54 protein-coding genes, 1 rRNA gene and 3 pseudogenes (1 of these 58 running past the window's edge) are annotated in these 57,671 nt (G+C 40.4%); 42 read left to right on the top strand and 16 right to left on the bottom strand.

Going from position 1 to position 57,671, the window contains the following annotated elements; genetic code table 11:
* The 4 genes from BMX30_RS18890 to BMX30_RS24300 all read left to right on the top strand — a co-directional run.
* Positions 1 to 1,746: the 3' portion of an FdhF/YdeP family oxidoreductase gene (locus BMX30_RS18890; RefSeq protein WP_090749230.1), read on the top strand. 615 nt of this gene lie to the left of the window's left edge; only the last 1,746 of its 2,361 coding nucleotides appear in the window; its start codon lies beyond the left edge, outside the window; it ends in the stop codon at positions 1,744 to 1,746.
* Positions 1,747 to 1,874: 128 nt separating this feature from the next.
* Positions 1,875 to 3,683, top strand: coding sequence for a bifunctional metallophosphatase/5'-nucleotidase (locus BMX30_RS18885; protein ID WP_244532660.1), 1,809 nt, complete (start codon positions 1,875 to 1,877; stop codon positions 3,681 to 3,683).
* A 190-nt stretch (positions 3,684 to 3,873) separates the two neighbouring features.
* Entirely contained in the window at positions 3,874 to 4,074 is a 201-nt protein-coding gene (locus BMX30_RS18880) for a hypothetical protein (protein WP_090749228.1), read from the top strand.
* Positions 4,075 to 4,347, top strand: a complete 273-nt coding sequence (locus BMX30_RS24300) for an OsmC family protein (RefSeq protein WP_090749312.1) — start codon at positions 4,075 to 4,077, stop codon at positions 4,345 to 4,347.
* A gap of 308 nt (positions 4,348 to 4,655) precedes the next feature.
* Here BMX30_RS24300 and BMX30_RS18870 read toward each other — a convergent pair whose 3' ends face one another.
* Positions 4,656 to 5,246 (bottom strand): guanylate kinase, encoded by a 591-nt coding sequence (locus BMX30_RS18870; RefSeq protein ID WP_090749226.1) that lies wholly within the window; start codon positions 5,244 to 5,246, stop codon positions 4,656 to 4,658.
* A 268-nt stretch (positions 5,247 to 5,514) separates the two neighbouring features.
* Positions 5,515 to 6,282, bottom strand: coding sequence for an alpha/beta fold hydrolase (locus tag BMX30_RS18865; protein ID WP_090749224.1), 768 nt, complete (start codon positions 6,280 to 6,282; stop codon positions 5,515 to 5,517).
* A 371-nt stretch (positions 6,283 to 6,653) separates the two neighbouring features.
* Here BMX30_RS18865 and BMX30_RS18860 point away from each other — a divergent pair, with 371 nt between their 5' ends.
* The 9 genes and pseudogenes from BMX30_RS18860 to BMX30_RS18820 all read left to right on the top strand — a co-directional run bounded on the left by BMX30_RS18860 (position 6,654) and on the right by BMX30_RS18820 (position 16,619).
* Positions 6,654 to 8,435, top strand: coding sequence for an acyl-CoA dehydrogenase family protein (locus tag BMX30_RS18860; RefSeq protein ID WP_090749222.1), 1,782 nt, complete (start codon positions 6,654 to 6,656; stop codon positions 8,433 to 8,435).
* 151 nt (positions 8,436 to 8,586) lie between these two features.
* Entirely contained in the window at positions 8,587 to 8,808 is a 222-nt protein-coding gene (locus BMX30_RS18855; protein ID WP_090749220.1) for a hypothetical protein, read from the top strand.
* A 402-nt stretch (positions 8,809 to 9,210) separates the two neighbouring features.
* Positions 9,211 to 9,855 carry an acetate CoA-transferase subunit alpha gene (atoD, locus tag BMX30_RS18850; protein WP_090749218.1) on the top strand — a complete coding sequence of 215 codons (645 nt, stop codon included), beginning with the start codon at positions 9,211 to 9,213 and terminating at the stop codon, positions 9,853 to 9,855.
* Between the two features lie 14 nt (positions 9,856 to 9,869).
* The gene (locus BMX30_RS18845) at positions 9,870 to 10,520 is read left to right on the top strand and encodes a 3-oxoacid CoA-transferase subunit B (RefSeq protein ID WP_090749216.1); all 651 of its coding nucleotides are present in this window, start codon (positions 9,870 to 9,872) and stop codon (positions 10,518 to 10,520) included.
* A gap of 25 nt (positions 10,521 to 10,545) precedes the next feature.
* Positions 10,546 to 11,737 (top strand): annotated as a pseudogene (locus BMX30_RS18840) (acetyl-CoA C-acetyltransferase).
* A gap of 67 nt (positions 11,738 to 11,804) precedes the next feature.
* Positions 11,805 to 12,581, top strand: a complete 777-nt coding sequence (locus tag BMX30_RS18835) for a 3-hydroxybutyrate dehydrogenase (RefSeq protein ID WP_090749214.1) — start codon at positions 11,805 to 11,807, stop codon at positions 12,579 to 12,581.
* Between the two features lie 128 nt (positions 12,582 to 12,709).
* Positions 12,710 to 13,992, top strand: a pseudogene (locus tag BMX30_RS18830) (GntP family permease).
* 157 nt (positions 13,993 to 14,149) lie between these two features.
* On the top strand, positions 14,150 to 15,574 hold the full coding sequence (locus BMX30_RS18825; protein ID WP_090749212.1) for a sigma-54 interaction domain-containing protein: 1,425 nt from the start codon (positions 14,150 to 14,152) through the stop codon (positions 15,572 to 15,574).
* A 157-nt stretch (positions 15,575 to 15,731) separates the two neighbouring features.
* Complete coding sequence (locus BMX30_RS18820; protein WP_090749210.1) at positions 15,732 to 16,619, top strand: LysM peptidoglycan-binding domain-containing protein; 888 nt, start codon at positions 15,732 to 15,734, stop codon at positions 16,617 to 16,619.
* 58 nt (positions 16,620 to 16,677) lie between these two features.
* Here BMX30_RS18820 and BMX30_RS18815 read toward each other — a convergent pair whose 3' ends face one another.
* A complete protein-coding gene (locus BMX30_RS18815) occupies positions 16,678 to 17,445 on the bottom strand; it encodes a DUF3891 family protein (RefSeq protein WP_090749208.1) in 768 nt (255 codons plus the stop codon).
* Positions 17,446 to 17,617: 172 nt separating this feature from the next.
* Here BMX30_RS18815 and BMX30_RS18810 point away from each other — a divergent pair, with 172 nt between their 5' ends.
* Both BMX30_RS18810 and BMX30_RS18805 read left to right on the top strand, forming a co-directional pair.
* A complete protein-coding gene (locus BMX30_RS18810; protein ID WP_090749206.1) occupies positions 17,618 to 17,839 on the top strand; it encodes a YdbC family protein in 222 nt (73 codons plus the stop codon).
* Positions 17,840 to 18,000: 161 nt separating this feature from the next.
* Positions 18,001 to 18,927 carry a cation diffusion facilitator family transporter gene (locus BMX30_RS18805; RefSeq protein WP_244532658.1) on the top strand — a complete coding sequence of 309 codons (927 nt, stop codon included), beginning with the start codon at positions 18,001 to 18,003 and terminating at the stop codon, positions 18,925 to 18,927.
* Here BMX30_RS18805 and BMX30_RS18800 read toward each other — a convergent pair.
* The 5 genes from BMX30_RS18800 to BMX30_RS18780 form a co-directional block, all read right to left on the bottom strand.
* The gene (locus tag BMX30_RS18800) at positions 18,924 to 19,208 is read right to left on the bottom strand and encodes an ArsR/SmtB family transcription factor (protein WP_425283781.1); all 285 of its coding nucleotides are present in this window, start codon (positions 19,206 to 19,208) and stop codon (positions 18,924 to 18,926) included. The genes BMX30_RS18805 and BMX30_RS18800 overlap by 4 nt on opposite strands.
* A 203-nt stretch (positions 19,209 to 19,411) precedes the next feature.
* Positions 19,412 to 20,464, bottom strand: coding sequence for a cytochrome d ubiquinol oxidase subunit II (locus BMX30_RS18795; protein ID WP_090749200.1), 1,053 nt, complete (start codon positions 20,462 to 20,464; stop codon positions 19,412 to 19,414).
* 12 nt (positions 20,465 to 20,476) lie between these two features.
* Positions 20,477 to 21,838 carry a cytochrome ubiquinol oxidase subunit I gene (locus BMX30_RS18790; RefSeq protein ID WP_090749198.1) on the bottom strand — a complete coding sequence of 454 codons (1,362 nt, stop codon included), beginning with the start codon at positions 21,836 to 21,838 and terminating at the stop codon, positions 20,477 to 20,479.
* Between the two features lie 206 nt (positions 21,839 to 22,044).
* Entirely contained in the window at positions 22,045 to 22,938 is an 894-nt protein-coding gene (locus BMX30_RS18785; protein WP_090749196.1) for a haloalkane dehalogenase, read from the bottom strand.
* Between the two features lie 258 nt (positions 22,939 to 23,196).
* On the bottom strand, positions 23,197 to 23,856 hold the full coding sequence (locus tag BMX30_RS18780) for an SIMPL domain-containing protein (RefSeq protein WP_170843939.1): 660 nt from the start codon (positions 23,854 to 23,856) through the stop codon (positions 23,197 to 23,199).
* A 281-nt stretch (positions 23,857 to 24,137) separates the two neighbouring features.
* Here BMX30_RS18780 and BMX30_RS18775 point away from each other — a divergent pair, with 281 nt between their 5' ends.
* The 4 genes from BMX30_RS18775 (at position 24,138) to BMX30_RS18760 (ending at position 27,627) form a co-directional block, all read left to right on the top strand.
* Complete coding sequence (locus BMX30_RS18775) at positions 24,138 to 24,974, top strand: transporter substrate-binding domain-containing protein (RefSeq protein ID WP_425283780.1); 837 nt, start codon at positions 24,138 to 24,140, stop codon at positions 24,972 to 24,974.
* Between the two features lie 127 nt (positions 24,975 to 25,101).
* Positions 25,102 to 25,722 (top strand): amino acid ABC transporter permease, encoded by a 621-nt coding sequence (locus tag BMX30_RS18770; protein ID WP_090749310.1) that lies wholly within the window; start codon positions 25,102 to 25,104, stop codon positions 25,720 to 25,722.
* The gene (locus BMX30_RS18765) at positions 25,722 to 26,444 is read left to right on the top strand and encodes an amino acid ABC transporter ATP-binding protein (RefSeq protein ID WP_090749190.1); all 723 of its coding nucleotides are present in this window, start codon (positions 25,722 to 25,724) and stop codon (positions 26,442 to 26,444) included. The genes BMX30_RS18770 and BMX30_RS18765 overlap by 1 nt, the downstream gene beginning before the upstream one ends.
* Positions 26,445 to 26,613: 169 nt before the next feature.
* Entirely contained in the window at positions 26,614 to 27,627 is a 1,014-nt protein-coding gene (locus tag BMX30_RS18760; RefSeq protein ID WP_090749188.1) for a 4Fe-4S binding protein, read from the top strand.
* A gap of 257 nt (positions 27,628 to 27,884) precedes the next feature.
* Here BMX30_RS18760 and BMX30_RS18755 read toward each other — a convergent pair whose 3' ends face one another.
* The gene (locus tag BMX30_RS18755) at positions 27,885 to 28,286 is read right to left on the bottom strand and encodes a cytochrome-c oxidase (protein ID WP_090749186.1); all 402 of its coding nucleotides are present in this window, start codon (positions 28,284 to 28,286) and stop codon (positions 27,885 to 27,887) included.
* 216 nt (positions 28,287 to 28,502) lie between these two features.
* On the opposite strand from BMX30_RS18755, the gene BMX30_RS18750 reads away from it, so the two are divergent.
* On the top strand, positions 28,503 to 29,417 hold the full coding sequence (locus tag BMX30_RS18750) for an alpha/beta hydrolase (RefSeq protein WP_170843938.1): 915 nt from the start codon (positions 28,503 to 28,505) through the stop codon (positions 29,415 to 29,417).
* A gap of 47 nt (positions 29,418 to 29,464) precedes the next feature.
* On the opposite strand, the gene BMX30_RS18745 is transcribed toward BMX30_RS18750, so the two are convergent.
* Positions 29,465 to 29,923: a PaaI family thioesterase gene (locus BMX30_RS18745; RefSeq protein WP_090749182.1), complete on the bottom strand. Its 459-nt coding sequence runs from the start codon at positions 29,921 to 29,923 to the stop codon at positions 29,465 to 29,467.
* A 223-nt stretch (positions 29,924 to 30,146) separates the two neighbouring features.
* Between BMX30_RS18745 and BMX30_RS18740 the strand changes: the two genes are divergently transcribed.
* Positions 30,147 to 30,914, top strand: coding sequence for an alpha/beta hydrolase (locus BMX30_RS18740; protein WP_090749180.1), 768 nt, complete (start codon positions 30,147 to 30,149; stop codon positions 30,912 to 30,914).
* Positions 30,915 to 30,991: 77 nt separating this feature from the next.
* Here BMX30_RS18740 and pabB read toward each other — a convergent pair whose 3' ends face one another.
* Complete coding sequence (gene pabB, locus BMX30_RS18735; protein WP_090749178.1) at positions 30,992 to 32,737, bottom strand: aminodeoxychorismate synthase component I; 1,746 nt, start codon at positions 32,735 to 32,737, stop codon at positions 30,992 to 30,994.
* Positions 32,706 to 33,332 carry an anthranilate synthase component II gene (locus BMX30_RS18730; RefSeq protein ID WP_090749176.1) on the bottom strand — a complete coding sequence of 209 codons (627 nt, stop codon included), beginning with the start codon at positions 33,330 to 33,332 and terminating at the stop codon, positions 32,706 to 32,708. The genes pabB and BMX30_RS18730 overlap by 32 nt, the downstream gene beginning before the upstream one ends.
* A gap of 376 nt (positions 33,333 to 33,708) precedes the next feature.
* On the opposite strand from BMX30_RS18730, the gene BMX30_RS18725 reads away from it, so the two are divergent.
* The 4 genes from BMX30_RS18725 (at position 33,709) to BMX30_RS18710 (ending at position 37,307) form a co-directional block, all read left to right on the top strand.
* Positions 33,709 to 34,527, top strand: a complete 819-nt coding sequence (locus BMX30_RS18725; protein ID WP_244532657.1) for a formate/nitrite transporter family protein — start codon at positions 33,709 to 33,711, stop codon at positions 34,525 to 34,527.
* Positions 34,528 to 34,622: 95 nt separating this feature from the next.
* Complete coding sequence (locus tag BMX30_RS18720; protein ID WP_090749173.1) at positions 34,623 to 35,525, top strand: superoxide dismutase; 903 nt, start codon at positions 34,623 to 34,625, stop codon at positions 35,523 to 35,525.
* A 343-nt stretch (positions 35,526 to 35,868) separates the two neighbouring features.
* On the top strand, positions 35,869 to 36,741 hold the full coding sequence (locus BMX30_RS18715) for an HNH endonuclease (RefSeq protein WP_170843937.1): 873 nt from the start codon (positions 35,869 to 35,871) through the stop codon (positions 36,739 to 36,741).
* A gap of 251 nt (positions 36,742 to 36,992) precedes the next feature.
* A complete protein-coding gene (locus BMX30_RS18710) occupies positions 36,993 to 37,307 on the top strand; it encodes a DUF3892 domain-containing protein (protein WP_090749168.1) in 315 nt (104 codons plus the stop codon).
* Between the two features lie 99 nt (positions 37,308 to 37,406).
* On the opposite strand, the pseudogene BMX30_RS18705 reads toward BMX30_RS18710, so the two are convergent.
* Positions 37,407 to 37,727 (bottom strand): annotated as a pseudogene (locus BMX30_RS18705) (redoxin domain-containing protein); the annotation flags it as partial.
* Positions 37,728 to 37,742: 15 nt separating this feature from the next.
* Positions 37,743 to 37,907 carry a hypothetical protein gene (locus BMX30_RS23645; RefSeq protein WP_170843936.1) on the bottom strand — a complete coding sequence of 55 codons (165 nt, stop codon included), beginning with the start codon at positions 37,905 to 37,907 and terminating at the stop codon, positions 37,743 to 37,745.
* Between the two features lie 249 nt (positions 37,908 to 38,156).
* Between BMX30_RS23645 and BMX30_RS18700 the strand changes: the two genes are divergently transcribed.
* Positions 38,157 to 39,815, top strand: a complete 1,659-nt coding sequence (locus BMX30_RS18700; RefSeq protein WP_090749164.1) for an FAD-binding dehydrogenase — start codon at positions 38,157 to 38,159, stop codon at positions 39,813 to 39,815.
* Between the two features lie 286 nt (positions 39,816 to 40,101).
* Complete coding sequence (locus tag BMX30_RS18695; protein ID WP_090749163.1) at positions 40,102 to 40,650, top strand: YkoP family protein; 549 nt, start codon at positions 40,102 to 40,104, stop codon at positions 40,648 to 40,650.
* Positions 40,651 to 40,878: 228 nt separating this feature from the next.
* Here BMX30_RS18695 and BMX30_RS18690 read toward each other — a convergent pair whose 3' ends face one another.
* Positions 40,879 to 41,736, bottom strand: a complete 858-nt coding sequence (locus BMX30_RS18690; protein WP_090749162.1) for a metallophosphoesterase — start codon at positions 41,734 to 41,736, stop codon at positions 40,879 to 40,881.
* A 140-nt stretch (positions 41,737 to 41,876) separates the two neighbouring features.
* Here BMX30_RS18690 and BMX30_RS18685 point away from each other — a divergent pair, with 140 nt between their 5' ends.
* The 9 genes from BMX30_RS18685 (at position 41,877) to BMX30_RS18645 (ending at position 50,817) form a co-directional block, all read left to right on the top strand.
* Positions 41,877 to 42,989, top strand: coding sequence for an MGDG synthase family glycosyltransferase (locus BMX30_RS18685; protein WP_090749160.1), 1,113 nt, complete (start codon positions 41,877 to 41,879; stop codon positions 42,987 to 42,989).
* 88 nt (positions 42,990 to 43,077) lie between these two features.
* Complete coding sequence (locus tag BMX30_RS18680; protein ID WP_090749158.1) at positions 43,078 to 44,748, top strand: formate--tetrahydrofolate ligase; 1,671 nt, start codon at positions 43,078 to 43,080, stop codon at positions 44,746 to 44,748.
* A gap of 131 nt (positions 44,749 to 44,879) precedes the next feature.
* Positions 44,880 to 45,686: a histidinol-phosphatase gene (locus BMX30_RS18675; RefSeq protein WP_090749306.1), complete on the top strand. Its 807-nt coding sequence runs from the start codon at positions 44,880 to 44,882 to the stop codon at positions 45,684 to 45,686.
* 295 nt (positions 45,687 to 45,981) lie between these two features.
* A complete protein-coding gene (locus tag BMX30_RS23995) occupies positions 45,982 to 46,137 on the top strand; it encodes a YezD family protein (protein ID WP_280139989.1) in 156 nt (51 codons plus the stop codon).
* Between the two features lie 248 nt (positions 46,138 to 46,385).
* Positions 46,386 to 47,099, top strand: a complete 714-nt coding sequence (locus BMX30_RS18665) for a phosphoadenylyl-sulfate reductase (protein WP_090749156.1) — start codon at positions 46,386 to 46,388, stop codon at positions 47,097 to 47,099.
* A 48-nt stretch (positions 47,100 to 47,147) separates the two neighbouring features.
* Complete coding sequence (locus BMX30_RS18660) at positions 47,148 to 48,206, top strand: sulfate permease (RefSeq protein WP_090749154.1); 1,059 nt, start codon at positions 47,148 to 47,150, stop codon at positions 48,204 to 48,206.
* 37 nt (positions 48,207 to 48,243) lie between these two features.
* On the top strand, positions 48,244 to 49,392 hold the full coding sequence (gene sat / locus BMX30_RS18655) for a sulfate adenylyltransferase (RefSeq protein WP_090749152.1): 1,149 nt from the start codon (positions 48,244 to 48,246) through the stop codon (positions 49,390 to 49,392).
* Positions 49,393 to 49,404: 12 nt separating this feature from the next.
* Complete coding sequence (gene cysC / locus BMX30_RS18650) at positions 49,405 to 50,004, top strand: adenylyl-sulfate kinase (RefSeq protein WP_090749150.1); 600 nt, start codon at positions 49,405 to 49,407, stop codon at positions 50,002 to 50,004.
* Between the two features lie 72 nt (positions 50,005 to 50,076).
* On the top strand, positions 50,077 to 50,817 hold the full coding sequence (locus tag BMX30_RS18645; protein ID WP_090749148.1) for a sirohydrochlorin chelatase: 741 nt from the start codon (positions 50,077 to 50,079) through the stop codon (positions 50,815 to 50,817).
* 22 nt (positions 50,818 to 50,839) lie between these two features.
* Here the strand turns inward: BMX30_RS18645 and BMX30_RS18640 are convergent, their stop codons facing one another.
* Positions 50,840 to 51,190, bottom strand: a complete 351-nt coding sequence (locus BMX30_RS18640; RefSeq protein ID WP_090749146.1) for a DUF2187 family protein — start codon at positions 51,188 to 51,190, stop codon at positions 50,840 to 50,842.
* Positions 51,191 to 51,270: 80 nt separating this feature from the next.
* On the opposite strand from BMX30_RS18640, the gene BMX30_RS18635 reads away from it, so the two are divergent.
* The 6 genes from BMX30_RS18635 to BMX30_RS18610 form a co-directional block, all read left to right on the top strand.
* The gene (locus BMX30_RS18635) at positions 51,271 to 51,963 is read left to right on the top strand and encodes a TetR/AcrR family transcriptional regulator (RefSeq protein ID WP_090749145.1); all 693 of its coding nucleotides are present in this window, start codon (positions 51,271 to 51,273) and stop codon (positions 51,961 to 51,963) included.
* Between the two features lie 357 nt (positions 51,964 to 52,320).
* Positions 52,321 to 53,421, top strand: coding sequence for a TRAP transporter substrate-binding protein DctP (gene dctP / locus BMX30_RS18630; protein ID WP_170843935.1), 1,101 nt, complete (start codon positions 52,321 to 52,323; stop codon positions 53,419 to 53,421).
* A gap of 96 nt (positions 53,422 to 53,517) precedes the next feature.
* Positions 53,518 to 54,024 carry a TRAP transporter small permease subunit gene (locus BMX30_RS18625; RefSeq protein WP_090749141.1) on the top strand — a complete coding sequence of 169 codons (507 nt, stop codon included), beginning with the start codon at positions 53,518 to 53,520 and terminating at the stop codon, positions 54,022 to 54,024.
* The gene (locus tag BMX30_RS18620; protein WP_090749139.1) at positions 54,025 to 55,350 is read left to right on the top strand and encodes a TRAP transporter large permease; all 1,326 of its coding nucleotides are present in this window, start codon (positions 54,025 to 54,027) and stop codon (positions 55,348 to 55,350) included. It begins immediately after the preceding gene.
* A 78-nt stretch (positions 55,351 to 55,428) separates the two neighbouring features.
* Positions 55,429 to 56,982 (top strand): class I adenylate-forming enzyme family protein, encoded by a 1,554-nt coding sequence (locus tag BMX30_RS18615; protein WP_090749137.1) that lies wholly within the window; start codon positions 55,429 to 55,431, stop codon positions 56,980 to 56,982.
* A gap of 621 nt (positions 56,983 to 57,603) precedes the next feature.
* Positions 57,604 to 57,671: ribosomal RNA gene (locus BMX30_RS18610) — 16S ribosomal RNA — on the top strand; the annotation flags it as partial.

Below are 57,671 nucleotides of genomic sequence, written 5' to 3'. Positions count from 1 at the left end.
TTAAAGCGTTCAATTGGTGTGGGGGCATCCACTTCTAACTATCAAGATTGGATTGGAACAGATGTCTTGTTATTCTGGGGAAGTGTGGCCTCTAATAGTTCACCAGTTTCTTCGAAATATATGTTAGAAGCAAAGAAAAAGGGAACAAAAATTATTGTTATCAATCCATATAAAGAGCCAGCGATGGATAAATACTGGATTCCGTCAAATCCAGAATCTGCTTTATTTGGAACAAAGATTGCCGATGACTTTTACCAGGTCAACATCGGTGGCGATATTGCCTTCATGCATGGAATCATGAAGCATTGGTTTGATATGGAGGAAAGAAATCATGGTTCGGCCATTAATCATTCCTTCGTTAATGATCATGTAAACGGATATGAAGAGTTAAAAGCTCAAGTTCAAGAGCAATCTTGGGAAGAGATTATCCGTTCTGCTGGTGTGACAAAAGAGCGTATTATTGAGTTAGCTGAGTTGCTTGCGAACAGCAAAAATGCTGTCTATGCTTGGGCATTAGGCTTAACGATGCATTCATTTGCAACAGATAATATCTCTCAGGTAGCTAATCTTGCGTTGTTACGAGGTCATCTTGGACGCAAATATGCTGGATTAATGCCATTCCGCGGTCACTCTTCCGTCCAAGGTAGTGGTGAAATGGGAGCCGATCCATTTGTCCTTCCTGGAGGAGACTTTTACGGGGAAAACATGGAGCGAATTGAAAAGCTTTGGGGCTTTGAGTTAGCGAAGTGGCAAGGGGACATCGTGGGAGTTACGCTTGAAAATATTTTATTACCGGAAGATCATGAACGTAAAATTAAAATGTACTACCTATCAGGCGGGAATTTCCTAGAAACGATGCCAGACCCTGATTTTATTGAAAAGGCATTATCTGAATTAGAAATCCGTGTCCATCAGGATATTATCTTAAATACTTCTACTCTTGTTGACGCGAAAGAAGCAGTCATCATTCTTCCAGCGAAAACACGTTATGAGCAAGAAGGTGGTGGTACCTCTACCTCTACTGAGCGGATGGTCTACTTTAGTCCAGAAATTGAAGGCAATAAAAATATGGTTGAAGAAGCTCGTGCAGAGTGGAAAATCTATATTGATCTTGCTAAACGGGTTAAACCGGAAACGGCTCATTTGGTCGATTTTAAGAATGCCCATGAAATTCGTGAAGAAATTGCCAAGGCAAACCCAAGTTATGAAGGCATTCAGAACTTGAAAAAGGCTGGAGATGTCTTCCAGTGGGGGGGAGCTTGGTTATGTGAGGATGGAATCTGCCCAACAGCTGACGGAAGAGGAAGCCTCATTCCTGTTGAGATTCCTGACCTTGGTAAAAAAGAAGGCCAGTTTATTGTTACCTCTCGTCGTGGGAAACAGTTCAACTCCATGGTTTACAGTGAAGTCGATCCATTAAACGGAGCAGGACGCTATGATGTGCTGATGAATGCGGAAGATGCTCAAGATTTAAGTATCGCAGAAGGCGAAGGAATCGTCCTATATAATGGATTTGGTGTCTTCCAAGGAAGAGCAAAGTTTGTTGAAATCGCACGTGGAAATGTAGAAGTTCACTTCCCAGAAGGAAACTTCTTATTACCTAGAGGCCGTTATGAGAAATTTGCCGGTATCCCTGATTACAACATCACGGTAACTCTTGAAAAAGCAGACCGTTACAACGCACGTAAAGATGTTGAATATCAAGAAAAGCGCATCGAGGACGACGAAATGAACGCCCCAGCATAAAAGATGAGGGAAAATATGTAAGGTGACAGGCACCATCCAGTTTTCTGGATGGTGCTTTTTTGCATAGATTCATCCACTAAGCAAAAAATACCAAAGGCTGTAATTTGTGAAAACAAAGGAGGATTTGGATGATGAAGTGGATGTATCGTGTGTTTCTTTGTAGCGTCACCATGATTTGTTTAATTGGTTGTGCTGGTAACCAAGAAGCTACTGATCAAAGAGATGTAAACAATAACAATCATAGGCTGGGGCAAATGTCTCTAGACAAAAACCAAGTCAATGTACAGCAAGATGACACTACGCAAAACCAAAATGAAAACATTAGCATTCTAAAACAAAATGCTGCCGGGCTTGAGGGGTCTTCTGAGGAATATCATGGGCATATCTCCAATCGCCCCGAAACCAAACAGAAAAAAGAAAAACCACCTGCCGCCAATAATCGGTATAAACAAATTCAACTTTTAGCCATTAATGATTTACATGGTCAATTAAATGTAACGCGAAGAGTAGGAGGGAAACCCGCAGGTAGGGTAGATTATTTAGCTGCGTATTTAAAGCAAAGACAAGCAGAGAACGAAAAAAATACCCTTCTTATTCATACAGGAGATATGGTAGGAGCAAGTCCACCCGTCTCGGCTCTTCTCCAGGATGAACCGACCATTCGTATCCTTAACAAATTGAATTTTGATATTGGGACTGTAGGAAACCATGAGTTTGATGAAGGAAGAAATGAACTGCAACGGTTGATTCAAGGGGGAACACATGAGCAGACAGGAGATTTTGCGGGTTCGGAATTTCCTTGGGTAGTTGCCAATGTAGTGGATGAAAACACGGGCAATCCAGTGCTTCCTCCCTATAAAGTCATCAAAGTAAATGGCATGCCGATTGCCTTTATTGGCGTTGTATATTCAGAAACTCCATCAATCGTGGTTCCGAGTGGGGTCGCCGGCCTTAAGTTTACTGACGAAGTGGAAGCAATCAATCGTTATATTCCCGAACTAAAAGAACAGGGGGTAAGGTCGATTATTGTTCTGGCTCATAATCCAGGTTCCTCTAGTGTGAATGGAGACAACCCATCAGGAGAATTAGTGGATATTGCAAACGGTGTCGATGATGAGGTTGATATTATCTACGGTGCCCATAATCATGCCTATATGAATTCAATGGTTGATAATAAGCTATTAGTCCAATCTTATTCATACGGGACAGCCTTTTCTGATGTCGATATTGAAATTGATCCCAAAACGAAGGATATTGTCACAAAAAGAGCAGAAATCATCACTACTTTTCAAGGGGGAATGGAACCAGACCCGGAAATATCCGACCTGCTGACCAATTATGAAGCGGCTGTCGAGCCAATTGTAAACCGTGTCGTAGGTTCAGCTGCCACTCATTTAACAGCATTACGGAATGATAACGGAGAGTCGGTCATGGGGAATTTGGTTGCTGATGCCCAGAGGCAAGCGATGAAAACCGATATTGCTCTTATGAATCCAGGTGGAATTCGAGCAGATATTGATGAAGGGGATATCACTTGGGGCGAGGTCTATACGGTCCAACCGTTCAATAATGACCTTGTAAAAATGACAATGACCGGACAGCAAATTCGTGATGTCTTAAATCAACAGTGGGGAACCAACACCACGATGTTACAAATATCTGGTTTTACTTATACATGGGATGGAAGACAACCATCCGGACAGAGAATCGTGAGCATTCAGTTGCCAGATGGATCCGAAATGGATTCAAATCAAACCTACACAGTCACCGCAAATTCCTTCCTAGCAGGTGGAGGAGACGGCTTTACAGTATTTACGAAAGCACAAAATAAAGAAATAGGTCCTGTTGATCTAGATGCACTAGTTGATTTTATTAGCAATCAACCACAACCATTCTCCTATAGTATTGATGATCGCATTCAGAAGGTAGAGTATTAAGACTAATAAGGAATAATTTTAAATGTAGCTGCCATATGCCTAAAGTCGACTAATGCTAGGCATATGGCATTCGTATTTTGGATCCGTTCTCTATTATATATAAGTATGTAATGTTTTCGTTTACTATCTTATCTGGATTTGATATTGTTAGAATAATTAGTTAATGACCCATTAGAAAGAGGTGGAAAGATTGAGTGAACCGATAGAGTTGACGAAAATTAAGGTTATCCAAGAGGATACACCGAATAAAATAAGAAAAGCCTATATCGGTAAGTTTGAGGAACCCGTTTTGTTTGGTGTCCATGGGGGAGTTAAACAGTTTTACGGGGTGGAGCCTGAGGTCGAGTATCCATCGACTTTAGACCATATAGTTGCTGCAGCCGGTGGCTGACTGGTTGGTACCCTTTCTGGCGCGCTGGAGGCGCGTAAAATTCCAACCTCACCTGACAAAGTAAGTGCGGATGTTCAAGGAACAATAGAAGCACCTGAAGGAGTTTTAAAGATCACTCGTATTAGTTGCCATTACTATATTAAAGTTCCAGCAGGAAAGACGGATGCCGCAGAACGAGCATTAGCTGTATTTGAACGTGGTTGCCCGGTAGCTCAAACACTTAAAGGTTGCATAGAGTTTGAACATACTTGGGAAATAGAGGAGTTAAAATAAACATTCGAAGGTTATTAAAAAAGGCTTCTTGTCAGAAAAGGCAGGAAGCCTATTTCTTTCATTTAAATGACCTCCTGGTACTGGGTGAAAAATTCTTTCTATTCTTCTAGGACCGAAATTAAAATTAAGTGGATGATTATTATATGGAGTAGTTGGGTAATGATCATGGTCTATACTAACGCGATATTCCTGTTTTGCCTATTTTGAGGAGAATAGGGGACTTTTGTGTAGTTTATTAAACTAAATAAGGGGTATCTATGATCGTGTAAGGGGATCACATTGTTCCCCTACACGAAAGAAAGTGAAAATTAATAATCGGTTACAATAAAATCTCTGTCTAAAAACGCTTCGATGACTTCACTGATTTGAAAAGAGACCTGAGGCAAATCGTAATTTTCAAAAGCGTATTCACAATTGTTTTTATAGGCCATAATTTCATCGTAATGCGCCATATGGCGTTTGATGTCCTCTTCGCCGTCTTCACGTGCTTTTTGTCTGTTAATTACGGTTTCACGATCAGCAAATACAAAGAAACGCATCACTCGGTCGCCATACATGTTTTTTAATTTTTCGGTTCCTTCGGGATTTAATGTAAGATAGACAAGGTTATGACTCTCAAACGCTTTGACGATATCTTGTTCACGTAACCCGTAATGAATCCCATCGATTTCGACACTTTCAAGAAATTCTTGCTGCTCTTGCATTTTCTTAAAGGTCTCCACGTCCACAAAATGGTAGTCTTCTCCATTTTGTTCATAATGACGTGGGGAGCGGGTCGTGTAAGAGAGGACTGTTTCCATATCGAACGCAGTGGCAACCATCTTGGCAATGGTTTTTCTTCCTGAACCATCCGGACCAGTATAGATGAAGAGTTTTTCTTTTTCTTTAATTTGATACATAGATGAACCTCCTTGGAATGAATTATATTTAAATTTAAAGGGTCTACATGAATGGGGGTAAACATTCCTTTTTAGGGGATATTTCCATTATAACAAATTTATGGGCGCTAGTGTTTGATTTTTCTGATTTTAATTCTGTTACTTTATCATCGGCTGCACAGCAGTGCAAGCATTAGCCCTGTACAAGCTAAGATCTCTTACATAAAACCGGTCACTAATAGTTCTTTACTGTAGTGACCGGTTCTTTGACTTTATAGCCAACAGTCATTTAGCTATAACAACTTTGTTTATTTAAAAAATCACGGATGAGCTGATTGAAGCGCTCCTTTGCTTCTAGTTTGGCAACATGACCTGTTTCCCTCATAATTACAAACTCTGAATGTGGAATCAGCTTGTGCATCCAAACCTGCATCCAAACAGGAATCACCGAGTCATATTGACCACCGATCACAAGCGTGGGTATATCTATTTTCTTAAGGAGATTGATATTATTCACTTTCAAGCAAGACTCTAACGATTCTCGAAATGCCTTCTGAGATGGCTGGAAATGGTCTTTAAATTCTTCAATGACATTTCTGTTCCATGAATACAAGGCTAATTGAGCTGCAGGCTTCTTTTGACGCCTGGAATATCTTCCTTTTCTCATTTCTAGGAAAAGAGGAGCAAGTTTTTTGGGAAAATAATGAAATGTACTTGCAAGAATTAGGGAACGACACATTTCAGGCGCCTGACGGAAAATTTCCTGTGCAACAGCTCCACCCATTGATAAACCAGCAATGTTAGCGCTTTCAATTTTGTGTTCTTTTAAAAGATCGATGACATCCATAGCAAAATTTTGAATGGTGATCTCATCCTCGGTTTCATGTTCTCCGTGTCCGCGCAAATCCGGAATGATTAATTCATATTCATCCCCTAATTCAAACTGGTTCATCCAACCTTCTTTTACTTCCCCAAGACCGTGTATCAACACCAGTGGCTCACCATTACCAAAATGCAAATAGGGCATTCCTGCTTTGCTTACTTTTGATTTTGTCATATATACCACCTTATTGATTATTTTAAATAAGTGTATTACCACAGTATAAAATGTGCAAATTCCATTAAATGGTATTTACGCCCGTTTTTCTCGTATTTTCTAATAATAGATAGTGAATGCTTGTTATTTCTTATTTATTTAAATATTCAGAATAATATGATATTATTAAAAAGAGGAGTACATCGCTTGTCTTTTTAGAGTAGGCATTACCAAAGCATCTCATAGAATTCTATGAGATGAATGTTCAAGCTAGAAAACGCATAGATTTGTTAAGAGAACAAGATTCTTTTAGAACGAACATCTTTTATTTACAAAGAGAGAACAGGGCTACATAGGAGAATCTATTACTATTTAATGAAGGGTAGGTTTTTATGGAAAAAACAAAAAGGATTATCGCAGGTGGCCATTATTTAGTATCTGAAGCAGAACCGGAGGCTATCTTCTGCCCAGAGGATTTTACCGATGAACATAAGATGATTGCGAAAACAGCGAGACAATTCGTTGAGAAAGAAGTACAGCCACATCGTGAGGCCATTGAGGATCAAGATTTTGAGCGAGTGGTTGCCTTGCTGCGTCAGGCCGGGTCACTCGGTTTGTTAGCTCATAGTGTTCCAGAGCAATATGGTGGCTTAGGTTTAGATAAGATCAGTAAAATTCTTGTCGGTGAAATTGTCGGTGGTGGGACGAGTGGTTATGGAGTGGCCCAGTCGAACCATACCTGTATTGCTACATTGCCAATCACTTATTTTGGCACAAAGGAGCAAAAGGAAAAATACCTTCCGAAACTAGCATCAGGTGAATTTCTAGGAGCCTATTGTTTAACAGAACCTTTGGCAGGATCTGACGCACTTGCCGCAAAAACAACGGCTTATTTGAATAATGAGGGTACACATTATGTGTTAAATGGAACGAAAATTTTTATCACAAATGCGGTCTTCTCTGACACGTTTATAGTTTACGCCAAGATTGATGGGGAAAAGTTTACCGCATTTATTGTAGAAAAGGACTTTCCGGGTTTATCGCTCGGACCTGAAGAAAAGAAAATGGGGATTAAAGGATCGTCCACTAGGTCGGTCATTATGGAAGATTGTTTAGTTCCCGTAGAAAATGTACTAGGTGATATTGGTAAAGGCCATGTCATTGCTTTAAATGTATTGAATCTAGGACGATTTAATCTTGGAGCCGCTTGTATGGGTGGAGCAAAGGAAGCTTTAAAGTTCGCTGTTGAATATACAAATGAGCGAGAGCAGTTTGGCAAATCGATTGCGGAATTTGGAGCTAGTAAAGAAAAGGTCGCTAAAATGGCTTCGCGCATCTATGCTGCAGAATCTCTCCAGTATCGAGTAGCATCCTTATTGGAAGATGTATTAGGGGATCTCGATGATTGTGAAGATAGAAGATTAGTAGGTTCAAGGCTTATGCAATATGCGATGGAATGTGCCATCTGTAAAGTATATGGTTCGGAAACGTTAGACCAGGTAGTCGATGAGTCGTTGCAGCTTCATGGTGGCTCTGGATTCATTAAAGAATATCCGATTGAACAGGCGTACCGCGATTCTAGAATCAATCGTATTTTTGAAGGGACGAATGAAATTAATCGTCTGCTAATTACCGGGAATTTCTTTAAGAAAACGGCTAAAGGGGAGCTACCAGGGAAAGAGGCCATTGAAAATGCAGTGAAACAACTTCAAGCTGGAGCTACTGAAAAGCTAGATGGACCATTGGCAAAAGAGCGAGAGGCCATTGCATCGATTCGGAATACTTTCTTAGCCGCTGCCGGTGCTGTTTATGAAGTATACGGGACTGCACTTGAAAACGAGCAAGAAACGGTAATGAAACTATCAGAAATCGCAATCGAACTATTTGCGGCAGAATCTGCAGTGTTACGTTCCGTGAAGCAAATCAATAAAAATGGAACGGAAAAAGAAAGAGCGAAGGAATTATTAGCGAAAATGGTTGTCGAACAAAGTATATTAAAAGTTCAAGCACTTAGCCAAGAACTAATAGGTGGCCTTGAAACCGAGAACCAAGTCATTCTAGGTATAGCATCACTAATCAAAAGAGAATTAGCTAAATATTCCGTTGAAAATAGAGTAAAGCGAATTAGAGAAGTAGCTGCAATGGTAAACGAAGCAAAGCAGTACACATGTTAAAACAATCGTTTATGGAAAATCCCTGGAAGGTGCCTGGCACCTTCCAGGGATTTTCTATTTTCTCTTCCAATAACTTACTGGTATATGGATAAAAATAGAAAAAGTGGGAACCTTAATGAATGTAATCGATGAAAAGTAGGGAGGGTTCCTGTTGAATCTAGATAAGAACATGCAGTTTGAAATCAAAAGTGGTTTTTTGCCGAACCTCAGCCATTCGGAGACATTGACTATTCTTGAAGTGACCCCAAACAGTGTAGTCATCCAAATGAATAACTCCAATGGTAGAGGCGTTTTTCCTTCTGAAAATTTACAATACTGGATTAAAAAAGGTTTGCTCGTGAAAATGGATGATCAACATAAAAAAAGCTCTTAAATCGACCATAATATAACACTGAAGCAAATCAGTGTTTTTTTTTGAGCTGATAAGAACTTTTGCGTACATAAGTCTTGAGTTTTCATATTTCCACATATACGGAATAACCAAAGGCACCCTTCCGGAATAACGGAAAAATTCCGTTATTCCGGAAGGGTGCAACCTTACCTCTAGATGAATTTTGCCCACTATTGTAAGGTCATTAAAATATTTTTTTTCGAAACAGGTTATTGATTATACCGGTGTATAGAGGGATTTTTCTATTTTTTTTATATAAAAATAGTATAAAGATTTTGTTGGAATCAAAAGTTGGCACGGATTTTGCATTAAATATAAATGAGCATCATAAAAAAAAGACATCAACGCTCATGAATAGTTTACATCATCTAGGAGGTGCTTTAATTGGAAAAGGTTATATCAGTAGAGGAAGTTTCATCGTTCTTTAAAGATGGGATGTCTATTATGGCAGGAGGGTTTATGGGAGTAGGAACGCCAGAAAAATTAGTTTCCGCACTGCTAGACTCGAACATTAAAGATATTACTTTGATTGCAAATGATACCGCTTTCGTAGAAACAGGAGTAGGCCCGATGGTTGCCAATAATATAGTAAAAAAGGTGATTACTTCACATATAGGAACCAATCCAGAAACAGGTAGAAAAATGATTGCAGGAGAAATAGAGGTTGACCTTGTACCTCAAGGCACACTAGCTGAGAGGGTTCGCGCTGGTGGATCTGGTTTAGGGGGAATCCTTACTCCAACTGGAGTTGGAACGGTTGTAGAGGAAGGAAAAGAAAAGATTACAGTAGATGGTCGGGAGTATCTGTTGGAAAAACCACTACGCGCAGATGTCGCCCTTTTAAAAGCCTACAAAGCAGACAAAGCTGGAAATCTAGTATTCCATCAATCTGCTCGAAATTTTAATCCGATTATGGCTCTCGCAGCAGACCTTGTCATCGTACAGGTTGAGTCGATTGTCGAAGTTGGCGAGATTGACCCAAATGATGTGGTGACTCCAGGAATCTTAGTCGATAAAATTTTAGTTTAAGGGAGGCAGACAATATGATTACAACTCTAGTAAACACAAAGGAAGTTATTGCTGCACGTGTTGCAAGGGAAATGAAGGATGGCGATGTGGTAAATCTCGGAATTGGTTTGCCCACGTTGGTACCTAACTATCTACCTAAAGGTGTCAGTGTCATCCTTCAATCGGAAAACGGCTACATTGGTCTAGGACCAGTAACAGGAGAAATCGATCCTGACTTAGTCAATGCAGGTGGACAGCCAGCTGGTATTCTACCAGGCGGGGCTTTCTTTGATAGTCTGTTTTCCTTTCAGCTCATTCGCGGAGGACATGTTGATGTTACTGTCCTTGGTGGCCTTGAAGTGGATGCGAAAGGGAATCTAGCAAACTGGGTGATTCCGGGTAAAATGGTTCCTGGTATGGGTGGCGCAATGGACCTTGTAACAGGAGCCAAGAAAGTGATTGTCGCGATGGAACATTGCTCTAAAAAAGGAGATCCGAAAATTTTAGAAGAATGTCAGTTGCCGCTAACAGGCAAAGGTGTGGTCGATCTGATTATTACGGAATTGGCTGTTTTCAGTGTGACTGAGGATGGATTAGTTTTAGAAGAACTACAAGAAGGCGTGGACTTAGACACGGTCAAGGAAAAAACAGCAGCAACATTTAAAGTGAATCCTAACATAGCATAAAGATTGTGCAACTAGAAATGGAGGAATTGGTATGCGTGAAGTTGTGATTGTAAGCGCTGTCCGAACAGCGATTGGTAATTTTATGGGGGGGTTAAGCACAGTCCCGGCGACAGAGCTTGGGGCAGTTGTTATTAAGGAAGCCCTAAATCGAGCAGGAGTAACAGGAGACCAGGTGGATGAAGTGGTGATGGGCAATGTTCTTCAGGCAGGGCTTGGTCAAGGACCAGCACGTCAATCCGCGATCAAAGCAGGACTTCCAGTGGAGATTCCATCCACAACCATCAATAAACTTTGTGGATCAGGTCTAAAAGCCGTTCACCTTGCTACCCAATCGATCCAGTTAGGGGAAGCCGACATCGTTGTTGCAGGCGGAATGGAAAATATGAGTCTAGCTCCATACCTACTCCCAAAGGGACGTACTGGTTATCGCATGGGAGATGGGAAAGTCATCGATAGCATGATTCAAGATGGTTTGCAATGTGCGGTCAATGACTACCATATGGGCATGACTGCTGAAAATATTGCCGAGAAGTATCATTTAACCCGTGAACAACAAGATGAATTTGCCGCTTGGAGTCAGCAGAAAGCGGAGGAGGCGACGAAAACAGGGAAGTTCGTAGATGAAATTGTCCCGGTTGAGATACCTCAACGCAAAGGAAATCCAGTTCTTTTTGATAAAGATGAATACCCACGAGCTGGTACAACAGCTGAGCAGCTGAGCAAACTTAGACCTGCCTTTAAAAAGGATGGGACGGTTACGGCTGGGAATGCTTCTGGGATCAATGATGGGGCAGCGGCACTTGTTTTAATGAGCCGGGAAAAAGCCAACGAACTTGGTGTAAAACCAATGGCAGTAATCCGTGGGAACGGGGCAGCAGGCGTTGACCCTGCCATCATGGGAATTGGACCGGTTCCAGCTTCAAACAAGGCATTAGAAAAAGCAGGACTAACGATTGGGGAGATGGATTTAGTTGAAGCAAATGAAGCGTTTGCGGCCCAATCCCTTGCTGTAGGTCATGATTTAGAAATTCCGACGGAGAAAACTAAATGTAAACGGTGGAGCCGTGGCGTTAGGTCATCCAATCGGTGCGAGTGGTGCACGTATTCTTGTTACATTGCTTCATGAAATGAAACGTCGCGAGTCCCGCTACGGCTTGGCTACGCTTTGTATTGGTGGCGGAATGGGAATTGCTACAGTAGTAGAAATGGAAAACTAAGGTTGATTGATTCATAGATTCTTTTAAAAGAAGATTAAAATTACTTATTATATTGGAGGAATAGAAAATGGTAGAAAACAAAGTTGTGTTTATTACAGGTGCGGCAAGTGGGATTGGCTTTCAAATTGGTGTTGAATTTTTAAATAACGGAGCTAAGGTTGTTTTTACTGATATCAATGAGCAAAAATTAAACGAAGCAACTGAGAATCTACGAAATGAAGGATTTGACTGTTTAGGATTAAAAGTAGACGTTACAAAAGAAGAAGATATTAAGAATGCCATTGATGCAACGGTTGAAAAGTATGGGAGACTAGATGTTCTATTTAATAATGCTGGGCTACAACATGTTTCACCAATCGAAGAGTTTCCAACAGATAAATTCGAGTTTATGATTAGGGTTATGCAAATTGCTCCATTCATCGCCATCAAGCATGCACTTCCAATTATGAAAAAGCAAGGCTTTGGTCGAATTCTTAATATGGCATCGATTAACGGGTTAATTGGGTTCGCTGGAAAAGCCGCTTATAACAGCGCCAAACATGGTGTAATTGGGTTAACAAAAGTGGCCGCTTTAGAAGCAGCGGAGTATGACATTACTGTAAATGCGATTTGCCCAGGGTATGTGGATACGCCACTTGTACGCGGACAGTTCGAAGACCTTGCGAAAACTCGCAACGTCCCAGTTGAAACTGTAAAAGAAGAAGTATTGTACCCATTGGTACCACAAAAACGCTTATTAGACGTCCAGGAAATTGCTGATTATGCACTTTTCCTAGCAAGTGATAAAGCAAAAGGAATCACCGGGCAAGCAGTGGTCCTTGATGGCGGATATACAGCGCAGTAATACAAGTTTGAAAAACGAGTTTTTTTATAACGCGGATTTTAAATAAGAGACTACCTCGGTAATGACAAACCTTAGAATTCTAGTTTTTATTCATTACCGAGTCATCTAGATTACGTGGAGGGGTTTGTTTGTTAGGAATTATTCTCGGTCTTATCGTACTAATGGTGCTTGCTTTCATGGGCTGGTCCATTATCTGGGTTGCGCCGATCGCAGCTGGAGTAGTGGCGCTAACTGGTGGTTTAGATTTATTAGATGCTTATACGAATACCTACATGAGCGGGTTTGTAGGGTTTGCTAAAAAATGGTTCCCAGTGTTTATGCTGAGCGCGATCTTTGGAAAGCTAATGGAAGACACGGGGATGGCGCGCTCAATTGCGGTTTCCTTATCGAAACTAATGGGGACAAAACGAGCAATTTTAGGGGTATTATTATCATCGGCTGTACTAACATATGGTGGAATTAGCTTGTTTGTCGTGGTATTTGCGGTTTATCCGCTGGCATTATCTTTATTCCGTGAAGCGAATATTAGCAGAAAGTTATTACCTGCAACCATCGCTCTAGGTGCTTTTACCTTCACGATGACGGCTTTACCAGGTACACCGCAAATTCAAAACCTAATCCCGATCCCTTATTTCCAGACGGATGCGATGGCAGCCCCAATCATGGGGATTGTTTCTGCCCTTATTATGGGAATCGGTGGCTATTATTATCTGATTTGGCGTCAAAAGCAAATGTCGGCAAAGGGAGAAAACTATGTTGAACCTAAGGATAATTCCATTCTTAAGGTAGAGGGTTCTGCTCCTAATGTTTTTTTATCCATTCTGCCATTATTAACGGTTCTAATTACGTTAAATGTTTTAGAGTGGGACATCGTTATTGCCCTTTTAGCTGGAATTCTTTTAATTCTTATTCTTAATATCACTAAAATTAAAGGTTTCGTCAAATCGATTAATGCGGGTGCTGCAGGTTCAATTACAGCATTATTAATACAAGTGCGGCTGTAGGTTTTGGTACAGTTGTACAAGCAGTACCTGGTTTCAAGAAACTAACGGAAATGTTAATGGGCATTCCAGGTAACCCACTTATTTCTGAAGCAGTTGCCATCAATTTACTAGCAGGTGCGACAGGTTCTGCATCAGGGGGAATGGGAATTGCACTCGAGGCTTTAGGATCAAAATACTATGAACTATCTTTAAGCACAGGCATTTCTCCAGAAGCTTTCCACCGAATTGCTTCCTTATCGTCAGGTGGATTGGATGTATTGCCACACAATGGGGCTGTCCTAACCTTGCTAACAATTACAGGGATGACACATAAAGACAGCTATAAAGATATTGCAGTTGTAGCGATTATCATCCCGATTATTGCAACAGCAGTAGCCATTGTGTTAGCAGCGATGGGGATTTATTAAAAACCTACATTTTAAAAGGCAGTTAATACTGAAAGAAAAGAATCCTATTCTAATAGTAGGATTCTTTTCATTTAGCTCAGTGGTGGTAAAATTAACAACATGCCCAGTGTTAAAATGTTTAGTATAATAAAAGGAACTTTATAACAAGGGGACAGCAATGAGTACAACAATGAAGAACATTCCACAAACCTGGCTTGAGGAAATTATCCGGTTATCAATCGAAAGATTAGTAATCGTAGACCGCCATGGGGTTATCGTTTATATTGACTCAGATTATTGTGAGTTTTTAGGAACCACCGCAGAAAAGGCGATTGGGCAACTAGCACCGGATATAATAGAAAACTCACGCATGCACATTGTCGCTAAAACGGGGAAAGAGGAAATCGAAGAAATCCAACCGATCAATGGTAGTGTAATGATTGCCAATCGCTATCCGATTTTTATTGACGGGGAATTAGTGGGGGCAATGGGGACAGTTATGTTTCCTAATCCGGAAAATTTAATGCATTATAACCATAAAATTCAAAGTTTAGTAGAAGAGCTTAATTTTTATAAAACAAAGGCAGAAAAAGAATTAAAAAGTAAATATAGTTTCAAGGACTTAACCGGAAATAGTCGGAACTTTCGAGGCGTAAAGGCTTTTGCTGAAAGGATTTCTGTAAGCGATTCCTCCGTTTTGTTAACGGGTGAATCTGGGACAGGGAAAGAATTATTTGCGCATGCGATTCATAATAGCAGTTTGCGGCGGAATCACCAATTTGTGCCGATTAACTGTGCGGCTATTCCTGAGGAATTATTTGAATCTGAATTATTTGGATATGCGGATGGAGCGTTTACAGGATCGAAAAAAGGTGGGAAAAAGGGCCTTTTTGAAGTAGCCAATAATGGGACCGTTTTTCTAGATGAAATTGGCGAAATGCCCCTTTTTATGCAAAGCAAGCTGTTGAGGGCGTTACAGGAAAAAGAGATTCATCCTGTCGGGGGACAGAAGAACATCCGTGTGGACTTGCGTGTGATTGCCGCAACGAATCGTGATTTAGAGAAAATGGTGGAGGAAGGAAGTTTCCGTCAGGACCTATATTATCGGTTAAATGTGATCCATATCGAAATCCCTGCACTGAGAGAAAGAAAAGAGGACATCGAAAGCATTTCTAATGAACTGTTGATGAAGTTAGGAAAGAGATTCTATCGTACAGGGATAGAGTTATCAACAGAGGTATTAAACCGCTTCCACCAACATTCATGGCCAGGCAATGTTCGTGAGCTTGAAAATGTATTGGAAAGAGCCATCAATTTACTTGATGGAAATAAGGTAGAACTTGCACACCTTCCGTTATATTTAAGAGATCAAGAAGTGGTGAATTTTCAGCCTGAAGTACATGTACCAGCATCTCCTGAGAATCCACTTAACCAGGCTGCGAGTACACCCGTGCTAACCTTAAAAGAAACATTAGCCCAGGCAGAGAAACTGGCCCTTCAAAATACCTTGCTCCTCACCAACGGAAATAAACTAGAAGCCGCCAAACTGCTCGGAATCGGGAAAACCAGCTTTTACGAAAAATGTAAGCTATATCAGCTATAGCCTAGTGAAAGGCACCATCCAGATTCTGGATGGTGCCTTTTGAAGTTAATTATTTCCCCTCCTTTAACAAAACCAATCAACGTTAAAATTCGGGCTTCTCTAATTGGGAGTTTTTTCCTAAAGCGCGCGTACCCTATAACACCGGGGGTGGTGAAGCATGAAAAAATTTAAACAGTTCATGCAGATAATTGTCAGCACAATGTTAATTGGGGGAGTCTTATCGTTTGGAGGAAGTTTTCACGCAGAATCGTATGTTCAGGCTGAGGAAAACCATGTTGTGATAAAAAAAGGGGATACTTTATATAGCCTTGCCAAAAAGTATGGTACCACTGTTGAAGAGTTGAAAGAAATAAATAAGTTTAGCAGCCATACCATTTACGTTGGGCAAGAGCTTCTTGTACCTAGTACAACTCTTTCTGAACCGTTATATATCGTCATGGCAGGCTCCTTTAGTAGTAAAAAAAATGCAGATAAGCGAGTTGTGTTGTTAAAAAAGAAAGGAATCGACGCAGTTGTTGTAAATAGGGTCATCAAGGACCAAACGTATTATCGGATCCAAGCGGGTGCTTATTCGAAAAAGGAAAACGCCGAGAAACAACTAACCTTAATCAAGAATGCAGGGATAACAGATGCCTATTTTATGAACCCAATGCCACTGAACATTAAAGAGGTTACGATCGGTAACACCTATAACAATCTCATTGATCAATTTGGTGTACCGAACTTCTCCGAAGAGCAAATGAACACACTTTCCCTTTATTATCAGAACGAGGGGGCAGGTGTTCGTGTTCAGTTCAATATGAAAACGGGCCTAGTCGAACAGCTTCAAATCTATCCTGAATTTCTTCTAATTGATGACATTCCTCGTGGGAAGAAGAAAATAATCGAAATGTATGGGCATCCAGATTCGCTAGAGGAAGTAACTTGTTATGAGACGGCCACTTGTGAAAAACTGACCTATCAACTCGATGGAAATCAATTGACCGTCCAAATCGATCGTGATGGTGACGTTGTTCAATTTTTGGAATTGATTAGATTTCCTTAAAAGGCCGGTAAAAAATATATCAATTCCCAAATTAAACACGAATACTCTTTTGCATTTTTTATTTGATTTCCAATCTCCTTTGACACATGGGCGCTTCACGATATGCCTCAACTAAGCCGGACCTTTTAATCCGGTCTTTTTTTACCTCTTTATAGGCTAATTTCACTTCAACAATCTCTTCAAAAGGACTTACTGAGAGTTTCACCGTTTCTTGATCTTTCCAGTGGGCATGAATCGGCATGTGATTGGCAAAAGGGAAAGATTGAGGAAATCCATTGCGAAAAAACGGATGTTCATGTGATTTTCTTACCCCAGGTTCATTTAAGCATACATATAAGCTGAGGTTATCACAGAATTTTAGAATTTCTAGATGATCCATCAGCTTCTTCTCTTTGTCTGGATCTCCCGCAATGCCAAGCTCTACATACAGCTGTTGTTGCCTTTTGTTTTCTTTGTTCCAAAAAACAACACCAGCAGGGGCGCTGCCACCTTGAAGAAACGACGCATAATGTAAGCTACATAAAAGACCTGCATAGCTATTCTGTTCAGCTACTTCAGAAATTCCCTTTGTGTACAAGGAAATTTTAGAATCAATCGGATAATCGACGAAAGAGAAGGGCCGATTTTTTTCATTGTTCCATTTAGGTTGTGCATCTACATTCAACCAACCACAATCATGCTCAAACACGGCAAGTTCCACATCCTGTTTTCTCTCGATCCCGGGAAAGTACTCCTCTTTCCAATTTCGTGCGAACTCCCCTGACACCTGTGCATGATCATGTTGGGTCACCATCAGATAGCTTTGTTGTTGCTCAACGATAATCATCTTTTATAATTCCTTCCTATTTCAGTTAATTAATCATACTCTTTTAGGATTATTATCATTCTTCCTATAAAATACGATAATTCTCATTAAAAGACCTCATACTAATAGTATTTCCCGTGGTATCTTAAAAAGGCAAGCTACATGGTTTTTTTGAAGAGGAGGAATTAGTTAAATGGCTGGGATTAAATATGAAATCATTGAATCAATTGGGGTTATTTCTGAAGGAGCAAAAGGGTGGAAAAAGGAAGTAAATCTAATCAGTTGGAACGAACGGGCTCCCAAGTATGATATCCGCGATTGGGATGAATCTCATGAAAAAATGGGCAAAGGGATTACACTTTCCAAGGAAGAAATGCGTGAGCTAAAAGACCTTCTCAATGGAATGAGCTTATAAATACAAATAAGTTACAGCCTTTAAACTATGTTCAGAGTTTGAGGGCTTTTTTTACAGGGAAGCACAAAAGTATAGAATAGAAATATATTGAACATTTCTATAAAACGATACATAATGTATATATGAGCATATATTCATATTTTAAAAAGGGGGAGTTAGTTGTGGGACACGGGCACTCTCATGGACATGATCATGGGCACGGACACCATCATCATACAAATAATAAAAAAGCTTTATTCTGGGCATTTGTATTAATCGCAACATATATGGTCGTTGAATTCATCGGTGGGTTAATGACCAATAGCTTAGCGTTACTATCGGATGCTGGCCACATGTTAAGTGATGCAGCCGCACTTGGGCTAAGTTTATTTGCTATAAAACTAGGGGAGAAGGATGCAACCGCGAATAAGACCTATGGCTATAAGCGGTTTGAAATTATTGCAGCTTCTATTAATGGAGCGACCTTAATCTTAATTTCGCTTTACATTTTCTATGAAGCTTTTCAACGATTCATGAATCCTCCAGAAGTACAGAGCTTGGGGATGCTAACCATCGCGATCATTGGTTTACTTGTCAATATATTAGCTGCTTGGCTTTTGATGGGTGGCGATAAGGAAGATAATTTAAATGTAAGAAGTGCGTTTCTTCACGTGCTAGGGGATATGCTTGGCTCAGTTGGTGCGATTGCAGCGGCCTTGCTAATATACTTTTTTGGTTGGGGGATTGCCGATCCAATTGCAAGTGTTGTTGTTGCTGCCCTCATCCTCCTAAGCGGTTGGAGGGTGACAAAGGAATCTATCCATGTCTTAATGGAAGGAACTCCAGGACATTTAAAAGTAGATGAGATAAAGTCTGCATTATTGGCTATTTCTGAAGTTCGTTCGGTCCATGATTTACACCTTTGGTCGATTACCTCAGGAGTCCCGATGCTTAGTTGCCACCTGTCGATTTCAGAAAATGGTGGTCATGACGACGTGCTCCATCACGCCCAAGACATCCTTCATGATCAATTTGGCATCGACCATAGTACCATTCAAGTGGAGTCAGAGGAAGTGGGCTGCCCTAGCAAGCATGGGACTTGTAATTAATGATGATTCGCATGGTCAATGCTCTGCTTTAAAATACTTTTGACATGTTCGTCATCACAACTATAGAAGACAGTTGTCCCTTCTTTTCTAAATTTGACCAAGCGGAGGTTCTTTAAAAACCTCAACTGGTGTGAAACAGTCGATTGTAGCAGGGACAAACGTTCAACAATTTCGTTTACCGAATGTTCTCCTTGAAACAAGAGATGGAGAATTCTTAATCGAGTTGGGTCAGATAGAGCTTTAAAGGTTTGCGAAACAATAAATAAGGTTTCCTCGTCCATCACTTGGTAATCTTTCTTATTCAAAACCATCAGCCTCCTTTCCTAAGATTATATCTCTCTTCGGCATAAATAAAAATCGTGAGAACCTCATTCTCACGATTTTTTTATTGGTTTTTTATTGTTGAGGAAAACCTTGGTGGAAAAACTTTAGTGGAAAAACATTGGAAGGTGCCAGGCACCTTCCAATGTTTTTCCATATCATTTCATCTTGCGCCTTCTTGTGGATTTTTTTGTTGGAGGTAGCGTTTGTCATGCATAAACAAGCTCCAAAAGTAAATGAATCCCGGGAAGAGGATGGCGAAGCCGACGATATAAGTAATGAATACAGCTCTAAAGGAATTTGGATCCGTAAAAGCCGAATCAATCGTGACACTTGGATAAACGATATAAGGTAAGTGTGCTTTTCCATAAACATAACTTGCAATTAAATATTGAACTGTTACCGCAATAACAGCCAGTCTAGGCATCCCCCGAACCCCTTTTTCAAAAAACGAAGGTGCAAATAAGCCAACTCCTCCTAGCAAGAAAAACACGACTGAAACCCATAACAGGGGAAGGTCTTCCATCATTTTGTTGTATAACCATAACGCTTCACGTTGAAGGGTCAACATAATACAAAAAGCCATAATCAAGGAAATAGGTCCAGCAATCTTTGCATCCCGGAGGTAGACCTTGTAAGCTTCCATTTCATTCGAAACCTTCGAATAATCCGCTAATAATAAAGAAGAAAGGAAAAGAGTGCTGCTAATGCCAAAGACGATAAACGTATAAACATTAGGACTAGTGAATACCTGCTGTAAATCCAATTGTGCGTTCCCAGTTTCATAATTAAGATATTCTCCATGTGTAATAGGGAGTACGCTAATCAGTAAGCCGGGTATGATAATCCCAGTCACTCCAGAAATATAGGTCAGAGGTTTTCGATACTCTGATGCAATATTTGAAAAGACCAGAAAGGCACTTCTTAATGCTAACAACAGCAAAATCATGCTCCCAGGAATGAGTAAAATGGTTCCAAGTGTATAAGCAGCGGTCGGGAATAGGCTGTAGACCGCGACCACTAATGCGACAATAAAGGTATTCGTTACTTCCCATGTCGGTGATAGGTAGCGGTTGGCGATATTCGTAGCCTTTGTTTTTTCACGGTTGATGTAAATCATCGACCAAAACCCAGCGCCAAAATCCATTGTTGCCATTACAGCATATATAAACACAAATCCCCAAAGTACGGTAATTGCAATCAGTGCATCCGTCATCTGCTAGTCCCCCTATGAATTTGTACTGAATAACGGAACATTCTTTTTCTCAGCCCGATCGATGTCGTCCATGACCGTATTTTTTCTAAAGAAATATAGTAAAACCAAAACAACAGCAGTACCTAGGATGACATACACCCCTGCAAATAAAATAAAGAGGATGCCTAAGTCGGTGGCTGTCGTTGCCGCCTGGGCGGTGGATAAAAAGCGGTAAATCACCCAAGGCTGTCGACCAGAACAAGCTAAAATCCAACCACTTTCAATCGCTATAATCGCCAATGGTCCAGATGTGACAAGGATCCAAAGGAACCATTTCGGAAAACGGTCTTTTTTCAAAAACTTCTTCCAAGCGAGACCAGCTATCGCAATGAAAATCAAAAGTGAGCCAATCAATACCATTGCATTAAATAATGTATGGACAAACAAAGGCGGCCACCATTCCTCGGGAAAATCATTCAACCCAACAACCACGGTGTCGAAGCTGTTTCCGGCTAGAAAGCTTAAGGCCCAAGGAATTTCAATTCCCCATTTTACTGTCTCGGTTTCGCGGTCCGTAAATCCACCGATCGCAAGCGGGGCATGTGACTGGGTTTCAAATAAACCTTCCGCAGCTGCTAGTTTTTCAGGTTGATATTGATGCAAATATTGAGCAGCGGTATGACCATTGGTCGCTGTCAAGAACGACGCAATCCCGCCGACCACAAGACTAATCATTAACGCTTTTTGGTGAAAATGGTATATTCGTGAGCCGTATTCATTCCTTAGCATTTTAAAAGCGGCAACAGACGCAACGATAAACGCTCCTGTAACATAAGCAGACAAAGCTACATGAGTGGCAGTCACGAAAAAGCTTGGGTTGAAGAAGGCAGCCCAAGGATCAATATCGACAAATTGTCCATTCTCGTACCGAAAACCTGCAGGTGTTCCCTGAAACGCATGGACATTTGTTATTAAAACTGCAGAGGCCAGTGCCCCCAGTGCGACCAATATCAAGCTGGCAATTCTCATCCATGGGGCAATTCGTTCTGCCGCATAAACATAAATGGACATAAATAAAGCCTCAACAAAAAAAGCATAAATTTCAATTTGAAACGGTAGCGGCATCACTCGACCAATTACTTCCATAAATCCCGGCCAAAGCAAGGATAACTGTACCCCGGCAATAGTCCCGGTCGGAATTCCAACACCTAGTAAAACAGCAAAGGCTTTTGTCCATCGCTTTGCCATGACCACATATTCTAAGTCCTTTGTTTTCTGATACATCAGTTCAGCAATTAAAATCATCAATGGCAGCCCAACGCCAATCGTGGCAAAAATGATATGAAAGGCCATCGTTGTACCAAATAGTGAGCGAGCAATAAGCAAATCATCCATAATCGTTACGTCCTTTCGGCAAACTTTTCCTTTCATATAATTTCCGGTGATGGTAGGAATATGTGTATTTCTTTTTTTATCAATCTAAAAAATGATTTAGGACCAGTTCTTTCTAAATAAAATGAAAAGGGGCCAAGCCAAATGGCTTGCCCCTCATGGATCAATATTAGGTTTTGAAAAACTCGGAACCAATGTGACCTATATGGTTAAATAGGGTTCCGCAACGAAAATTCTATAATCTTTTGAGCAATTTCGGCTCCTTTCTCTTCTTGAAGAAAATGGCCGGCTCTTTCAATGATCACCTCAGGTTCTTTGGCCGCGGAAGGAATGATTTTTCTGAAGAACCGGTCGCCACCCTTAGTAATAGGGTCAGAATCGGAAAATGCCACGAGTGCTGGTTTCTCCCAGTTCATAAGAACTTCCTTTGATTTTCTCATTTGGGCTGCACCTGGGTCGTCGATGTTGATCGGAACAAGGAGTGGCCAAACCTGTGCACCAGCTTTATATTCTTCTGTTGGAAATGGAGCCTCATACGCCGCAATAATATCCTCAGCAAGTTGATTTCCAGGGGCAGCACTACGCTGAATAATTTTCCCAATGGGCAGGTCCGTTGTCCGCTCCGCATACTTTCGCCAAGTTAAAAATCCTTTCGTTGGCGCAGTTTCGCCAGTAGGGAGCCCAGTATTCATGATCACCAATCTCGAAAATCGATCGGGTAGATCAGCAAGCACTCCCAGTCCAATCAGGCCACCCCAATCTTGAACGACTAGAGTTATCCGCTCAAGGTCTAAAGATTCAATGAAAACTTTAAGTGTATTCATATGCATGTCAAATGAATACTCGTTTTGTTCGGTGTATTTGTCTGAACGACCAAAGCCGATAAAATCAGGGGCAATCACCCTGAAACGCTCAGATAGGGGAGGGATCATATGACGATATAAATAAGACCAAGTGGGCTCACCATGCAAGCAAAGGATTACCTCGCCATCTCCTTCGTCAACATAATGGACTCGTGCATCATTTACGTTTAGATATTTTGGTTTAAAAGGGTATCCTGGTAGATTGGCAAAACGCTCTTCAGGGGTCCGAATAATGGGCATGTTTTTTCCCTCCAAATATAATAAAATGCTTAACTAGTCCTATTATTCTCTCTGTATTTTTCGTTCCCCTTCTTTTTTAAAATTGAAAAACGACATCTATGCTAATTTTATTTGTTTGGCCCTAGAATGTTAATTTTGCTGAGCGGCGTCATTTAAGGATCTTAAGGGAAAACAAGTTGATTATAATGGTAAAATTCCAATAGTAAGGCCCGTATAGTAATATACGGTTCTCTCACGTTTCTCTCCGACGTGTTTTGCTTAATACTTGAACTTCGTTTCTAGCTTGGATTCAACTTCTATCTGCCCAGGTTCTATAGGGGTTGTAACTCCAGCAACTAAACCTGTTTCAGCCATAGCTTGATAGGGAATCGGTGGAGGGGTTGTTGTTTGTTCTAAAATTTCTACGGGTATTGGATCTAGGGAAACATTCATCACCTTCGCAAGGGTTTGAGCCTTCAAAACTGAATTCTCTAATGCCAGTTTTAACGCTTGTTGATAATAGGCATCTAAGTTTTTAACCGTAAATCGAATGGATGATATCCGATTCGCGCCATTTTGAACTGCTGTATCAATCAATAACCCTACTTGATTGATGTTTTCACTTTTCACCATTAGCATATGGGTCACCTGGTACCCTCGAAATTGCTGTTCCCCGTCCACATAATCATACTGAGGATAAATCTGATAATCGACGGTTTGAATCTGATCCTGGGGGATCCCTAATCTGACTAAACTTTGGATTACCTGTTGAATTCTCTGTGAATTCTCTTGTTGAGCAGCGTTTACCTCATTGTTCCGAACTTCCACACCTAATTGAACCTCTGCTATACTCGGCTTTACCGTAAGCCTACTATTCCCATAAACTGTTATCCTTCGATTTTCATCATTATTTGTATTCCGCGCAGGAGGATAATACATCAAATTGCCTCCATTCAAATAGATTTCCATACCATATATTTATAGGTTTTTAGTAAGATAATACCATTTATTGAAATCCCCCCCTAGGTGCCAGGCACCATCCAGAAATTGGGTGGTATTTGTAGGGTTCTGTCGATGGGGTGAAGGATTCTCTAGGGATTGTTAGGAATTGTAAGGATATTAGAAGTGAAGAAGCCTAAGGGGAGTATTTGCTACATTATTCTGAATATAGCGTAAATATCGAAGTTTATCATTCTTGTAATCTTTGTAATAATTAATTAATGACAAAGGGGGAGTGCACTTTGAAAAAAGGCTTTTTATTTTCAATTATGTTAGGTTTTGCTGTTCTACTTATGGCAGCATGTGGGGGTAGTGAAGAAACTTCAGGCGATACTTCGGAAGGGGCTTCGAATGATTCGGAAGAGAAGCAAGTTTATACGGTTGCAACAGATAGTAACTTTGTTCCGTTTGAATTCCAAAATCCTGATACCGGTGAAATGGAAGGGTTTGATATTGAATTAATTCAAGCTCTTGCGGATGAATCTGGGGTTGAAATTGAATTTGAAACCTTGGAGTTTAGTGGACTAATTGCAGGTATGGAGACAGGCCGTTTTGAAATTGGAATTGCCGGAATTACGATTACCGATGAACGGAAGGAAAAGATTGATTTCTCCGATCCATACTATGATGCGGGTCTTATAACCGTGGTAGAGACAGACAATGAAGAAATTACCAAAATGGATGACCTTTCTGGAAAGAAAGTGGCAACAAGAACAGGATCTACGAGCTATGATTATTTAGTAGAAAATTATCCAGATGCGGAAGTCACTCCTTTTGAAGGAATTGTTGAAGCATATATGGAGCTACGCAGTGGTCGAATTGACGCGGTTGTCTATGATTCTCCGAATGCATTATATTACGCCAATGAAAAGTCAGAAGGTAGCTTGAAAACAGTCGGTGACATTGTTGAGGCACAGCAATATGGAATTGCTTTTAAACAAGGCTCTGAGCTTGTCGGACCATTCAATGAGGCACTTGCTAAATTCAAAGAAGATGGTACGTATGATGACATTTACGAGAAGTGGTTTGGGGAGCGCCCATTCGGCACAGAGAAATAAGAACCTCTGATTAAAAAAAGTGTAGCAAGTTTTGGCTTGTTACACTTTTTTTAGACTGAGGACAATCAATTACAATTAGAGGGGCGAGAACGTGGAAGCATTTTTAAATTCAGATTATATTAAACCGATGCCATACCTCCTAGAGGGATTGGTATTTACCCTACTTATCACCTTTGCTGGTTTATTCTTCGGTTTTATCATTGGAGCATTTACCGGCCTAGGTCGTTTATCTAAAAATAAATTCATTTACGGACTTTCCTCTGTGTATGTAGAAGTGATTCGAGGGACGCCGTTACTTGCTCAGATTCTTTTTATTTATTTTGGACTGTCGCAATTAATGGATTTGAATATGCATAAGCTTGTTGCAGCAATTTTAGCCATCGCGCTCAATGCTGGTGCCTACATCGCAGAAATTGTCCGCGGAGCGGTCCATTCGATTGATAAAGGTCAAATGGAAGCGGGAAGATCAATTGGCTTAACGAAAAATCAAACGATGCGTTATATTATCTGGCCGCAAGCGTTTAAGCGGATGATTCCTCCACTAGGAAATCAATTTGTGATTAGCTTAAAAGATACTTCGCTCTTTTCAGCCATCGCGGTTGGCGAAATGGTTTATAAGGCCAAAACCTATTATGCGACTACCTTTACTCCTTTTGAGACGTTGACAATGGTTTGTGTGCTTTATCTACTCATCACCATTCCAACATCTATTTACCTAAGAAGGGTTGAAAGGAGACTGGACGTCTAATGATACAAGTACAAGATTTGCATAAATCATTTGGAAAACTAGAAGTATTAAAAGGAATCGATGCAAACATCAATGAACAAGAAGTGGTTTGTGTAATTGGGCCTTCGGGATCGGGGAAAAGTACGTTTTTACGTTGTTTAAATTTATTAGAAGAAGTGACAAGCGGTGAGGTCCTCGTCGATGGGGAAAATTTAACGGACCCTAAAATTGATATTAACTCGATTCGCTCACGTGTAGGGATGGTGTTTCAGCACTTCAACCTGTTTCCTCATATGACCGTTCTTCATAATATTACACTTGGTCCAATGAAAATCAAGAACATGAGTCAAAGCGAAGCTGAAGCAGTCGCATTGCCTTTATTGGAAAAGGTCGGCTTGTCTGATAAAGCGGGTGTCTATCCAGATAGCCTATCTGGGGGACAAAAGCAGCGGGTTGCCATTGCGAGGGCATTAGCGATGGAGCCGAAGGTGATGCTATTCGATGAACCAACCTCTGCCCTTGATCCTGAACTAGTCGGAGATGTTCTTCAAGTCATGAAAGACTTAGCAGAAGAAGGAATGACCATGGTTGTGGTTACACATGAAATGGGCTTTGCAAAGGAAGTATGCGACCGGGTTCTTTTTATGGACGAAGGCATTATTATGGAAGAAGGTTCACCCAAACAAATCTTTGATGACCCGCAGAATGAACGAACACAGGCATTTTTGAGTAAGGTTTTATAAAAGCTAGATAGAATGCAAGAGTATGACTGCTTTCAACCAGTCATGCTCTTTTTTTATCCTTTTCTTGACAAAGTTTTGTCTATATATATGGAGAATAAGCAACAATTACCAGCTTCTTATTTCCTCGGAAAATGTTTCTATTATAATTTTTCTTGGAGGGAGACTGCTTATGAAAACAAAACAATATTATTATCGACAACTTAAACGAAGACCGCTGGTATTTGTAAGGCATGGGGTGAAAATCGCATTTTTTCTCTTCACCCTGTTCATTGGCTTGGAATTTTATCAGTTTTATCTCCATTTTTCCTCAGCAACGCCGATGCCCTATGTGGAGCGTCCTGGCGCGGTGGAAGCATTTTTACCTGTAAGTGCAATGATGGGCTTTAGAGTTTGGGTTGCGACAGGGGAGTTTGATGCAATTCACCCGGCTGGGCTTGTGTTATTCACCTTTTTTGTTGGCTCAGGCTTCCTTTTTCGTCGCTCGTTCTGTAGTTGGATTTGTCCGGTGGGAACAGGCAGTGAGTGGGTTGGAATGCTGGGGAAAAAGATGTTTAAAAGAGAGTTCAATCTACCCAAATGGATTGGTTGGAATCTTCTGCCGATCAAATACATATTATTAGGTTTCTTTATTTTTATGGTCATAAATATGCCAATTGATGCGGTAATCGGTTTTCTAATGTCCCCTTATAATCTCATATCAGATGTTAAAATGCTTCAATATTTCTTGGAAATCAGTGCAACGACTATAAAGGTGCTTGGTGTCATCTTTATCCTATCCTTATTTTTTAAAAATTTCTGGTGTCGCTTTCTTTGCCCGTATGGAGCGTTAATCGGATTAGGTTCCATGCTCGGAATGACCAAGATTAAACGAAATGTCGATACATGCAGTAACTGCAATCAATGCACACGTGCTTGTCCGCAAGGAATTAGTATCACTGAAAAGAAGACAGTGATGACACCTGAATGTACGGCATGTATGCAATGTGTCGAAGCCTGCCCAGTGAAAGAGACATTAACGATGCAAGTCGGACCTACAAAGGTCAATAAATGGGTGGTTCCATTCGGATTCCTCGCCTTGTTCGCGATTGTTGTATTAGCTGCAAAGGCAACAGGACATTGGGACACCGTCTTAACCTACGAACATTTTAAAGAATTAATCCCGTGGGCGGATTATATTAATTAACCCGCAATATGATCGATTGTGTAACCTTCATAGATTCAAATGACGAATCACTTTTTCTTTGTACGATATACAAATAAGATAAGAAAGTCCAAGAAAACTCGGAGCTTTAAAAATAGTTCGGGGTTTTCTTTTTGGCTCTTTTCATAACCTTTCGGGGGAAAATGTACAAAATAAGTAGGCGGGACAAATAAGGTGCTTGGAACATGAAGAACCCCCTCTGAATAGAAGGGGGGAAGTGATAGAAATGGAGGTATATTCTATCCTTTATTAAACAGCTGACTTAAATTTTCTGCTTTTACATTGGCAAAAATATTGATCACAAACAAGAGTACGCTTAGAACTAGAATGTTTGGGAAAACCATTAAAAGAAACATCAATGAAGTATTGCCTAACAGCACAAAACATAACCCTAACATAAATAATGGCAACGAAATGTTATAAAGCCAAAAATGAAGCTTAGCCAAAACCGTTTCCCCAGCTTTAGGAAATAAAACATAAATGACGCCGAAAATCGCCATCGAAGCCCATCCCACCAAATTAATATGGGCGTGCGCTCCAGACAATCTGTGGTCTTGGATGATTTCCATCGTTAGTCCCATCCCTACTCCCACTAAAAAATATAGAGCAGCTAATTTTAGAAAACGAATTCCTAAGGTCATAAGATGCCTCCTTTCATTTTTTGACATTTATATTGTATAAGTTTTATTAGGTAGGTAGAACTTTATATTCATAATTTTATAAAAATAGATTAGGTGATTAGACCTATATAATGTTTTCGTTTTGTTATTGAAAAGCTGAATAGGCTTTCATGTTATAATTTTTGAATGAGAAGTTCATTTGCAAGGTTACTTCGCAATGGAAAAGGGATGCTAAAAATGGATAAGATGAAACGAATAAGAGTGGGGAAAATAAGAGCCACTACGAATCGTTATCGGAAAGAAGAAATCAAAAAATATATCGAGCTTTATCAGTTGGACCTTAAGGATGTTAAGCATCGCTATGAGATGTTAAATTGTATGGGTGAGTCAATCTTTCTTCAATCTTTTACGCCAAAAGATCCTATTGGAAATGTCGTCGTTATCCATGGGTATTTAGATCATGCCGGCTCCATGAGCAACTTAATTAATGATCTAACACGGAATCGGTACAAAGTGATTACCTATGATTTGCAAGGGCATGGGTTGTCGAGTGGGAAGAGAGCAGAAATTAATCGTTTTAACGATTATGTTGCGGTATTTAATGAGGTGTATACAAAATTGAGAAGGCGAACTTCTTTACCAGTTCACATCGTTGCGCATAGTACCGGCGGGGCGATTGTCATGGATTATATGTTAAGGTTTCATACAGATTTTCAAAAAGTGATTTTCGTTGCTCCCTTAGTTCGCTCTCATGCATGGAATCTATCCAGATTAGGTTTTTTTCTAATTAAACCGTTTTTGAAGGAGCCAAAACGGCTATTTAAAAGGAATTCATCAAATCACGACTATTTGAAATTTGTAAAAACAGATCCTCTTCAACATCACAAGGTGCCTCTTGCTTGGTATGAAGCCTTAATAGCATGGAATAAGGAGCTGAAAATCTATCCAACATCTAACAAAAAAGTAACCGTGATTCAAGGAGACAAAGATCGAACAGTAGATTGGAAATATAATCTCGGTTTTATCCAAAGAAAATTTCCTAATGCCAGAGTCCAAATCATCCACGGAGGCGACCACCAACTCCTCAATGAGCACCAGCCCATCCTACAAGAAACCTTAAAATGCATCTACAAAGAGTTAAACGGAGACTGATTCCAAAAATCTGGATGGTGCCAGGCACCATCCAGATTTTTGGAAACTTACTCTTTTTCTTTCTTTTTATCGGGAAGGACATAAAAGGTTGCTGAGATGTTTGATAGGGGGGTGCCGTCTTTTGTCATCACATCGCAATCGATAAATAGAATGGTTTTTCCCTTTTTTCTGAAGCGTGCTTCTGCGACAATGATGCCTTCCTGAACGGATTTTAAATATTGTGTTTTAAGTTCTAGAGCAACAAACGGTTCATCCAGGTATCGGAAGCAAAGATGCCCCATGCAAGTATCTGCCAAGAAGGTGATAAATCCACCATGAATGAATTTTAAAGGCCCAAGTAGGATTTCGTTCATCGGTACTTCAATTCTACATATTTCTTGTTCATCATCGTACAAAAAGTTAAAGTCAAATAGTTTGAACAAAAACAGCTCTTCTGGCTTCAATTGATGTTGTTCTGCAGCGTGCTCGGTTCGGGTAACTAATTGTTTGATTTCATCTGCATTCAAAAACTATCGCCTCCAACTGGAATTTAATAATTCAGAAAAGTTAAACACCCCTTAATTGTACAAAAGCATAGCCAAACATTCAAAGAATTTTATAAATTCATATAGCTTCTATACAGCTTCATCACTATCGTTTAAAATCAGGATAATAGGGCTTTTCTGGAAATCCCTAGGGTATTGTGTGGAGAAAAGTAAAGGATGAAATAAGAATGGTAGGTGCCCTCCAATGATAGAAACATGTTATGTACCACTATTTAATTCAGATAGGAAAATTCGTATCTATCTACCTAAAAACTATGAAGATTCAACGAAAAAGTTTCCTGTCCTATATATGCATGATGGGCAGAATGTTTTTGACTGTAAGGAATCGATTGGAGGTGTATCCTTAGAACTTCATGAATATTTAGATCAAGAACAGATCGAACTGATCGTCGTTGCCATTGATCTAAACCCCGAGGGTGAAGAACGATTGAATGAGTATTGTCCTTGGAAAAATGGTAAATTTAGTGAGAGATTGCTAGGTTACCCTAGTTCAAGCGGTGGAAAAGGGGAGCAATATGTAGAGTTTATTGTCAACGAGTTGAAACCAATCATCGACAACCGTTATAAAACAATTTCCACTGCCAACTATATAGCTGGTATTTCATTAGGTGGACTCATCTCACTGTATGCAGCTTGTCGTTACCCCGAAATCTTCACACGAGTCGCTGCTTTTTCTTCGGCCTACTTTCGGAATCAAGAGGAACTCGAAAGCCTCTTAAAAACGGCAGACCTCTCCTTATTAGAGAAGGTTTATTTAGATTGTGGGACGAACGAATCTACTAAAAGTGAGGAAATCAGTCAGTTATTCTTAGCATCGAATCAGGCGGTTTTTGAAATCGTGAAAGACAAGGTAGTAAACACGGAATTTCATCAACTTGAAGGAGCAGAGCATAATTATGATACATTTAAAAAACGCGTCCCGGAAGCAATTGCTTCGCTGATAAGCGGTTGAAGAAACGAAGTCAAAAATCAGCATAAGAAAGGAGCATTCTCGAATGAATGCTCCATTTTTTATAGCAAACTGCAAATTTAATCGATCAGTTTAACCTCAACCCACTTGCGAACACTATTAATAAACCATATCTTCGTACTCTTCTGTAAGTCGGTAACGGTTAGAACCTTCTCCCGGATTCTCCCTGTTTGAATGAGCCTCTCTCGATAGGTCCCTGCTAATAATCCGCTCGTTACCGGGGGTGTCCACAAACCTTTGTCTATTTCTAATACCACATTTCCATTTGTAAATTCGGTTAGTTCACCCGCTTCGTTCCAAAGTAGCACATCAAATATTTTGGTAGGCTTCTTTGCTTGGAAATGAGAGTAAACGTCTCTATTGGTTGTTTTATGATATAAAAAGGGATGATTCGAATCTACGGGTTCCTCTGCAAGACTGACCTCCAGCGGCGTTTCAAAAGGTGAAATAGTTTGGCCATTGATCTCGATGTCTCCATTTTTATTTAATAAAAGCCGCACTTTTAATCTCTCGCTGTCATTCGAACTTGCCAACAGTTGTAGTCTCCTGGTGATTTCCTGCTGATTAAATGGAAAGCCAAAATACTCAGCCGTATTTTTTAAGCGGGTAAGATGCTCCTCAAACAAGAAATACTGGCCCTCATCTAATAGTAGGCTTTCTAAAAGGTTAAAATCAGGTCTATTTTCCTCGAGAATGTTTGCCTTAGCAATCACCTCATGATATTCTCCTTCAATGGTTGAATCCCACGTGATGCCACCACCGACTCCATAAATCGCGTTTCCGGACTTTTGTTCAATCACGACTGTTCGAATTGGAACATTAAAAACGGCTTCTTTATTAGGAGTGATGAAACCAATTGCTCCACAATAGACTCCTCTTGGGGTTGTCTCTAAATCAGCAATAATGTCCATCGTCTTGATTTTTGGAGCGCCCGTAATGGATCCGCAGGGAAAAAGGGCCTTGAAAATATCCAAAAGCTCGGTATTTTCCGCTACTTCTGCTGTGATGGTTGAAGTCATTTGATGGACGGTTGGATAGTGTTCGATTTCAAACAACTGTGACACGTTGACGGAGCCAGTTTCTGCAATCATGCCTAGGTCATTACGAAGGAGGTCGACAATCATCACGTTTTCGGCACGGTTTTTTTCGGAATGATAGAGCCAGCTTGCGTTTTCTTTGTCTTCTGCAAGTGTTCTTCCTCTTTTAACTGTTCCTTTCATTGGCCGTGTCGTAATGTGCCCTTTTTCCAATCGGAAAAACAATTCAGGTGAGGCGGATAAGATACTATGCTCACCGGTATGAAGATAGGCACAATAATTGCTAGCCTGTGCTCTTTTTAGTTTTTCATAATAGGCGATTTCATCTCCGTGAAAATGGGAGTTTAATCGAATCGTATAATTGGTTTGATAGGTATTGCCTTGTTCAATACAGTGTTTGATCGACTGAATCGCTGAACGGTACTCATCCATGTCTACCGATGGTTTCCACTCTGAGAAATGATAGGGTCCGGAACTTGAGATTGGAGAGGTGCAAGGTTCTTTGAATATACCAAACCAAAGGAGCGGCAATTCGCCACCACTTCTGACTTTAAAAGATGGATCGAACGCAGGTGCACTTTCATAAGATAAAAATCCAGCTGCATAAAACCCATTGTTCACTTCATTTTGAACCTTCTCTAGCATTGGCAACACATCTTCGATTGAATAGGCAATGATGACTTTTTCTGGGTTTTTGAATGTATAGGGCTGAATTGTTCCATCTGAATTAGCAAACTCAAATGAAAGCAAGGGTTCTTTTAAGTTCATTTTCTTTATCCTCATTCTGCTTTGTATGTGACCTTTTTATAAAAAAATTACTTAACATCTCTAGCCCTTTTTCGGTAAGGATTGCTTCTGGGTGGAATTGGACGCCTGCTACTGGAAAATCCTTATGTTGAATCGCCATGATTTCACCGTCTTCACTTCGAGCAGAAACTTCCAAGGAAGGTGGGAGGGAAGATTCTTCGACGATTAGTGAATGATATCTTGCTACTTGTAGTGGACTAGAAAGTTGGTGAAAAACTCCTGTTTGATTATGGTTGATCATCGAAACCTTTCCGTGCATAGGTTGTGCTGCTTTTTGTATCGTAGCTCCAAATGCTTGTGCGATGATTTGTTGTCCAAGGCACACCCCTAAGATCGGAATGTCTTGATAAAAAGTCTTAACTATATCTAAACAAATGCCCGCTCCATCCGGATTCCCAGGCCCGGGAGAAATCAGGATAGATGCTGGTTGCAATTCTCTTATGTCTGCTAGTGACAATTGATCATTTCGAATAACGACGACATCGGCGCCGAGTTTTTTTAGGTATTGTACTAGGTTAAAGGTGAAAGAGTCATAGTTGTCGATTACTAATATCACTTTTAAGATTTCTCCAATCCGTTGTTTGCTTTTCTCACTATCCTTCTATTATAAATACGCAAAGATTCTATGTGAAGTTTAATATTAGATATTCCATTACCAATTGGTTCATTTGATTTACAACCCATATGAGTAATTAATCGGTAATTTATATGAAATTGTAAAATTTAGGCCATGTTTTCGGAAAAGATAAGAGTAGAATATAGGATGGGTATTGTAATCGTAAAAATATTAGCTGGTTGTTAGTATGTTGAAAGGAGCAAAGTTTGGCCAATGATGGGTGCTAGTTCGGAAAGTATAATAAGAAAGTGCAGATGAATGTGAAAGTCATCACAAACAAACTGCAAAAAAATTTTAAAAAAGAGGCGCATGATTAGTGGCTTATCGAAATCAGGAAAAAAACATAGAAAAAATTGTCGAGACGGGTGTTAGTAAGACGATGTACCCGTTGCTTAAAATCATGATTCTAGGATTCCAAGCAGGTGCATTTATTGCATTAGGGTATTTACTTTCGATAAGGGTAACTGCTGTCCTACCAGAACATTTAGAAGGAATCAGCAGTTTAGTAGGGGCATCGGTTTTCCCAATCGGTTTGATTCTCACCTTGCTAGTAGGTGGGGAACTTTTAACAGGAAATATGATGGCCGTTCCGTTTGCACGATTAGCAAAAAAGGTTCCGATTGGGAAAGTCTTTTCAAACTGGATATTAGTGATGATCAGTAACTTTATGGGGGCGATCTTTATCGCTTACTTCTTCGGCCATATCGTTGGTCTAACAGAAACGGCCCCGTTTTTAGCTGAAACGGTCTATATAGCCGAGCATAAACTAGAAGCATCCTTTTTACAGGCGTTTATCTCTGGTATTGGATGCAATTGGCTGGTAGCAGCAGCGGTTTGGCTTTGCTATTCATCCGATGAGTTAGTAGGGAAGATCGTTGGCATTTGGTTCCCGACGATGGCTTTCGTTGCGCTTGGGTTTCAACATGTGGTTGCGAATATGTTTGTGATTCCCGCTGCAATATTTGCTGGACACTTTAGTTGGTTGGAATACTTAGGTAACTTTGTCCCCGTTCTTCTTGGAAATGCCGTCGGTGGCTCCGTATTCATCGCAGGAGCTTATTGGCATGCTTTTGTGAAAAATGATTTTCATTTTACAAAGAAAAAACAAAAGGCACGGCCTGTAGCTAAAGTTTGAACAGAATGTAAGTAATTGTTTCGCTTATCTAATACGTCACCATTTCCGCACCTGCCTCATATTTTGTAAAGATGTTTATCTTGGGAGGCGAAAGAATGGAAGAATCATATAGGGAGTCTTTGGTGGAATGGTGCAAGGAAATTGAAGCAACTTGGGAAACGACAAGAGAACAGCTAAAAGCAAGAATGGACGAATCAACACTAAAGCAATGGGATGACAAACTTAGTTCTTTTAAAAGTGAAGTCGAACTTGAAAACGAAATTGATGACGAGGGACTTTACGATAGAGCCAATCGCTTATACGTAGCTCTACAGGATTTACTTAGTGGAGACGAGGGTCTAGGACAACGAAAAAGTACGTTAGATTTGCAACCTGTACCAATAGGTGAACATCGATTGCCGCCTCTACCATATTCCTATAATGCTTTGGAGCCCGTTATCTCTATGGAAATAATGAAGCTACATCACAGCAAACATCATCAGGGGTATGTGGATGGTTTAAATAAGGCCGAAAAAGAAATGAAGAAGGCTCGTGAAAAAGGGGATTTCAGTCTCATCAAGCATTGGGAAAGGGAAGCGGCCTTTCACGGATCAGGACATTACCTACACACGATATTTTGGAGTATTATGAGTCCAGATGGGGGTGGAAAGCCTTCAGGGGCATTAGCAGAGTCCATTGACAGCACATTTGGAAGCTTCAACAAATTTAAAAAACATTTTACTGAAGCGGCAAAAAATGTTGAAGCCGTAGGGTGGGCGCTTCTTGTCTGGTCACCACGCTCTCAACGATTGGAGATTCTAACCGCTGAAAAGCATCAAAATCTAACACAGTGGGACACCATTCCGTTGCTCGTGTTGGATGTTTGGGAGCATGCTTACTATCTTCAATATAAAAATGAACGAGCGAAGTATGTGGAAAATTGGTGGAACGTTGTAAATTGGAAGGAAGTTCAGCATCGGTTCAAGAAAGCACAGAATCTGATTTGGCAACCATTTTAAAACTCTAATCATTTGATGATATAAGGAAAGGACCTAAAGGCTTAGCTGAGCTTTTGGGTCTTTTTTTGTAGGCTTTTCTCAAACCATTGATGCTTTTTAAAATAGAATCGACTGAATTAAACTTTGTTATATGCCAAAATGATTATTATTTTTTGCGAAAAGAGCTTCTATGCAAAAGCAGGTCCTGACATAGGTGTCCGAATTGTTCAGTATCATTCGTTGAACGATTGTTGATTATGGAGAATTCAAAACTTGGCAATCATGGTAAGGTAATCTTATTTTTTTCGAATTTCATCGTTTTTATCGTTTAGATTGAACAATCATTATTATGGAGGGGATTGTATTGGCTTTCTTTCGAACAATAGGAAAAGGCGTTGGCATGGTAACGGGAGCAGTCGTTGGTGGCGGCGTAAAGCTGGCTGGTAAAGCCCTCAAGTCTGATTTGGTTGAGGGGGTCGGCAGTGGAATCACAAAAGGATCTCCTAAAGCCCTAGATACTGCCGGAAGGCTCCTTGATGGAATAGTGAAAGGTACCTTCGGGGGTTCTAAAAATCAAGAAACTAAGCAAACGGAAATAAACGATTTAAAGGGTTCAGCCGGCACTGCGCTCGAGGGACTAGAGACTTCTGTTACATACACCGTTAAAAGTGCAGGCTTCACCTATGATGGGGGAAAAACAAATCATACCCGAAGTTCGACCCAAAAGGGCAATAAGATGGGGAACTTTGCTGCGGTTGGTGTGATGTCTGTCGGATTGGTAGATTTTATTGATGGAGTGAATTCGGTTACAGATAAAGAAGGGAATACTAGAAATGGGGAACAAGCTGGGAATAGCCATTCCAAATCACAAGTTCCGTTTGTTGAAAAAACAATTGAACTACCAATCGGGGAAGTGACGGGAACATTCCCGGTGTTTGATGTTGGATATCAAGTGAGTTTACCTTCAAATTTGTATCTTCAACCAGACTCTGTGCATTTTTCTTACGCAAATGTGGATTTGCTTGATGCCCTCCAGTCTAACCCCGACCTTATTCATGAGCTAGGATTAGATCATCAGGATATCGCACAGCTCAAACTAGGGAATAATCCGGGTGGCTACACATGGCATCACCATGAGGAACCAGGCGTGCTCCAGCTCGTTGATGAGGACTTTCATCAGCATACTGGACATACTGGCGGCCGGGAGCTATGGGGTGGCGGCTTCGAGAATCGTTAAGCGTGTATACATGGCTCTTTTCGTAAGGATTGTTGTTAAATCCCTAAAGCCGAATTTAACGCAAGATAAGCTATTTTGTACGGTATGTAAGTTTGAAAGCTCTTTTCTCAAAAAATAATAGCCATTTTGACGTGTAACAAAGTTTAATTCATTCTATTTTTTTTCAAAAAGCAACAAAGTTTGAGAAAAGAGCCTTATACATAAATGACCTGCTTTAAAGCAAAATAAACATATGTTCGGGAGGTGTTATGATGGAGTCGAAGGATTTTAATCAAATTTATTCAGAATACAAACAACAGGGAGAAGCACAGGCACGAATTGAGACGGGAGAACCTTTAAATTCCGACAAGGAACAGATTGTCGCTGTTCGAAAAAATGAGGATGGAGATATCATTGCGTTTAAAACCGAAACTGGCAGAGAGTTGGATTACCTCACAGCACTTGACGAAGCAAAAGCTGGCATGCTCGCTCATGTGGATGTTTTCCATAAGTACGGAAGAGACATCATTCGCAGCGAACCAGACGGAGTAAAAGAAAATAACCTCGACCAGCTCCCAACTTTTTAAAGAGGTAAAAAAAGGTAGGTGCCAGGCACCATCCAGAATATTGGTAAAACAAAAAAGCCTTTAGAGCTACTGAATCGCTCTAAAGGCTTTTTTTTTTACTTATTCTTGTTTTGCAATTTCTTCGGCTGCAAATTTAATAATATTTGCTGCTTCTGTTCCAAATGGGTCTACCTCTTGTGAAGAGAGGACATTGCCATCTTTATCAAGAACGGCAAAGCCCCGAAGTGATTTAGGTGCATTGGGATCAACCAATTCTACTTTACGGATAAGTTCCAATTTGTCATCTGTAACAAGGGGGTAGTCCAAATTCAGCTGACTCTTTAAGTTCTTATGATCTCTTTCAGTTGAAATGCTCAGCGCATAGATATCACCAGGAAATTCACTAAACAAGTCCTTGCTATTCTGCAGCTCGACCAGCTGCGATTTACAATAGTCTCAATCTACGCCAGTAAAGAGAAACACAAGTGCCGGTGTGTCCCTATTTTCGAACATCACATCTTGACCTTGATCATCTTTAAGAGTTAAAGGACCATCATTAGAACAGCCCATGACAATCGCTCCAACTAGCAAAAACATCATAAACAAAAATGATTTACGCATATCTTCCCTCCTAAGTTGTATATCCAATAGTATAAAGCTTGACCATCACCATTTGCTAGCAGACATATGGAGAAATTTTAACAAAGAAAGAATAAATTGAGTGTTACCAATATCTGGGTGGTGCCTGGCACCTTCCAGATTGGCCCTGCGGTTAGGTTTGCTGTAAAGGATTGATAATTCTGAATTTTATAGATATGATGAGAATAGGATGAGTAAATAGGTATTTTAACATAGAATGGGGGCATGGGGATGGGTTATGATGTGATTGTTGTGGGTGCTGGACTTGCTGGATTAGTAGCTACTGCAGAAATTGCAGATGCAGGGAAAAAAGTGTTGCTTCTGGACCAAGAGCCGGAAGCATCTTTTGGAGGACAAGCTTGGTGGTCGTTTGGAGGTTTATTCCTAGTAGATTCTCCGGAACAACGCCGCTTAGGCATTAGAGATTCCAAGGAATTAGCGATGCAAGATTGGTTAGGGTCCGCAGGCTTTGACCGAGATGAGGACGAGGATTATTGGGGACGAAAATGGGCCGAAGCCTATGTTGATTTTGCTGCAGGTGAGAAGCGTGCTTGGTTGTATGACATGGGAGTACGCTTTTTTCCTGTCGTAGGTTGGGCAGAGCGAGGCGGGTATCTTGCTGAAGGACATGGGAATTCCGTGCCGAGATTTCACATTGTATGGGGAACAGGACCAGGAATTGTCGCACCGTTTGAACGGAGAGTCCGTGAACACATAAAAAACGGGTTGATTGAGTATCGACCTCGACACCGCGTGGATGATCTCCTTCATCAAAACGGGTCTATTGTTGGGGTTGAAGGTTCTGTACTAGCCCAAAGTTCCGTTCAACGTGGCGAAGACAGTTCGAGAGAGGTCGTTGGGAACTTTGAATATAGAGCAAATGCAGTATTAGTATCAAGCGGTGGCATCGGAGGAAATCTAGAACAAATTCGCAAAAACTGGCCCAACCGTCTAGGAAACCCTCCTAAAAAGATGATATCAGGCGTACCTGCGCATGTGGATGGACGAATGCTTACCATCACAGAACAAGCTGGTGGGAGGATTGTGAATCGTGACCGGATGTGGCATTACACAGAAGGAATAAAAAACTGGAATCCAATCTGGAGTAACCATGGAATTCGGATATTGCCTGGTCCTTCATCCATATGGTTAGATGCAACTGGCCAAAGGTTCCCGGCACCAAATTTCCCGGGTTTTGATACACTAGGTACTCTCGAAGCCATTCAAAAAACGGGCTATGACTATTCATGGTTTATTTTAACCCAAAAAATCATTGAAAAAGAGTTTGCTCTATCGGGATCAGAACAAAATCCAGATTTAACAGGGAAAAGTATCCGCCAAGTACTAGGCAGAGCATTGCCTGGCGCATCAGGGCCTGTGCAAGCTTTTATGGATAAAGGGGAAGATTTTATTGTCGCTAATGATTTAGGTGACCTTGTCGAGGGGATGAATAAACTGACAGGTGAAAATTTACTAAATTTAGCAGAGATAGAAAGACAAATAAAAGCGAGAGACCGTGAAATTGACCATAAATTTACGAAGGATTTACAAATAACCGCGCTGCGTGGCGCACGCCATTATATTGGCGATAAATTAATTCGGGTAGCACCTCCACATAAAATACTTGACCCTAAAAACGGTCCGTTAATTGCGGTTCGTCTAAACATTGTCAGTCGGAAAACATTAGGGGGCTTACAAACAGATTTATCTGGACGAGTATTAAATTTGTCTGGGGAACCGATTCCAGGTCTATATGCAGCGGGAGAGGTTTCAGGTTTCGGTGGGGGTGGAGTCCATGGCTATCGCGCCTTAGAAGGAACCTTCCTCGGAGGATGCCTCTTTTCAGGACGTCAAGCAGGACGGGCAATCGCCCTAGAGGTAAAATCATAAGTTTCTATCACTGGGGTTATATTACGCTCCAGAGGAGCAAGACCTGTGAACTACCAACCAGAAACTAAAATGACCAATATATTTTAATCAAAAAGAAGACCTGTAGAACCAGACCTGTAGTTCCGAAAACATTTTTACACATTTACATTGGACCTCCAATTACGCCATTCTTGCAAATTCTGCAGAATGGCTATTTTTGTGAGGTCATTATGCGGAAAGAATCTGGTTATATTAAAAATGTTCAGATATTGCGATGGAACCAACAAAGAAAAGGAGCAGCAGGAGTATGAGGAGTTCTTTCCTAACCATTTGGAGTTTAATTGACCCGATTTATTATTATTTCACGAGATTAACTTATTTGCGTGAAGACAATATCCTAAGAATTCGCTTAACGAAATACAAAGGGAGAAATGTGGTTCTTTCAGATGGAACCCACATTAACAGAGACGATTTGTTAGTTAAGATTCACCTTCATAACGTGAAATTACTAAAAGAATTAAAGGATATAAAAAGTGAGCTACGCAGAGGGAAAATGATTTATCGGTACGTCCAAAAGTCATTGCCTGACGTTGAAACCTTCATTCAACAACATTCTCACGCTAGGGAAATTAAAGGAATCATTGGTATTACGATGTTGAATAAGGGCTGTACTAGACTTGGTTTTGAGGTGATTGATATTACCCATCCAATCTACAAGTGGTTTAAAACACTCGCCTTTTTACCAATCGAGCTCCTATGTAATCAGCAGCAATCCATCCGTCAAACAATAAAACATCATCAGCCTAGTTATTTGTTGATGTCGACTAGAACATTATCTAAATTGTACGGAGATTAACTTAAAAAAGGCTGTTTTCTCAAACTTTGTTGTTTTCGGAACCTAATGCCTTTGTAGCTATGTTACATTGAAAATTAGCTTAGCTTCTGAGAAAAGAGGTTGCAAACTTAGTTTAATCGCTCCAATTAACTAGTCCGACGTTATAATTGGCTTTTGGGTTTTAACAACATCTTTAAGAAAAAGAGCCAGCCTTATAAACACAAAAAAGCTGCTGATAGCAGCAGCTTTTTACATCGCTTTAAGATTTTTGCCTTGTGCAGTTGCTAAAGTTAACTCGTGGAAAGTAATTTCCGGTCGGCTGCCGACACGGATGTTAACACCGGTCTGTCCAAGGCCTTCACTAATATAATATGGTTTTCCGTCCTGAGTGTGGAAACCTTTAATTTTATTCATGCGAGCAAGCTTACCCATTTTCGCTAGATGGTAAGCTTTCGGGTAACAGATTTGGCCACCATGAAAATGCCCAGAAAGCAAATAATCAAAATGGTGGTTTTTCATGTGTAAAACGATGTTAGGATCATGCGTTAACACAAGATTTGTCCCTGATTGAATTCCTTTGTAGGAGGAATCAAGGTCGCTTCGCTTCGTGCTAAAATCATCGATACCAATAATGTTTACGATGTTTCCATGGACATTAATAATCTCTGTTTCATTTCGCAAAACTTTACAGTTATGTTGTTCAAGTGTATCAATAAGCTTATCAAGGTTGGTTCCTTTTAGAACATAATCATGGTTCCCTAAAACGGCATATATGCCATATTTCGCTTCTATTTTGTTTAGGACTTTTAAATAAGGAATGAGTTTTGGAATGGTGCGCTTGCGATCTAGGAAATCACCTGTAATAGCAATTAGATCGATAGGCTTATGTTTTACTTTTTCAAATAGTTCTTCAGGAGTAATGGAGATATTTTCGAGATGCAAATCAGATAGCTGGAGAATAGATAGCGACGGACTAGAATTGGTAGAGAGGTCATGATTTACTTTTAATTCATTTATCGTAATATCTGTCGTGTTTTTATAGGCTTTTTTAATTAGAAAATAAACAGTAACAAATACTAGTAACCAAAAGATCATAGTCAAAAGCATTCAGCTCCTTCCATAACGGAAATTATACAGGAAACCGTTCATGTTTTTAATATGAAATAGCTGGGATATTACCCATGGCTGTTATTTCCAATCCAAGCTTGATTATTCTCCAAAATTGAAAAGAAAGCGGGGTGTTTCCGATGAAAAATAAAATATTATTTCTTCCTTTTCTGCAAATTCCATCAGGACACCACCAAGCCGCTACCGCCTTAATCGATGGGGTTAAGCAAATTCGGCCCGAAATTATTTGTGAGAAAATTGATATTCTATCGTACAGTTATGGTGGGATCGAAAAGTTGGTCTCAAATGTTTATTTAAATTGGATTCATGCATTGCCTGGGTTATATAATGCCATATACAAGAATGCTGTCTATAAAAATACAGAGCAAACCAAGCGGTATATTCTATATGAAGTCTTGTTTCTATCTTTTATGAAAAAGCTAATAAAAAAAACGGAACCGGAACTAATTGTATGTACTCATGCGTTGCCTGCTTATATGTTAAATTACATGAAAAAAACCGGGGACTTGAAAACTCCCGTCATAAACGTATATACAGATTACTTCATCCATCGTTTCTGGGGAGTAGAGCAAATTGATTTTCACTTTGTTCCTTCCATGCGGATGAAGCACTTTTTATGCCAAAAAGGGGTAAAAGCAGAACAAATCTATATTACTGGTATTCCAATCCACACGAAGATTAGGAAACAACGTCTACCGCAAGCACTGACGAAACAAGGTGCCTATAACGTTTTAATCTCAGGAGGAAGTTTAGGTGTAGGGGAGATATGGGATCTAATTCAAAAACTCGCGGAGACAGAACCTCCTTACCCCATCCAATTCAAGGTGTTATGTGGGAAAAATCAACAGCTTTGCGCAAGGATAAAATCAATGCAAAAACCTCATATTATTCCGCTACCGTATATCGACTGTAAAGAAGAAATGAATCGACTCTATGATCAGGCAGATGCGATGGTTACAAAGCCGGGCGGGGTAACCGTTAGTGAATGTCTATTCAAGCGAAAGCCTATCTTTATCTATAATGCTTTACCAGGACAAGAAAAAATTAACCAACAGCAGCTGACCGAATTGGGCTTGGTTTACAAATTAGACCAATCAGATATCTATAAACAACTTTTCGCTGTACTCGATGATTTTAGTGAGATGAATCAATACCAAGAACATGTAGAGAACTACCATTCAAACCTTCATTTAAAAGAACCACATGAAATTATTGCAGAATTGTTGATTTAATTGTTTTTTTACAAAAATTAAATGCCTATAATCCCTATACCTGTTAAAATCAAAGTGGAAGAGAATACATACGGGAGAGGGTCAAGTGATGAAAACAGATGTTCAAATTGCACAAGAAGCAAAAATGGTTCCGATTAAAGAAATTGCCGATTATCTTGGGATAAATGAACATGAACTAGAGCCTTATGGAAGGTATAAAGCAAAAGTTTCATTAGACGTGCTTGATCGACTTGAAGAACGACCAGACGCAAAACTTATTCTAGTCACTGCGATTAATCCTACCCCTGCAGGAGAGGGAAAAACCACAACCAATGTTGGCCTTTCCATGGGCTTAAATAAAATAGGTAGAAAAACGATTACTGCATTAAGGGAGCCTTCTTTGGGACCTGTGTTCGGAATCAAAGGTGGAGCAGCTGGTGGCGGGTATGCCCAGGTTGTCCCGATGGAGGATATCAACCTTCATTTCACCGGGGATTTCCATGCGATTACATCCGCACATAATTTATTAGCGGCGATACTAGACAACCATATCCATCAAGGAAATGCACTAAATATTGACCCTAAGCGAATTGTGTGGAAAAGAGTGCTTGATATGAACGACCGTGCACTAAGAAATGTCATTATTGGCTTGGGCGGTCGAATGGATGGTTTTGTTCGTCAAAGTGGCTTTGATATTACGGTTGCCTCCGAAATCATGGCGATCTTATGTCTCTCAACCAGTTTGGCAGATCTTAAAGCACGACTTGCGAGAATGGTTGTTGGCTATAACAAAAATGGACAAGCGGTTACAGCTGGTGATTTACAAGCAACTGGAGCGATGGCATTATTGTTAAAAGATGCAATTATGCCAAATCTAGTTCAGACAATTGAAAACACGCCTGCCTTTATTCACGGCGGTCCATTCGCGAATATTGCCCATGGGTGTAATTCGGTGATGGCGACAAAAATTGCTCTGAAACTTTCTGACTATGTTGTAACGGAAGCTGGCTTTGGTGCAGACCTAGGTGCCGAGAAGTTTTTTAATATTAAATGTAGAGATGCGGAATTAAAGCCTGATGCAACCGTGCTTGTTGCGACCATCCGTGCATTGAAGATGAATGGTGGGGTTCCAAAGAACGAATTGGCCCATGAGAATCTAGCGGCACTTGAGGCTGGTATGGTAAATCTCGAGAGGCACCTTGAAAATGTTCATAAATTTGGTGTCCCTGCCGTGGTCGCAATCAATAAGTTTCCCACGGATACAGAAGCAGAAATTCAATTATTAAAAGATAAATGCGCAGCCAAAGGAGTAGAGGTTGTTCTTGCAGAAGTCTTTACTAAGGGCGGAGAAGGGGCAGTAGAACTTGCTCACAAAGTCGTGGAGATTTGTGAAACGCAAACATCAAATTACGCTCCACTCTATGATGTTGAAGGTTCCATCGAAGAGAAAATCACTACAATTGCTACGGAAATTTACCGTGCCCAACGGGTAGAATTTACTTCGGCAGCACGCAAGCAGATCGGAGAACTTGCCACACTAGGGCTTGATAAAATGCCGATTTGTATGGCTAAAACCCAATACTCTTTCTCAGATAATCCTTCCTTACTAGGGGCTCCTACTGGATTTACTTTAACAGTAAGAGAAGTAAAGGTTTCCGCTGGAGCTGGTTTCATTGTCGCCTTAACAGGTGATATCATGACCATGCCTGGTCTTCCGAAAACACCAGCTGCAAACGGAATGGATATAAATGAAGACGGAGAAATCATTGGACTTTCATAAATGGAAAAAACCTGGGTGGTGCCTGGCACCATCCAGGTTTTTTTCTTTGTGAATTTAAGCGGTTCTTATAGGAGATAATTGAAAAAGGATAGTTGAATGGAGGTGTTGTAATGACGCAACATAAAGGGGAGATTAAATTTGATTTACATACGCATCATGAGCGCTGCGGACATGCTCGCGGGTCAATTCGAGATTATATAGAGGCTGCGATTGCTAACGGATTACAGGTGATTGGGATTGCTGATCATACACCGTATTTCTCTTATGATAAAGACCAGGCATTTCCCAAAATAGCGATGGGAAAAAGTGAGTTTCCTGAATATGTGAAAGAAGTGCAAGCGTTAAAGGAAGAGTATCGCGGAAAAATTGAAGTGTTACTGGGAATCGAATCGGATTTCTTTCCAGAACACGTTGAACATTACCGGACTTATTTTGATCGTTATCCGTTTGATTACATTATTGGGTCGGTTCATCAAGTAGAGGGAGTTAGCATCTTTAATAAAAACCGCTGGAAAGGGATGTCGGAACAGCAAAAGGTTAAAACGAAAGAGACCTATTATCGATTGATTGAACATTCAGCGCGAAGTGGGATGTACCAAATCCTTGGACATATTGATGCGATGAAGGGATTTTATCCTGAATTCTCTAAAATTGAAACCGAGGCTGTAGAACATACGTTAAAGGTTGTAGGAGAGTATGGCTTAGCAATTGAAATCAATACATCAGGAAAAACGAAATACGTCGGTGGCTGGTATCCAACAGATGAAATCCTTGAGCTTGCCAATCATCATGGAGTAAAGGTCACATTTGGATCAGATGCGCATGACCCAGAAAGAGTCGGCGATGAGTTTGACTTAGTAGCGAAACGCCTAAAAGAAATCGGCTTTAAAGAATGGTGTTATTTTAGACAAAAAGAGCGAGTGAGCGTGCCATTGTAAAAAAGTGCACATAAACTCGCCTGACTTACTATAGCAGGTCAAAGTGAACGGAAAGCTAGTTAGGGCTTTTCGTTTTTTTGTTTGCTGTCTTAAATATCTGTTCATTTTCCTGCAATAATATGAACTGCAAAAACCCCAATACTTGTTTGATACAGCATTGCCGTTAATAGACATGTGCAAATTATCAATTTTTACAAAATTTACGCTAATAATATTGACAAATCCTATGCGTATGGTAGGATTAATTTTAACGAAAGCAATAATTCAAAAAACATCAGGGAGGGGGCGAACTAAACTGAAACCGTCGGAATGGCAAGAAGTGTCTCAGCATGTAGAAAAAATGCTTCAAAATGTCAATTTCGGATCGATTACCTTGGTGATTCAAGATGGGAAAGTAGTCCAAATTGAGAAGAGCGAAAAGGTTCGTCTTCAATCAAATAAAACACGCTGACTAGACAAACTAGAGGCGGTCTTTACCTTCGGGTGAGGACCGCCTTTTTTAAAGGCTGTTTTTGTAAAACTTGTTGTTAAAATCCTAAAGCGATTAACGCAGAGGAAGCTGTTAGCTAGGCTTAAAATTAAGGTTTGCTAGCTCTTTTCTGATAAAACGAATGCTATTTTTCAATGAAACATAGCTATAAAGTTTCGTATAGGCTCCAAAAGAAAAGAGCCTCTTTAAATGAAAGGTGGATTAAAAACATGAGCAATGCTGTTACTTATGAGGAGTGGTCTTCAATCTCAGACACATTTCCGATTGGGGATAAAACAAAAGGCGCTCGAGGGTTACTAGAATGGGCGTACCGTGTTTATCCTGAACAACAAATTGTGTATGCCTCAAGCTTTGGTGCAGAAGCAATTGTACTTATTGATTTAATTTATCAAGTAAAACCAGATGCTCATATCGTTTTCCTTGATACGGATCTCCATTTTCCAGAGACGTATGATGTGATTCAGAAAATCGAAGAACGGTTTCCAACCCTTCGAATTGAGAAGAAAAAGCCTGAGCTTACGCTTGATGAGCAGCGAGAACAGTTCGGATCGGCTTTATGGAAGCGGGACCCAAACAAATGCTGTGAAATTCGCAAAGTCATTCCTTTACGGGAAACATTAACATCAAAACAAGCCTGGATCTCTGGTCTCCGAAGAGAGCAATCTCCAACAAGAGCAAATACAGAGTTTATTAATAAAGATGATAAATTTAAAAACATTAAACTTTGCCCACTGATTCATTGGACTTGGGATGAGGTATGGGAGTACATAAAGCAAAAAGACCTTCCTTATAACCAGTTGCATGATCAAAACTATCCGAGCATTGGATGTTTTCCCTGTACACAAGCGGTTGGAGCTGACGGAGATTCCCGCGCTGGCCGTTGGTCGGGAAGTGGGAAAACCGAATGTGGCTTACACACTTAATAGGTTACTAGAGTTTGACCTGCCACTTAGGAGAAGGAGGGGATTCCTATGCTGACCATCATCGCAGTAGCAATTGGATTGTTTTTTGCCGTAAATATTGGTGCCAGTGGTGCAGCAGCTTCGATGGGAATCGCTTATGGATCAGGTGTAGTGAAAAAACGGATGGCGTTATTTTTATGTGCCATTGCTGTTTTCCTTGGCGCTTGGCTAGGTGGCGGGGAAGTCGTAAGGACAATCGGAAGTGGAATTGTTCCAAGTTCCACGTTTACAACACAAGTCGCTTTAATTGTTCTAGCTGCGGCTGCTTTATCTTTATTTTTGGCCAATTTCTTTGGGATTCCACTCTCGACGAGTGAAGTCGCAGTCGGTTCCGTGGTGGGGGTAGGGATTGTCTATCAGTCTCTTTTCGCCGGAAAGCTGCTATGGATTATGCTTTTTTGGTTGCTAACACCTATTGTTGCCTTCTTACTTGCGATTCTCGCGACGTTTATTTTAAAAAATAAAATCGTCAAAACTTGGCTTGAGCTGCCAAAGGCAGTGCCTATTTTATCTGTTCTAGTAGTGGTGATGGGCCTGTTTGAAGCCTTTGCAGCAGGAATGAATAATGTAGCCAATGCCGTCGGTCCATTAGTCGGTGCAGGAATCATGTCAACAGAGAGTGGCATACTCTGGGGTGGGTTGTTTGTAGGGCTTGGTGCTATTTTACTTGGTTATCGAGTTCTAGAAACGAATGGGAAAAAGATCACAACTTTGAAATTAGAAGAAGGTTGTGTGATTTCCGGAACTGGGGCAGGTATTGTCACTGTTGCCTCATTATTTGGAATTCCCGTTCCATTAACACAAATTACCACATCTTCGATTATTGGAATTGGCTTTGTAAAGCAAGGAAAATCCGTGTTAAAAAAGGATATTGTAGTAAAGCTTCTGACGGTATGGGTAGTTTCGCCTGTCCTGTCGATGGTCCTTTCGTATACGCTTATTCAACTTTTAATTGAGAAAAATATATATCCAGTGATAGCCATGATTGGCGTATTGATTTCCGTCTTTGGTGTGTTGTTTCTAATGAAGCGACCAAACTCAGAGGTGCCAATCACTGAAATAGATTAACAAATACTATAAACCCGTTAAGAAAGGTTGATTGTACATGTCATTATTACCAAAACCACATGGTGGAAAACTTATTCAAGCATTTGATCCTACTTACGATGTAACAAAGATAGAGAAAGAGATTGCTATTGATGCGATTGCATTAAGTGACCTCGAGCTCATTGGAGTCGGCCTTTTTAGTCCATTAACGGGCTTCCTAGGAAAAGCGGACTACGAATCAGTTGTTAGCGACATGCGCTTAAGTGACAATACGATTTGGTCCATCCCCGTTACCCTTCCTGTATCGAATGAGGTTTCGGAAACACTTGAGGTTGGGGAAGAATATAAATTAACTTATGAAAATGAAGTATACGGGGTCATTAAGGTTTCTGAATGGTTCGAACCAGATTTAAAGAAAGAAGCACGTGAAGTGTATAAAACAGAAGAAGTCGCGCATCCAGGTGTTAAGCGCCTATTTGAAAGAGGATCTGTTTATGTAGCAGGAGAAGTTACTCTTGTTAAAAAACCAGAAAAAGGCGTTTTCGGAGATGTGTGGCTTGAGCCGAAAGAAACGCGCGCGTTATTTGAGGAGAAGGGCTGGAAAACAGTTGTCGGTTTCCAAACAAGAAATCCGATTCACCGTGCGCATGAATATATTCAAAAAGCCGCACTTGAGACGGTCGATGGTCTTTTTGTTAACCCTCTTGTTGGTGAAACAAAGTCAGATGATATCCCTGCCGATGTTCGATTAAAAAGCTATCGTGTGCTATTAGATAATTATTATCCAAAAGAGCGCGTTCAACTAGGAGTGTACCCAGCAGCCATGCGTTATGCAGGACCTAGGGAAGCCATTTTCCATGCGATTGCACGTAAGAACTTTGGTTGCACGCATTTCATTGTTGGCCGCGATCATGCTGGGGTTGGTGACTACTACGGAACTTATGATGCTCAGCATATTTTTAGTAACTTTACAGAAGCGGAGCTTGGAATTAAACCATTATTTTTTGAACATAGCTTCTATTGCACTAAATGTGAAGGAATGGCTTCAGATAAAACTTGCCCACATGGCAAGGAAGATCGCGTGATTTTATCGGGCACAAAGGTTAGAGAATTGCTGCGTGCAGGAGAACTACCACCTTCAACCTTCAGCCGTAAAGAAGTAGTAGAAGTCTTGATTGATGGAATGCGAGAAAAAACGACAGTGTAAGGAGAATGCGGAATGGGGAAATCTACAAATATTACTTGGCATGACACAACAATTACGAAGGCTGATCGGCATGCGCAAAATGGGCATGGCAGCTGTGTGCTTTGGTTTACTGGTTTATCTGGTTCAGGGAAATCCACGATAGCGAATGCAGTCTCTAACGAGTTATATAGGCAGCGAATCAATGAATATGTACTAGATGGTGATAATGTCCGCCATGGATTAAATAAGGACTTAGGGTTTTCTGAGTACGATCGTACAGAAAACATCCGCCGCATTGGCGAAGTTGCAAAACTGTTTGTAGATAGCGGCAAAGTAGTCACAACAGCCTTCATTTCGCCATTTCGCTCAGATAGAGATCAGGTTAGGGCTTTATTTTCTGGCGAGGAATTTATTGAGGTGTTTGTCGATTGCCCGCTAGAAGAATGCGAACGACGTGACCCGAAGCAACTATACGTAAAAGCACGTCGTGGTGAAATTAAAGATTTCACTGGTATTGATTCACCGTATGAAGCTCCAGAAAGCCCGGAGATTGCGATTCGTTCTGATCAGTTGTCCGTGGAAGAAGCGGTTCAACACGTACTAGGTTACTTACAAGATAAAAATATTATATAATAGAAGAATCTAAACTAACCACGAGCGAATTGGACAAATCAGCATGAACTGGGAAAAAGAAAGGAGCCAATCATGAAAGCGATTCTTTATATTGGTCATGGTACAAGGTCGAAAAAAGGGGCTCAAGAAGCAAAAGCTTTTTTACAAAGAGTCATCGAGCGAGTAGAGGTTCCGATTCAAGAAATAAGCTTTCTTGAGCTGACCGAACCTTTTATTGACCAAGGCTTTCATCGATGTGTCGATAAAGGAGCAACGGAGATTACGGTTGTTCCTCTCTTTCTTTTAGCTGCTGGTCACATCAAGCAAGATATCCCTGAAGCGCTGTCGCCATTAAAAGCGCATTATCCCAATGTGAAAGTTACGATGAGTGACCCGTTTGGTGTGCAGGGGGAAATTCTTGATGCAATTGCTGAATTGGTCGGGAGTGAAGTGGAGGATGTAGCTGCTGAGGATTCTCTACTAATTGTTGGTCGAGGGAGCAGTGATCCAAGTATCCATTCAGCGTTTGCTGATATCGCAACAGGAATCGGTAGTCGACTTGGAATAGAAAATGTATCCGTCTGCTATTTGGCTGCTGCGGAGCCAAGATTTCAAGAAGGGCTCGAGGATGTCTCACATCATGCGAGAGGGAAAGTGATTGTCGTTCCATACTTATTGTTTTCTGGACTTCTACTAAGTGAAGTCATCCATAATGTGCGTAAAAGGCAAAAGGATGGCCAACCCATCTTCTGCACAGGTCCACTAACTGAACACCGTGCGATAGAAAATCTTTTTATAAAACAAACGCTCGAAGGTGCGGGGCATCATCTTTAATCTAGATGATGTCCACGCACCTTTATTTTTTGATGATTTGATAGTTTTTGTGCGCAACCACGGTTATCGGTGTTTCTATGTTCAGTTTTTTCGCGTCAGATCTACTCACATTTACGATAACGCTTTCATTTTTAACGATGGTGACTTCACCGACTATAAGCATACCATTTCTAATAAAACGAACCTTGTCACCAAGTTCTGCAATTCCTTTTTGTTGTCTTATTAAGGTACTTGTCATTTCCAAACTGCTCACCGCTCCTAACCCTAATGGAAGTTTAGTTGAATGAAGGTTCGTGTTTATCCATTCATTGTTAGAGGGGTGTAGAAAAAAACAATCAACAGATAAACATGAACCATAGTTCAAGTATTTCATATGATAAATCCTGCGTCAAGATAAATATGAACTTTGGTTCATCTATCATTTTTGTGATATAGTTAGATTGAGGTGATCTTATGGATGATCAAGAAGGCCGCCAACTAATTGGAGAATTTCCATCCGTCCCAAAACAGGAACGCGCCTATCAAAAGCGGAAAGCGCTTCTTGAGAGTGGTCGGGTTTTATTTTCCGATAAAGGATACGAGAATACAACAGCCAAGGAAATAGCGGCCCATGCCAATGTGGCAACGGGGACCTTTTACCGTTACTTTTGTGATAAACGCCAGCTACTGATGGAGCTAATAAAGGATCAGCTTGAACGATACATGCCTCCGGAGCCGAGTTGGTTGAATCATGACCCGGAAGCCGTTTTGGCAACCCTTTTAGAAAAACATAATCAACGGCTTAATCGATTGGGGCTACATCGGGTTCTTCCGGAGTTACTTCCCCATGACCCTGAACTAGCAGAGGTGCTTGCTGATGTTAGAAGAAAATTACACGACAGCATCCACGAAGGATTAAAACAGGCAAAAGAATTAGGTTATACATGGGAAGATTTAGACCTTGATTCCGTTGCATGGTCCATTTTAGTTTTAACAGAAAAACTGCCAGAAATGGGGCCAGAAACAGGTTATATTCCTAACTATCATGCCATCTCAAAAATAATTTGCCGGATGGTTTTTCCTCCAGAGATTCTTTTACAATTAAGATCAGAGGAGAAGGGTTTAACCGGAAACAACTACACGAATGGTTGTGATCATGAAATCTAACCGTTCTTATCTATAATTCGAATTATTATTATTGTTAAGATAATTACTTTGTTATTAAAAATCGTACATAATCAGTTAAATAACCAATTTCACCCCTGCCGCACAGTCACATACTGTGCGGCTTTTCGTTGTTGTTAAAAAAACCTTACAATTGTCCGAGCAGACTGTTCAATTTTATATACAGTTTCTTTTTATCGGGATTTCTAGAAGCGTGTAGCTTTGCTTAGAGTAACAAGTTGGCAAGGGATTAAGAATACTAATTAGAAAGTGTTTAAGTGTTATAAAAAAGTTGGCATGGAAATTGCTTTATTAATAGTTAGTCGTAATCGACACAAGAAAGAAAAAGGGGGAACCGGAATGAGAAAAGCAACGATGTTATTTTTTGTAAGCGTTTTATTTCTAGGTTTGATGGCAGGTTGTTTGAATAATAACAAAACAGCTACTGAAGGAAACTCAGGAAAAGGATCTCAAGAAACATATAAATGGGTTGCGCATTCTCCGTGGCCAGAAGGCACGGCACTTCAATTGCTAGCGGAGCAAATTGCGGATGATATAACGAAGGCTTCTGGTGGACGGCTGGAGGTTGAAATGCATGCGGCAGGTGAGATTGTTCAACCTACTGAGCTATTAGATGCTGTTGAAAATGGAACGGTAGATGCCATTCATAGCTGGGATGGGTATTGGATTGGAAAAATCCCGCAAGTTGCTTTGTTCGCTTCTGTTCCGATGGGAATGAATGAACAGGAGTATTTAGGCTGGATTACCACTGATGAAGGGAGAGAACTCTGGCAAGAGGCTTATGACAAAGCTGGTTATAACCTGAAGGTTTTAGACGCGGGACCTGGAACACCAGAGATATTTTACCATTCAAATGTGCCAATTCGCACTCTAGAGGATTTCAAAGGTCTCAAAGTCAGGGCAGTTGGTGATTGGGGGGCAATTTTGGAACGCGTTGGTGCATCCGTTGTGTCAATCAGTAGCCCTGAACTTTATCAATCGTTAGAGCGTGGTGTTGTCGACGCGGTTGAGTTTTCTGGTCCTGCTTCAAACTTACCACTAGGCTTTCATGAAATTGCAAAATATCTCATCACTCCTTCCGTACATCAGCCATCTAGTGTTTCAAGTTTTATTGTTAATCAGGAAAAATGGGATGAACTCCCAGATGATTTGAAACAAATTGTTCGCCTTGCAACTGAAAATATGTGGGGGAAAGGGTTCGCAAATGTAGCAAAAGAGGATTTCAAGGCGATGGATGAGTACCGGAAACTTGAAGAGGCTGGAAAAATTGAAATTATTGAGTTTGAAGAGGAATCGCAAAAAGAGTTAAAAGTGATCATTGATCAGTACTATGAAGAACGTGCGGCAGATGATGAGTTATTTAAAAAGATCTGGGATTCCCAACAAGCCTATTTAGAGAAATACAAGTACTGGAAAGACCTAATGACCCCTAAATATTAATGTCTAAGCTCAGGTAGCAGTCAGGACTACTGAAACACGTCAAGATTGCTACCTGATGATTTTTCTCTTGAATCCCATAAATAAGGTGGTGGAGAAGTGGTAAAAAAGTTCATTAACATCATAGAAACATTAGGTGAATGGGCCGGTAAAATCGCAAGTTGGTTCATTTTGATATTAATCTTCTCTCTAGTATATGAAGTAGCTAGTAGACATCTTTTTAATAAACCTACCTTCTGGTCCTACGATATAAGTTATATGCTTGGGGGTTCGGCAGCTTTTTTAGGAATGGCTTGGGTGATGAAGAACAAACAACATATTCGGGTTGATCTGTTCTATGAAAGGCTATCAGAACGAAATCAGGCGATACTAGAAATTTGTTTAACTCTAGCCTTATTCTTCCCTCTTGTTTTAGTTGGGTTCACCAATTCATTAGATGCGGCCATCGCATCTTTTCTTAGGCAAGAAACTGCCGCTACGGGTTCATGGCGCCCGCCAATTTTCCCTATACGCCTGGTTATTCCTATCTCCTTGGGGCTTCTTTTTTTACAAGGAGTTGCCGATACCATTCGAAATATCTATCAACTTCTAGGGAGGCGGATTTAAATGGATGCACAATCCCTTCTCGTCTTTGTTTTGATGATCGTGGGCTTGTTGATAGGAATCTTTTCAGGATACTACCTTTTTATTGTCCTCGGGGGCTTAGGGCTAATATTTGGGTTCCTATTCTGGAGTGAATCAGTTATTAATTTGATTACTTCAAGCGCATTTACTGCCTTGCAGAACTATACAATGCTAGCCGTACCATTATTTATTTTTATGGGAAATATTATGGAGAAATCAGGGGTAGCGAATAAAATCTTTCATTCGCTTAGTATTCTCCTAGGTGGATTAAAGGGAGGGCTTGCAGTTGCTTCCTTGTTAATTTCATTATTATTTGCAGCGAGTACGGGTATTGTAGGGGCAACAGTCGTGACGATGGGTCTTCTCTTTTTACCTGCTATGCTCGAACGAAAATACGATGTTAAACTCGCCACGGGAGTCATTACCTCGGGCGGAACACTAGGGATTTTAATTCCTCCAAGCATTATGTTAATCGTTTATGGGCCGCTTGCGCAAATATCCGTAGGCCAATTATTTTACGCTGTTTTGATTCCAGGAATTTTATTGGGGATTGCTTACATTTTGTATGTTCTGATTGTAGCTCATGTAAAACCAGACTCTGCACCAGCGATTCCAAAGGAAGAACTAGCAAAGTATACACTGAAAGATAAAATAATTGGGATACTCCACATTCTTCCGGTTGCTCTCATTGTCCTTTCCGTTCTTGGTTCAATTTGGTTTGGGATTGCTCCACCAACGGAAGCAGCTGCAATCGGCTCACTAGCAGCAATGATTGTGGCGTTGTGCTACCGTAAACTGACCTTTACGGTATTGAAAGAAACGCTCTACAACACCCTTCAAACAACAAGTATGATTTATGCGATTTTGTTTTTGGGTACATTTTTTGTGAGTGTTTTTATGAGGCTTGGGGGCGGAAATGTCGTGGAACAGGCCTTTGAAGCACTCCCGTTTGGAAAGTGGACGATCTTAATGATCATGTTACTTGTTGTCTTTATCTTAGGTTTGCTAATGGATTGGGTGGCTTCTATATTGATTATTGTTCCAATCTTCACGCCAATCGCTCAAGGTTTAGGGTTTGACCCGATTTGGTTTGCTGCAATGGTCTGTATCATGTATCAAACTTCCTTTATCACACCGCCTTTTGCACCCGCTCTCTTCTATTTAAAGGGAGTGGCACCGAAAACGGTCAAAACAAGAGACATCATGATGGGAGCTTGGCCGTTTGTTTTCTTACAGGTTATAGTCTTGATTCTTTGTGCTATCTTTCCGGAACTTATTTTATGGCTTCCAAGTAAGATTATTGGCTAATGCTCTATTATTAAAAAATAGATTGTTACTAAGCTAGGATTCTTAAGAAAAAGGTATGCTCGATAAGGAGTGGGGGAAATGAACGTAGCGCATATGTTGGAAAGGATTTATGGTCATACAAGCACAGTAGATCCAAATAAAACGGCTTTGATTCTAGGCGGTGACGAGAGATGGTCGTATAAACAATTGGACGAAATGTCTAATCGATACTGCAACTCCCTAAGAGAATTAGGTGTTATAAAAGGGGATCGGGTAGGCATTCTCCTCTATAATTCATTGGAATACTGGGCACTATATTTTGCAATAGCCAAATTGGGTGCTATTGCTGTAAGAATCAACTTCAGGCTTTCTAGTGAAGAATTTAAGTTTATTTTGAACGATTCTGGTACTAAGATCCTTTGCTTTCATTCTTCACTTAAAAATGTTTTAGAGCCAATTAAGGATGATGTCGTTGTAGAAGAGTTCATTTCTTTGGGTTACGATGGAAAGCATTCGCCTGAATGGTGGCTGGAATGGACTGCGCTAGAAAAGGGAAGCCCGACTGTTAAGGTGGTACAAAATATAGATCTATTGGACCCAATCATGTTGATGTATACTTCGGGCACGACAGGAAGACCTAAAGGAGCACTTTGGTCCCATAGTAATACTTTGTGGTTTTGTTCCATGCAAATAATGAAATGGGGTATAAATGAACAAACTTCCGCAATGACAACGGGACCGCTATACCACGTAGGAGCGATGGAGGATTTCGCGTTGCCAACGATTCTTGCTGGTGGAACGGTCGTGATTATGAAGAGTGGAAATTTTCAAATCGAGGCTGCCCTAGCTAATGCAGAAAAGGAACAGGCATCCGATTTAATGTTTTTTCCGTTTATGATATACGATATGCTCCATAACACGACAGTGAATAAATTCCCTTTAAAGAAGGTAAAAAGAATCTATTCAGGTGGCGATCCTGTACGGCCTTGGGCAATTGAGCAATTACAAAGACGTTATCCACATATTAGCCTCGTTCAAGTTTATGGATTGACCGAAGGAACACCGATAGCAACTTCATTAGATGGAACAGATGTATCGAAGAAAGCTCATACCGTCGGGAAACCTTTGCCGATGACGGAGGTAAAGGTAGTTGATGACGATGGAAATGAGGTATCTATTGGTGAGGTGGGAGAAATTTGTATTAAGAGTCCAGTGGTATGTGCAGGATACTGGAACAGACCAGAAGCGAACGGAGAGACCTTTATCGACGGCTGGTGCTATACTGGGGATTTAGGTATCGTAGATGAAGGTGGATATTTAACTGTTTCGGGCCGCAAAAAGGATATGATTCGAAGTGGAGGAGAGAATATATATGCTGCGGAGATTGAAAATGTTTTAATGCACCACCCTGACGTTGTCGATGTTGCCGTAATAGGAATACCAGATCCGGAGTATTTAGAAGCAGTTGGGGCAATTGTTATTCGCAGAGAAAGCAGCTCCATTAACGAGAACGATGTAATCGACTTTTGCAAACAGCAGTTGGCAAGTTATAAAAAACCTAAAAAAGTATATTTTGTTGAGAATATACCACGTACGCCTTCAGGGAAAATACAGAAGTATAAACTTAGAGAAAAATATAGTGAAACAGTTTGATTTATATAGAATAGATGAACTTTTTTAAAAGTAAAAATTGCATACTTAATTTGAAAAGATAAATTCCATTTTAAATAATAAAGTGAGAATTTAGATGTCCAGTATGTTAAGAGCTGTGTGGTCTTAGTGATAGAGTAGCCACTCAGCTTTTTTTTATGATCATTTCTATTCAATAAGAAATCGTTAATACTATTATGATAAATTGTAATGAAGAAAAAGTATTTCTAATGAAAATGATAATTGCCTAGTTGTAAAAAGGATGTTATTCTTTTTAAGCTGCTTCGTCAGCATAATTGAGATTAACTGCTATCTTAAAAATACTTATTAAAAAGAGTTGACGAGAAGCTTAATCTATTATATATTAATATCCGTTGCTAACGCCGCATGGTGATATGAGCAGCAGATAATTATATCAGTAAAGCTTCATTCTTTAAAAAGTTTCGAAAAAAGTTATTGATATATAATTAATATCGTGTTAAGATGAATCTTGTCGCTTCTGAGACACTATTGTTCTTTGAAAACTAAACAAACAAGCGTCAACAAACAATATTTATCATGTTTCTTCTATATAAATAGAGAACATGAGCCAACGTTTTATTTTATGAGCTAATCACTCTACTTTTATTGGAGAGTTTGATCCTGGCTCAGGACGAACGCTGGCGGCGTGCCTAATACATGCAAGTCGAGCG

The organism is Mesobacillus persicus (assembly GCF_900109925.1).
In the GTDB taxonomy this organism is placed as follows: domain Bacteria; phylum Bacillota; class Bacilli; order Bacillales; family Cytobacillaceae; genus Mesobacillus_B; species Mesobacillus_B persicus.
Note: the sequence above shows the minus strand (reverse complement) of the source record. Positions and strands in the feature narration are given on the sequence as shown.

Excerpts from the sequence above, each read along its gene's own strand:
- BMX30_RS18885 (WP_244532660.1), top strand. The coding sequence starts at position 1,875 with ATGATGAAGTGGATGTATCGTGTGTTTCTTTGTAGCGTCACCATGATT.
- BMX30_RS18870 (WP_090749226.1), bottom strand. The coding sequence starts at position 5,246 with ATGTATCAAATTAAAGAAAAAGAAAAACTCTTCATCTATACTGGTCCG.
- BMX30_RS18865 (WP_090749224.1), bottom strand. The coding sequence starts at position 6,282 with ATGACAAAATCAAAAGTAAGCAAAGCAGGAATGCCCTATTTGCATTTT.
- BMX30_RS18860 (WP_090749222.1), top strand. The coding sequence starts at position 6,654 with ATGGAAAAAACAAAAAGGATTATCGCAGGTGGCCATTATTTAGTATCT.
- BMX30_RS18845 (WP_090749216.1), top strand. The coding sequence starts at position 9,870 with ATGATTACAACTCTAGTAAACACAAAGGAAGTTATTGCTGCACGTGTT.
- BMX30_RS18835 (WP_090749214.1), top strand. The coding sequence starts at position 11,805 with ATGGTAGAAAACAAAGTTGTGTTTATTACAGGTGCGGCAAGTGGGATT.
- BMX30_RS18825 (WP_090749212.1), top strand. The coding sequence starts at position 14,150 with ATGAGTACAACAATGAAGAACATTCCACAAACCTGGCTTGAGGAAATT.
- BMX30_RS18820 (WP_090749210.1), top strand. The coding sequence starts at position 15,732 with ATGAAAAAATTTAAACAGTTCATGCAGATAATTGTCAGCACAATGTTA.
- BMX30_RS18815 (WP_090749208.1), bottom strand. The coding sequence starts at position 17,445 with ATGATTATCGTTGAGCAACAACAAAGCTATCTGATGGTGACCCAACAT.
- BMX30_RS18810 (WP_090749206.1), top strand. The coding sequence starts at position 17,618 with ATGGCTGGGATTAAATATGAAATCATTGAATCAATTGGGGTTATTTCT.
- BMX30_RS18800 (WP_425283781.1), bottom strand. The coding sequence starts at position 19,208 with ATGGACGAGGAAACCTTATTTATTGTTTCGCAAACCTTTAAAGCTCTA.
- BMX30_RS18795 (WP_090749200.1), bottom strand. The coding sequence starts at position 20,464 with ATGACGGATGCACTGATTGCAATTACCGTACTTTGGGGATTTGTGTTT.
- BMX30_RS18790 (WP_090749198.1), bottom strand. The coding sequence starts at position 21,838 with ATGGATGATTTGCTTATTGCTCGCTCACTATTTGGTACAACGATGGCC.
- BMX30_RS18785 (WP_090749196.1), bottom strand. The coding sequence starts at position 22,938 with ATGCCCATTATTCGGACCCCTGAAGAGCGTTTTGCCAATCTACCAGGA.
- BMX30_RS18780 (WP_170843939.1), bottom strand. The coding sequence starts at position 23,856 with ATGTATTATCCTCCTGCGCGGAATACAAATAATGATGAAAATCGAAGG.
- BMX30_RS18775 (WP_425283780.1), top strand. The coding sequence starts at position 24,138 with ATGACAAAGGGGGAGTGCACTTTGAAAAAAGGCTTTTTATTTTCAATT.
- BMX30_RS18770 (WP_090749310.1), top strand. The coding sequence starts at position 25,102 with ATGCCATACCTCCTAGAGGGATTGGTATTTACCCTACTTATCACCTTT.
- BMX30_RS18765 (WP_090749190.1), top strand. The coding sequence starts at position 25,722 with ATGATACAAGTACAAGATTTGCATAAATCATTTGGAAAACTAGAAGTA.
- BMX30_RS18760 (WP_090749188.1), top strand. The coding sequence starts at position 26,614 with ATGAAAACAAAACAATATTATTATCGACAACTTAAACGAAGACCGCTG.
- BMX30_RS18755 (WP_090749186.1), bottom strand. The coding sequence starts at position 28,286 with ATGACCTTAGGAATTCGTTTTCTAAAATTAGCTGCTCTATATTTTTTA.
- BMX30_RS18750 (WP_170843938.1), top strand. The coding sequence starts at position 28,503 with ATGGATAAGATGAAACGAATAAGAGTGGGGAAAATAAGAGCCACTACG.
- BMX30_RS18740 (WP_090749180.1), top strand. The coding sequence starts at position 30,147 with ATGATAGAAACATGTTATGTACCACTATTTAATTCAGATAGGAAAATT.
- pabB (WP_090749178.1), bottom strand. The coding sequence starts at position 32,737 with ATGAACTTAAAAGAACCCTTGCTTTCATTTGAGTTTGCTAATTCAGAT.
- BMX30_RS18720 (WP_090749173.1), top strand. The coding sequence starts at position 34,623 with ATGGAAGAATCATATAGGGAGTCTTTGGTGGAATGGTGCAAGGAAATT.
- BMX30_RS18710 (WP_090749168.1), top strand. The coding sequence starts at position 36,993 with ATGGAGTCGAAGGATTTTAATCAAATTTATTCAGAATACAAACAACAG.
- BMX30_RS23645 (WP_170843936.1), bottom strand. The coding sequence starts at position 37,907 with ATGCGTAAATCATTTTTGTTTATGATGTTTTTGCTAGTTGGAGCGATT.
- BMX30_RS18700 (WP_090749164.1), top strand. The coding sequence starts at position 38,157 with ATGGGTTATGATGTGATTGTTGTGGGTGCTGGACTTGCTGGATTAGTA.
- BMX30_RS18695 (WP_090749163.1), top strand. The coding sequence starts at position 40,102 with ATGAGGAGTTCTTTCCTAACCATTTGGAGTTTAATTGACCCGATTTAT.
- BMX30_RS18690 (WP_090749162.1), bottom strand. The coding sequence starts at position 41,736 with ATGCTTTTGACTATGATCTTTTGGTTACTAGTATTTGTTACTGTTTAT.
- BMX30_RS18685 (WP_090749160.1), top strand. The coding sequence starts at position 41,877 with ATGAAAAATAAAATATTATTTCTTCCTTTTCTGCAAATTCCATCAGGA.
- BMX30_RS18680 (WP_090749158.1), top strand. The coding sequence starts at position 43,078 with ATGAAAACAGATGTTCAAATTGCACAAGAAGCAAAAATGGTTCCGATT.
- BMX30_RS18665 (WP_090749156.1), top strand. The coding sequence starts at position 46,386 with ATGAGCAATGCTGTTACTTATGAGGAGTGGTCTTCAATCTCAGACACA.
- BMX30_RS18660 (WP_090749154.1), top strand. The coding sequence starts at position 47,148 with ATGCTGACCATCATCGCAGTAGCAATTGGATTGTTTTTTGCCGTAAAT.
- sat (WP_090749152.1), top strand. The coding sequence starts at position 48,244 with ATGTCATTATTACCAAAACCACATGGTGGAAAACTTATTCAAGCATTT.
- cysC (WP_090749150.1), top strand. The coding sequence starts at position 49,405 with ATGGGGAAATCTACAAATATTACTTGGCATGACACAACAATTACGAAG.
- BMX30_RS18645 (WP_090749148.1), top strand. The coding sequence starts at position 50,077 with ATGAAAGCGATTCTTTATATTGGTCATGGTACAAGGTCGAAAAAAGGG.
- BMX30_RS18640 (WP_090749146.1), bottom strand. The coding sequence starts at position 51,190 with ATGAAATACTTGAACTATGGTTCATGTTTATCTGTTGATTGTTTTTTT.
- BMX30_RS18635 (WP_090749145.1), top strand. The coding sequence starts at position 51,271 with ATGGATGATCAAGAAGGCCGCCAACTAATTGGAGAATTTCCATCCGTC.
- dctP (WP_170843935.1), top strand. The coding sequence starts at position 52,321 with ATGAGAAAAGCAACGATGTTATTTTTTGTAAGCGTTTTATTTCTAGGT.
- BMX30_RS18620 (WP_090749139.1), top strand. The coding sequence starts at position 54,025 with ATGGATGCACAATCCCTTCTCGTCTTTGTTTTGATGATCGTGGGCTTG.
- BMX30_RS18615 (WP_090749137.1), top strand. The coding sequence starts at position 55,429 with ATGAACGTAGCGCATATGTTGGAAAGGATTTATGGTCATACAAGCACA.